Source organism: Citreicoccus inhibens, assembly GCF_019039035.1.
GTDB classification, from domain to species: domain Bacteria; phylum Myxococcota; class Myxococcia; order Myxococcales; family Myxococcaceae; genus Citreicoccus; species Citreicoccus inhibens.
In genome coordinates this window covers 1-57,671 of the sequence record NZ_JAHNZT010000023.1, presented here as the reverse complement: position 1 = coordinate 57,671, position 57,671 = coordinate 1, and the positions used below count along the sequence as shown (strand labels likewise).

42 protein-coding genes and 1 pseudogene (1 of these 43 running past the window's edge) are annotated in these 57,671 nt (G+C 70.1%); 15 read left to right on the top strand and 28 right to left on the bottom strand.

The features are described from left to right. The 4 genes from KRR26_RS23910 to KRR26_RS23895 all read right to left on the bottom strand — a co-directional run. Window positions 1-983, bottom strand: the 5' portion of a protein-coding gene (locus tag KRR26_RS23910; RefSeq protein ID WP_120210429.1) for an MFS transporter. Its footprint begins 307 nt before the window's first position; 983 of the gene's 1,290 nt are visible here — the first part of the coding sequence; the start codon lies at window positions 981-983; its stop codon lies off the left edge, out of view. Window positions 984-1,115: 132 nt separating this feature from the next. Next, window positions 1,116-2,222: an isopenicillin N synthase family dioxygenase gene (locus KRR26_RS23905; protein ID WP_217080938.1), complete on the bottom strand. Its 1,107-nt coding sequence runs from the start codon at window positions 2,220-2,222 to the stop codon at window positions 1,116-1,118. Window positions 2,223-2,294: 72 nt separating this feature from the next. Beyond that, complete coding sequence (locus KRR26_RS23900) at window positions 2,295-2,738, bottom strand: protease (RefSeq protein ID WP_217080937.1); 444 nt, start codon at window positions 2,736-2,738, stop codon at window positions 2,295-2,297. 240 nt (window positions 2,739-2,978) lie between these two features. After that, window positions 2,979-4,067: a M35 family metallo-endopeptidase gene (locus KRR26_RS23895; protein ID WP_120210432.1), complete on the bottom strand. Its 1,089-nt coding sequence runs from the start codon at window positions 4,065-4,067 to the stop codon at window positions 2,979-2,981. 171 nt (window positions 4,068-4,238) lie between these two features. On the opposite strand from KRR26_RS23895, the gene KRR26_RS23890 reads away from it, so the two are divergent. Beyond that, complete coding sequence (locus KRR26_RS23890) at window positions 4,239-4,937, top strand: type 1 glutamine amidotransferase (RefSeq protein ID WP_217080936.1); 699 nt, start codon at window positions 4,239-4,241, stop codon at window positions 4,935-4,937. Window positions 4,938-4,955: 18 nt separating this feature from the next. On the opposite strand, the gene KRR26_RS23885 is transcribed toward KRR26_RS23890, so the two are convergent. Next, entirely contained in the window at window positions 4,956-5,519 is a 564-nt protein-coding gene (locus tag KRR26_RS23885; protein ID WP_120210434.1) for a YybH family protein, read from the bottom strand. Between the two features lie 182 nt (window positions 5,520-5,701). Here KRR26_RS23885 and coaA point away from each other — a divergent pair, with 182 nt between their 5' ends. From coaA to KRR26_RS23865, 4 genes are all read left to right on the top strand, one after another. Further along, a complete protein-coding gene (coaA, locus tag KRR26_RS23880) occupies window positions 5,702-6,655 on the top strand; it encodes a type I pantothenate kinase (protein ID WP_217080935.1) in 954 nt (317 codons plus the stop codon). 51 nt (window positions 6,656-6,706) lie between these two features. Continuing rightward, on the top strand, window positions 6,707-7,609 hold the full coding sequence (locus KRR26_RS23875) for an ion channel (RefSeq protein ID WP_158611582.1): 903 nt from the start codon (window positions 6,707-6,709) through the stop codon (window positions 7,607-7,609). Window positions 7,610-7,689: 80 nt separating this feature from the next. Next, entirely contained in the window at window positions 7,690-11,745 is a 4,056-nt protein-coding gene (locus KRR26_RS23870; RefSeq protein WP_217080934.1) for a TOMM system kinase/cyclase fusion protein, read from the top strand. A 17-nt stretch (window positions 11,746-11,762) separates the two neighbouring features. Further along, window positions 11,763-12,368 carry a BMA_0021/BMA_0022 family TOMM bacteriocin gene (locus KRR26_RS23865; RefSeq protein ID WP_120210438.1) on the top strand — a complete coding sequence of 202 codons (606 nt, stop codon included), beginning with the start codon at window positions 11,763-11,765 and terminating at the stop codon, window positions 12,366-12,368. On the opposite strand, the gene KRR26_RS23860 is transcribed toward KRR26_RS23865, so the two are convergent. From KRR26_RS23860 to KRR26_RS23830, 7 genes are all read right to left on the bottom strand, one after another. Continuing rightward, on the bottom strand, window positions 12,355-13,533 hold the full coding sequence (locus KRR26_RS23860) for an amidohydrolase family protein (RefSeq protein WP_120210439.1): 1,179 nt from the start codon (window positions 13,531-13,533) through the stop codon (window positions 12,355-12,357). The two genes, KRR26_RS23865 and KRR26_RS23860, sit on opposite strands and share 14 nt — an antisense overlap. Window positions 13,534-13,561: 28 nt before the next feature. Further along, on the bottom strand, window positions 13,562-15,775 hold the full coding sequence (locus tag KRR26_RS23855; protein WP_217080933.1) for a TOMM precursor leader peptide-binding protein: 2,214 nt from the start codon (window positions 15,773-15,775) through the stop codon (window positions 13,562-13,564). 14 nt (window positions 15,776-15,789) lie between these two features. Further along, on the bottom strand, window positions 15,790-16,227 hold the full coding sequence (locus KRR26_RS23850) for a GNAT family N-acetyltransferase (protein WP_120210441.1): 438 nt from the start codon (window positions 16,225-16,227) through the stop codon (window positions 15,790-15,792). Window positions 16,228-16,385: 158 nt separating this feature from the next. Next, a complete protein-coding gene (gene xdhB / locus KRR26_RS23845; RefSeq protein ID WP_217080932.1) occupies window positions 16,386-20,207 on the bottom strand; it encodes a xanthine dehydrogenase molybdopterin binding subunit in 3,822 nt (1,273 codons plus the stop codon). Continuing rightward, window positions 20,204-21,037, bottom strand: a complete 834-nt coding sequence (gene xdhC / locus KRR26_RS23840; RefSeq protein WP_217080931.1) for a xanthine dehydrogenase accessory protein XdhC — start codon at window positions 21,035-21,037, stop codon at window positions 20,204-20,206. The genes xdhB and xdhC overlap by 4 nt, the downstream gene beginning before the upstream one ends. 31 nt (window positions 21,038-21,068) lie before the next feature. Next, on the bottom strand, window positions 21,069-21,380 hold the full coding sequence (locus KRR26_RS23835) for a hypothetical protein (RefSeq protein WP_120210444.1): 312 nt from the start codon (window positions 21,378-21,380) through the stop codon (window positions 21,069-21,071). Window positions 21,381-21,561: 181 nt separating this feature from the next. Then, window positions 21,562-22,194: a TetR/AcrR family transcriptional regulator gene (locus tag KRR26_RS23830; protein WP_120210445.1), complete on the bottom strand. Its 633-nt coding sequence runs from the start codon at window positions 22,192-22,194 to the stop codon at window positions 21,562-21,564. A 96-nt stretch (window positions 22,195-22,290) separates the two neighbouring features. Between KRR26_RS23830 and KRR26_RS23825 the strand changes: the two genes are divergently transcribed. Then, on the top strand, window positions 22,291-23,010 hold the full coding sequence (locus tag KRR26_RS23825) for an SDR family oxidoreductase (RefSeq protein ID WP_120210446.1): 720 nt from the start codon (window positions 22,291-22,293) through the stop codon (window positions 23,008-23,010). 12 nt (window positions 23,011-23,022) lie between these two features. On the opposite strand, the gene KRR26_RS23820 is transcribed toward KRR26_RS23825, so the two are convergent. The 5 genes from KRR26_RS23820 to KRR26_RS23800 form a co-directional block, all read right to left on the bottom strand. Further along, window positions 23,023-23,496 carry a Spy/CpxP family protein refolding chaperone gene (locus KRR26_RS23820; RefSeq protein ID WP_120210474.1) on the bottom strand — a complete coding sequence of 158 codons (474 nt, stop codon included), beginning with the start codon at window positions 23,494-23,496 and terminating at the stop codon, window positions 23,023-23,025. A gap of 141 nt (window positions 23,497-23,637) precedes the next feature. Further along, window positions 23,638-23,841 carry a YbdD/YjiX family protein gene (locus KRR26_RS23815; RefSeq protein ID WP_120210447.1) on the bottom strand — a complete coding sequence of 68 codons (204 nt, stop codon included), beginning with the start codon at window positions 23,839-23,841 and terminating at the stop codon, window positions 23,638-23,640. After that, on the bottom strand, window positions 23,838-25,907 hold the full coding sequence (locus KRR26_RS23810) for a carbon starvation CstA family protein (protein WP_217080930.1): 2,070 nt from the start codon (window positions 25,905-25,907) through the stop codon (window positions 23,838-23,840). The genes KRR26_RS23815 and KRR26_RS23810 overlap by 4 nt, the downstream gene beginning before the upstream one ends. A gap of 125 nt (window positions 25,908-26,032) precedes the next feature. Continuing rightward, window positions 26,033-27,514: an NAD(P)(+) transhydrogenase (Re/Si-specific) subunit beta gene (locus KRR26_RS23805; RefSeq protein ID WP_120210449.1), complete on the bottom strand. Its 1,482-nt coding sequence runs from the start codon at window positions 27,512-27,514 to the stop codon at window positions 26,033-26,035. Further along, window positions 27,511-29,145: a Re/Si-specific NAD(P)(+) transhydrogenase subunit alpha gene (locus KRR26_RS23800; protein ID WP_268905884.1), complete on the bottom strand. Its 1,635-nt coding sequence runs from the start codon at window positions 29,143-29,145 to the stop codon at window positions 27,511-27,513. The genes KRR26_RS23805 and KRR26_RS23800 overlap by 4 nt, the downstream gene beginning before the upstream one ends. A gap of 132 nt (window positions 29,146-29,277) precedes the next feature. Between KRR26_RS23800 and KRR26_RS23795 the strand changes: the two genes are divergently transcribed. Next, the gene (locus KRR26_RS23795; protein ID WP_120210451.1) at window positions 29,278-30,444 is read left to right on the top strand and encodes a pyridoxal phosphate-dependent aminotransferase; all 1,167 of its coding nucleotides are present in this window, start codon (window positions 29,278-29,280) and stop codon (window positions 30,442-30,444) included. A gap of 236 nt (window positions 30,445-30,680) precedes the next feature. Beyond that, on the top strand, window positions 30,681-30,884 hold the full coding sequence (locus tag KRR26_RS23790; protein ID WP_120210452.1) for a cold-shock protein: 204 nt from the start codon (window positions 30,681-30,683) through the stop codon (window positions 30,882-30,884). Window positions 30,885-30,964: 80 nt separating this feature from the next. Here KRR26_RS23790 and KRR26_RS23785 read toward each other — a convergent pair whose 3' ends face one another. From KRR26_RS23785 to KRR26_RS23770, 4 genes are all read right to left on the bottom strand, one after another. Beyond that, window positions 30,965-31,552, bottom strand: a complete 588-nt coding sequence (locus KRR26_RS23785; RefSeq protein WP_217080929.1) for an NYN domain-containing protein — start codon at window positions 31,550-31,552, stop codon at window positions 30,965-30,967. Window positions 31,553-31,631: 79 nt separating this feature from the next. Next, window positions 31,632-34,781 carry an efflux RND transporter permease subunit gene (locus KRR26_RS23780; protein WP_217080928.1) on the bottom strand — a complete coding sequence of 1,050 codons (3,150 nt, stop codon included), beginning with the start codon at window positions 34,779-34,781 and terminating at the stop codon, window positions 31,632-31,634. A gap of 78 nt (window positions 34,782-34,859) precedes the next feature. Beyond that, window positions 34,860-36,026, bottom strand: a complete 1,167-nt coding sequence (locus KRR26_RS23775; protein WP_407931736.1) for an efflux RND transporter periplasmic adaptor subunit — start codon at window positions 36,024-36,026, stop codon at window positions 34,860-34,862. Further along, entirely contained in the window at window positions 36,023-37,384 is a 1,362-nt protein-coding gene (locus KRR26_RS23770; RefSeq protein ID WP_120210455.1) for a TolC family protein, read from the bottom strand. Before KRR26_RS23770 ends, KRR26_RS23775 begins: the two co-directional genes overlap by 4 nt. 105 nt (window positions 37,385-37,489) lie before the next feature. Between KRR26_RS23770 and KRR26_RS23765 the strand changes: the two genes are divergently transcribed. Next, entirely contained in the window at window positions 37,490-37,939 is a 450-nt protein-coding gene (locus KRR26_RS23765; protein ID WP_217080927.1) for a MarR family winged helix-turn-helix transcriptional regulator, read from the top strand. A gap of 9 nt (window positions 37,940-37,948) precedes the next feature. On the opposite strand, the gene KRR26_RS23760 is transcribed toward KRR26_RS23765, so the two are convergent. From KRR26_RS23760 to KRR26_RS23750, 3 genes are all read right to left on the bottom strand, one after another. Continuing rightward, window positions 37,949-39,622: an RluA family pseudouridine synthase gene (locus KRR26_RS23760; protein WP_328707203.1), complete on the bottom strand. Its 1,674-nt coding sequence runs from the start codon at window positions 39,620-39,622 to the stop codon at window positions 37,949-37,951. A gap of 75 nt (window positions 39,623-39,697) precedes the next feature. Then, on the bottom strand, window positions 39,698-40,081 hold the full coding sequence (locus tag KRR26_RS23755; RefSeq protein WP_217080926.1) for a hypothetical protein: 384 nt from the start codon (window positions 40,079-40,081) through the stop codon (window positions 39,698-39,700). A 255-nt stretch (window positions 40,082-40,336) separates the two neighbouring features. Next, entirely contained in the window at window positions 40,337-46,828 is a 6,492-nt protein-coding gene (locus KRR26_RS23750; protein WP_328707202.1) for a S8 family serine peptidase, read from the bottom strand. Between the two features lie 319 nt (window positions 46,829-47,147). Between KRR26_RS23750 and KRR26_RS23745 the strand changes: the two genes are divergently transcribed. Beyond that, on the top strand, window positions 47,148-48,965 hold the full coding sequence (locus KRR26_RS23745; RefSeq protein ID WP_233577495.1) for a cytochrome c3 family protein: 1,818 nt from the start codon (window positions 47,148-47,150) through the stop codon (window positions 48,963-48,965). Between the two features lies 1 nt (window position 48,966). Then, the gene (locus KRR26_RS23740) at window positions 48,967-49,410 is read left to right on the top strand and encodes a hypothetical protein (protein WP_217080925.1); all 444 of its coding nucleotides are present in this window, start codon (window positions 48,967-48,969) and stop codon (window positions 49,408-49,410) included. Window positions 49,411-49,419: 9 nt separating this feature from the next. On the opposite strand, the gene KRR26_RS23735 is transcribed toward KRR26_RS23740, so the two are convergent. Further along, window positions 49,420-50,706 carry a hypothetical protein gene (locus KRR26_RS23735; RefSeq protein WP_217080924.1) on the bottom strand — a complete coding sequence of 429 codons (1,287 nt, stop codon included), beginning with the start codon at window positions 50,704-50,706 and terminating at the stop codon, window positions 49,420-49,422. Between the two features lie 150 nt (window positions 50,707-50,856). Here KRR26_RS23735 and KRR26_RS23730 point away from each other — a divergent pair, with 150 nt between their 5' ends. Next, on the top strand, window positions 50,857-51,477 hold the full coding sequence (locus tag KRR26_RS23730; protein WP_217080923.1) for a hypothetical protein: 621 nt from the start codon (window positions 50,857-50,859) through the stop codon (window positions 51,475-51,477). 18 nt (window positions 51,478-51,495) lie between these two features. Here the strand turns inward: KRR26_RS23730 and KRR26_RS23725 are convergent, their stop codons facing one another. Further along, entirely contained in the window at window positions 51,496-52,242 is a 747-nt protein-coding gene (locus KRR26_RS23725) for a hypothetical protein (protein WP_217080922.1), read from the bottom strand. Window positions 52,243-52,847: 605 nt separating this feature from the next. Between KRR26_RS23725 and KRR26_RS23720 the strand changes: the two genes are divergently transcribed. The 3 genes from KRR26_RS23720 (at window position 52,848) to KRR26_RS23710 (ending at window position 54,934) form a co-directional block, all read left to right on the top strand. Continuing rightward, window positions 52,848-53,375, top strand: coding sequence for a hypothetical protein (locus KRR26_RS23720; protein ID WP_217080921.1), 528 nt, complete (start codon window positions 52,848-52,850; stop codon window positions 53,373-53,375). 321 nt (window positions 53,376-53,696) lie between these two features. Further along, window positions 53,697-54,224 (top strand): hypothetical protein, encoded by a 528-nt coding sequence (locus KRR26_RS23715; protein WP_217080920.1) that lies wholly within the window; start codon window positions 53,697-53,699, stop codon window positions 54,222-54,224. Window positions 54,225-54,583: 359 nt separating this feature from the next. Then, a complete protein-coding gene (locus tag KRR26_RS23710; RefSeq protein ID WP_147423089.1) occupies window positions 54,584-54,934 on the top strand; it encodes a hypothetical protein in 351 nt (116 codons plus the stop codon). 189 nt (window positions 54,935-55,123) lie between these two features. Here KRR26_RS23710 and KRR26_RS23705 read toward each other — a convergent pair whose 3' ends face one another. Beyond that, window positions 55,124-57,058, bottom strand: a complete 1,935-nt coding sequence (locus KRR26_RS23705) for an amidohydrolase (protein WP_236069136.1) — start codon at window positions 57,056-57,058, stop codon at window positions 55,124-55,126. A 368-nt stretch (window positions 57,059-57,426) separates the two neighbouring features. After that, a pseudogene (locus KRR26_RS37860) lies at window positions 57,427-57,671 on the bottom strand (IS5/IS1182 family transposase); the annotation flags it as partial.

Here is a 57,671-nt window from a genome sequence, read left to right as displayed (position 1 = left end):
CTCACCATGTCCGCGGCGCCGCCAATGGCCAGCGCCACCACGGAGACCCAGAGCGAGTGGCTCACGCCGAACACGAGCGTGGCGGCGCCGAAGATGGCCACCGCGACGAACATCTTCCAGCCCGCGCGTCCGCCCAGCGGTCGGAAGGCGAGCAGGATGGCCACCACGGCGGCGCCCGCGGCCGGCGCGCTGCGCAAGAGCCCCAGGCCCCAGGGCCCGGTGTGCAGCACGTCCCGCGCGTAGATGGGGAGCAGCGCTACCGCGCCACCGAGCATCACCGCGAACAAGTCGAGCGTGATGCTGCCCAGGAGCATGCGCTGGCCGCGCACGAACCGAAGGCCCGCGCCCAGCGTCTCCAGCGAGAACGGCTCGCGAGACACGCTGCCGGTTCGCACCTTCAGCGAGAGGATCCACACCACGGTGAGCGCGCACAGCGACGCCGACGCGATGTACGCGCCCTTGGCGCCCGCCCACCCGTAGAGGATGCCGCCCACCGCCGGGCCGGCGATGGTCGCCACCTGCCACGTGGTGGAGTTGACCGCCACCGCGCGCGTCAGCTCCTCGGGAGGAACGAGGCGCGGCGTGAGGGCCGAGCCCGCGGGCGAGTAGAAGGCGCGCGCCGTGCCGAACAGCACCAGCACGCCATAGACGAAGCGCACGTCCTGCACGTGGCCCAGCGTGAAGGACAGCAGCATCAGGCTGCACAGCACCATCACGCTCTGGCACACCGCGAGGATGAGGCGGCGGTCCACCCGGTCCGCCACCTGCCCACCAATGAGGCTGAACGCGAGGAAGGGGAGGAACTGCGCCAGGCCCGTGTAGCCCAGCGCCAGCGCGCTCCCCGTCAGCGCATACACCTGCCAGCCAATCGCCACTGACTCGATTTGGGTCGCGAGCACCGCGCACAGGCGCGCGAGCTGGTACACGCGGAAATCTCGATGGCGGAAGACGGAGGGGAGAGGGTCGGCGTTGGCGGGGGCCATGAAGTCCCTGGCTCTAACGCACGCCTCGCTCCCTCGCCAGTCACGTTGAGGCAAGCCGAGCAGGCGCTCTCATGGCTGCCCCCAGGGCTCGGAGATTGAGCCCGGGGACAATCAATCCAGGAGCGCGGGACGTCAGCTTCCCGAGCGCATCCGGTTGAGCCGGTCGTAGTGCCGGTATCCAAGTTTGTCGAGCGCGCTCGCGGGCGCCAGCCCGATGTCCACCAACGTCTTGATGTCGTAGGTGCCCGCGAGCACCGGCGGCGCGTAGTTGGTGACCGCCTCGCGAGAGCGGAACTTCTCCATCGGGAACAGCACCGTGCTCGTGTGCACGTGCATGAAGTGCGCGGCGGACTGGCGCGACCAGCCCGGCACGCCCGGCGCGGTGATGACGTGCGGGGTGGCCAGGAACGTGCCTCCGGTGAGGATCTCCAACTGCTGGCCCACCTGCGCCACGATGCAGCCCGCGGGCGCGTTGCCGCGCACCATCTGCCCCTGGGGCGACTCGGGCGTCGCGCGCGTGCGCAGGTACAGGCCGCTCTTGTCGTCCGGCTTGGGGGCGGGCTTGCCGCTCGGGTCGAGGAACCGGCCACCGGGTAGCAGCGTCAACAGGTTGAAGTCCGTGTGCTCCTCGCCCCAGACGATGCCGGTGTTCACCTGCGAGGGGCCCAGCGGCAGGTAGTGCAGGGCGCGCGTGACGTGCGGGCCGCGGTCACACGTGGCCGCGAACGCGTTCTCGGGCAGCCCCAGCGCCACGGCGGCGCCGCGCAGCAGCTTCAGTCCGGCCTCGTGCAGCGACTTGCCCAGCGTGAGGATGCCGTCCTCGAAGTAGGCGGGCGGCGCGTCCGGCCACACGTTCTCCGGATAGAGCTCCGGGAACTCGGCCGCGGAGGCGGCGTCGTTGGGGTAGGGCGCCGCGAAGTAGCACTCCTTGAAGTCCGGCTGCCCGTTGCCCGCGACGGCGATCTCCGTGTTGGGCGGAGTCCAGCCGCGCTGGTACCAGATGTCGGCGCGGCCATAGGGCCGCTTCCGGGCGTCTGGCCGCGCGACGAACGCGCTGAACGCGTCGTAGTACCGGTCGAGCGCCTGCGTGTCGACGCCGTGGTTCTTGATGTAGACGAGGCCGAAGACGCCAAACGCCTCGCGGATTGCCGCCGCGCCGCGCTCGACTCGGACTGGATCGTCCGACGCGAGGTCCGTCAGGTCGACCGTAGGGATGTGGATCGGGGAGGTCTCCGCCATGGTGCGCCCAGGTGTATCGCGCCTGGGGCCTGATTTGGAGGGTCCCGTGGAACGATTCCTCCCCGGCTGTTCTCAGGGCTTCGTGACCTGGGTCTCCACCGGGGCGCACGTCACCGCCTGCGACTGGAAGCCCTCCCGAGTCCGAGGCAGGGCCGTGGGGCCCGGGGCCACGTCCAACAGCGTGTCTCGGAACGCGATGCGGTACGTCCCGGGCTCGCGGAAGTTGTACGCCAGGGACGCCTCGACCTTGCCCTCCGCCGAGCCTGCCGGGGAAATCGTCGTGTAGTCGGTGGCGCCCGGGTCGGCCCGCTTGAGCATGGGGCCTTGGTACGGGACGTCCATCCCGTCGCGCGTCACCTGGAAGAGGTTGCCCATGAGTCCTTCCAGCGGCGTGTTCCACCGGAGCACGTGGACGGGCTGGGACGTGGGGTTCTCCAGCCGGAACGTCACCTCCACGGGCTGACCGGCGGTCACTCGCGAGGGGACGCTCATCGTGCAGCGCAGGGAGACGGGCATGGTCGAGGGCTCCTTCGCTTCGGCGGGGGCCGGCGGGGCGGGGCGCTCCGGGGCAGGGGGGGCAGGCTGGGCGGGCTGGGCTTCCTGCCGCGGCGTGCAGGCCCCGGCTCCCCAGGCGAGCCCCAGCGCGAGAAGGCCGATGTGTCGACGTCCCATGGTCATGTCGCTCCCAAACGAGAAAGGGACGGAAGCGCTCAGCGCTCCCGTCCCTCGGACTCTTAGCCCGTCTTCCCGGAAACGTCAGTTCTGGGCGGGGTTGTTCTCGGCGAAGTACTCGTGGTTGTCCGCGTTGGCGCGGGCGTTGGTCGGGTTGGACTTGGCCAGGCTCTTGGCCGCGGACTGGCCATAAGCGTAGTCATTGGTGCCGGCGACGACCGTGAAGTGGCTCATCTCGTGGACCAGCGTGCCGGCCTTGGAGTCCGTGCCCGTCTGGGGAGCGCTCCAGAAGGCGCCGCACACGTAGATCTTGTACGGGGAGCCCGGGTACACGTAGGCGTAGGTGCCGGAGTCCGTGCAGCTGCAGTCCACCACGATGGCCGCGCTGGAGAACGCGTTCTTGATGTTGAGGTAGTGGCTCTTGACGGTGCTCCAGCCGCTGCTCGTGTAGGCGCCGAACCAGGTGGTGTACCGCGCGGTGCCGCTCGGCGTGGTGGTGTTCAGGTAGTTGTACGCGTTGGTCGAGTACGTCAGCGCGCCGCTCACCGCGGTGGAGATGGCGGACTGCTGGGACGTGGTGCAGGCGCCGGAGTAGGAGAGGCTCTCGGCCGTCACCACGCGATCGCTCTCCAGGGCGCTGCTGCGGCCCTCCACCCACACGCTGACCTCGTTGGAGGCGAACGCGGAGACGCCGCCGACGTTGTCGTGGGCCTCCTGCGCGTAGCGGATGGCGTAGCTGCCCGTCTCGGACAGGTCATACCGGCCGGACACCGCGACCGGGCCGCTGAGGCTCTCGCCCGGGGCCAGCGTCACGTAGTCCTCGGGACGGGGCGCCACGCGCTTGAAGTGCGGGCCGATGTACTGCACGGCCTGCCCATCGCGCGTCACGGTGAGGCGGCCCTCCTTGAGGCCCTCGCCCGGCGTGTACCACTTGAGCAGGGACACCGGCTGCGACGAGGTGTTGGTGAGCGTCACCGTCACCGTGACGTCCTCGCGCGCGGACAGGGAGGCCTTGGCCAGCGCGACGGTCGCCGTCACGCCGTTGGTGGTCTGCTCGCCGGCCGCCGGGGTCGTGTCCGTCGCGTCCGCCGGGGCGCCACAGCCGCCCAGCAGGGAAACGCCGACAACCGCGCCGACCAGCCACTTGAAGTTACCGCGAAGGCTCTTGCTCACGTGAACTCTCCTTGTTGAGGTCACTACAGGCAGTCCGGGTTCGATGGGTATCCCGGTAAATTCTGCTTTATATGTGAAGGTGGGCTTATTTGCCATGTCTCGAAATACTCGGAAATAAACCGCTCTCTGGACTTGCGGGATTCGAGGCGGGGCGGGCGGAGGGGATCGACGATGCGCGCGGTGATCTTCCAGCACGAGGAGCACGAGGGGCCGGGGCTGCTGGGACCGGCGTTGGAGCAGGCGGGGTTCTCGCTGGTGAAGCGCTTCCGTGCCGTGCGGCGGGAGGACGTGGACGCGGAGCTGGTGGTGGTGATGGGCGGCCCCATGGGCGTCTACGAGGCGGATCAGCACCCGTTCCTCAACGAGGAGCTGGCGGTGCTGGCGGAGCGCATCGCCCTGGGGCGCCCGTGCGTGGGCTTCTGCCTGGGCGCGCAGCTGCTCGCGGCGGCCGGGGGCTCCGAGGTGTTCGTGGGCAAGAACGGCTTCGAGGTGGGCGTCGCCCCCGTGCGCTGGACGCAGGACGGGCTGAAGGACCCGGTGGTGGGCGGCGCGCGCCCGCGCTCGGTGGTGGCGCACTGGCACGGCGACACGTTCAAGCCGGTGCCGGGCGCCACGTTGTTGGCGTCCACGGACCGCTACTCGCAGCAGGCGTTCCGGTTGGGCAACTCCTACGGCTTCCAGTTCCACCTGGAGCTGACCGCGGCGGCGCTGGGGCACTGGTTGACGCTGGGCGGGGAGGGCCTCGTGCAGCGGGGCAAGGACCTCGGGGAGCTGAGGTCCCAACTGCCCAAGCTCAAGGCCGCCGAAGCGGAGAACGTCGAGATGCTGCACCGGCTCGCGCACCACTGCGCCCGGGAGGCCCGGCGCTGAAGTGGGCGCGGGCCGGAATCAGGCGCGAGAGGCGGCGGGCGCGGTTCGCGAACGGGCCCGCAGCTTGCGCGAGCGGGACGGGCGCTCGCGCAGGCGCGCCGGCGCGGTGGGGACGGTGTCCACCGGCGAGAGGCTGATGGACTGGACGCGCCAGCGGGTCGCGTGACGGCTCAGGACGAAGGTGGCGCGGGAGGTGCGCGGGCCCAATTCTCGGTGCTGCACGAGCACCACCACGCCTCGGGCGACGGGGCGCAGGGACTCGATGCGGACGCGGGGAATGAAGTGCTCGGGCATGCCGGCCTCCAGCTTCCGGCGGATCTCCTTCTCCAGGGCGGCCTTGCCCTGCACCAGGGTGCCGTTCAGTCCGATGACCTCGACGTCCTCGGACATGTGCGACAGGTAGCTGTCCACCTGGCGCAGGCCCCAGTCGTGGTCCAGGGCGCCCATGAGGGCATGGATGGCCTTGCGGTCCCTCGCCGACAGCGGGGGCGGGCCAGGGGGAATCGCGTTGCGAGGCGGAGGCCCGGATTGACTCGGGGCGACTCCGAAGAGCATGGGCATGAAGAACAAGGGGAGGGCCATGGGGGAGCTCACGGGAGGAACAGCGACCGCCAACCTACGCTGCGCGTGGCTGCGAGATTGCTGGGCGGACGTGAAGAAATGTGAAGGCGTCTGGCAGCTGCGCTCCAAAATGGAGGCGCCAGCGCGACGATGTTGAAGACCCGGGCCTGACACATGGCATGTTCCGCCCCCGGAGGAATGAGATGTCGGCGACCCGGCCCCAGGCTGCTTCCATGTACACGGACCTCGAACGAGAGGCCTGGCACGACCTGCGCGCGGCGACCCCGCTCACCCTCACGGCCGAGGAGATCGAGCGCCTGCGCGGCCTGGGCGAGCAGCTCAACCTGGACGAGGTGGTGGAGGTCTACCTCCCACTGTCGCGCCTGTTGAACCTGCACGTCTCGGCCACGCAGGGGCTGTTCGCCGCGCAGCAGGCCTTCCTCGGGGGCATGAACCAGAAGGTGCCCTTCGTCATCGGCATCGCGGGGAGCGTGGCGGTGGGCAAGAGCACCACGGCGCGCATCCTCCAGGCCCTGCTGGCGCGCTGGCCGGACCACCCTCGGGTGGAGTTGGTGACGACGGACGGCTTCTTGTTCCCCAACCGCGTGCTCGCCGAGCGCGGCCTCATGACGCGCAAGGGCTTCCCGGAGAGCTACGACCGCCGCGCGCTGGTGCGCTTCCTGGCCGAACTGAAGGCGGGCCGCGCCGAGGTCTCCGCCCCGCTGTACTCCCACCGGGACTACGACATCGTCCCGGACGGGGCGCAGATCATCCGCCGGCCGGACATCCTCATCCTGGAGGGCCTCAACGTCCTGCAGACCGGGCCGGCCGCGGGCGGGAAGGTGCCGCAGGCGTTCCTGTCGGACTTCTTCGACTTCTCCATCTACGTGGACGCGCACGAGTCGGACATCCGGCGCTGGTACGTGGACCGCTTCCTCCACCTGTGGCGCACGGCGTTCCGCGACGAGGGCTCGTTCTTCCGCCGCTTCGCGGACCTCACCGAGGCGCAGGCCATTGCCCGCGCGGAGACGGTGTGGTCGGAGATCAATGGGCCGAACCTGGCGCAGAACATCGCGCCCACGCGCTCGCGGGCGCGGCTGGTGCTGGTGAAGGGGCCGGACCATCGCGTCCGCCGCGTGCGGCTGCGCAAGCTGTGAGCCTCGCGTGAGGCTTGCAGGCCCGTGAGTCTCGGCCCGAGACTGCCGCCCGTGTCCTCGCGTCCCGTGACTGTCAGGCCCCCCGGCGCCGATTACCAGATTCGCGTTCTGGGGCATCGGCCCACACCGCTGCGTGACTTCTACCACGCGCTGCTCGAGCTGCCCTGGTCGGCCACCTTCGCCATCCTCAGCGCGCTCTACTTGCTGGTGAACGCGCTGTTCGCCGCGGGCTACCTGGCCACGGGCGGCGTCGTGCACGCGGCGGCGGGCTCGTTCTGGGATGCCTTCTGCTTCAGCGTGCAGACGCTCGGCACCATTGGCTACGGCGCCATGTATCCGGATGCCCCGGCCGCGCACGCCCTCGTGGTGGTGGAGTCGCTCGTGGGCCTGCTGACCACGGCGCTGGCCACGGGACTGGTGTTCGCCAAGTTCTCACGCCCGCAGGGGCGCATCGTCTTCTCGCACCACCCGGTCGTCTGCCCGCTCAACGGCGTCCCCACGCTGATGTTCCGATTGGGCAACGAGCGGGGGAACCAAATCGTGAACGCGGAGATTCGCGTGGTGCTGATGCGCACCGAGTCCAGCGCCGAGGGCCTGCGCCTGTACCGCACCTATGACTTGAAGCTGGCGCGCGACCGCGCCCTCTCGCTGCAACGCTCGTGGATCGCCATGCACGTCATCGACGCGACCAGCCCGCTGCACGGGCAAACCCCCGAGTCGATCGCCGCGCAGGAGGTGGAGGTGCAGGTGATGGTCCTGGGGACGGACGACATCACCATGCAGAGCCTCCACGCCGGCCATCGCTACTTCGCCGCGCAGCTTCGCTGGGGCGCGCGCCTCGTGGACATCCTCTCCGAAGCCCCCGATGGCAACCTCGAGCTGGACCTCAGGAAGTTTCACGACACCCAGCCGTCGCAGCCCACCGAGGGATTCCCCTATCCCCGAGCCTCCTGAGCCCCGCGCGCCTTCGCCTGCCTCGACACCCGCACGGCCCTGAGATTGAATCCCGCCCTTTCCGAAGTTCAGGGACTCTCATGGACCGAACGCAGGAACCTCAGATTGCCGCAGGCACGGTGTTCCAAGGGCGTTACGAAGTGCTGTCCAAGCTGGGGGAGGGGGGCTACGGGCAGGTCTACCGGGCCCGGCAGCGCGCCACGAATCAAGAGGTCGCCGTCAAGGTGCTGCGCGCGCCGCAGGCGGAGAGTGCCCATCAAGTCGCCCGCTTCCAGCGAGAGATGCAGCTGTGCTCGCAGCTGTATCACCCGAACATCGTGCGGCTCATCGACTCGGGACAGTCCGAGGAATCGGTGCTGTTCACCGTGTTCGAGTACGTGCCTGGGCGCACGCTGGCGGAGGTGCTGACCGACGATGGCGCGCTGCCGCCGTGGGAGGCGGCGCACCTGATGCTCCAGGTGCTGGATGCGCTGGGCTGCGCGCACAACCAGGGCGTCGTGCACCGCGACCTCAAGCCGCAGAACATCATGGTCACCCACACTGGCGTGCGTCGCAACGCGCTGGTGCTCGACTTCGGTTTGGGGACGTTGGTGGGCGGGCCGAAGGCGGAGGAGCTGGCGCGGCTCACGCGCACGCGCGAGGTGTTGGGCACGCCGGCCTATGCGGCGCCCGAGCAGCTTCGTGGCGAGCCCGCCACCGCGGCCTCGGACCTGTATGCGTGGGGGCTCATCTTCTTGGAGTGCCTCACCGGGCGCCGCGTGATTGACGGCGGCACGTTGCAGGAGGTGCTCTACAAGCAGCTCGGACCGGAGCCCATCCGCGTGCCGTCGTGGCTGGAAGGTCACCGCCTGGGGTGGCTGCTCCGGCGCGTGACGAGCAAGGACGTGGACGCGCGCTCCATCCGCGCACAGGAGGCGCTGCGCGAGCTGGAGGCCTGCTCGTCCGAGGGGTGGCCTGACAGCGAGGCCTCGGTGGGGGCCGCGCCCGCCGTGGCCGCGCGCCTGCCCACGCCGAACACGCCGGAGCGCGCACCCGAGGGAGAGCGCCGCCAGCTCACCGCGTTGTGCGTGAGCCTGTCGCTCACGCCGGAGTCGGACGCGGTGGACCCCGAGGAGCTGGATGGTCTGTTGCGCGCCCAGCACGCGGCGTGCGCGGACGTGGCGCGACGCTTCGACGCCTACGTGGGCAGCATCCTGGGCGAGCGCATGCTGCTCTACTTCGGCTATCCGCAGGCGCGCGAGGATGATGCCCGCCGTGCGGCGCGCGCGGCGCTGGCCATCGTGGAGGAGCTGGAGCAGCGGGGCGCTCGGCTCGCGAACGAGCAGCGGGTCAGCGTGGAGGTGCGCGCGGGCCTGCACACGGGACTCGTCAGCCGGCAGGAGGCGCGAGGCCGCCATCAAGCGGAGCTGCCCGCGCTGCTCGGCGCGACGCCCAATGTGGCCAGCCGCCTGGAGGCTCAGGCCGAGGCGGGTGCGGTGTGGGTGAGCGAGGCGACCTCGCGGCTGTTGCGCGAGGGCTTCGTCCTGGAGCCCGTGGGCGCGGTGCGCGCGGGAGCCGGCGTGAAGCCGGGCCCTGTGTTCCGCCTGCGGGGGGAGCTGCGCGCGCCCGCCGCGATGTCCGCCGCGAGTGGGGCGCGCCCCTCGGTGTTGCATGGCCGCTCGCAGGAGTTGGAGCTGCTCCAGCAGCGGTGGCAGCAGGCCACGCGCGGCTCGGGGCAGGCCATCTTGCTGGCGGGAGAGGCGGGCATCGGCAAGTCCCGACTGGCGTTGGAGCTGGCGCGCAGAACGGGGGAGGTGCCGCACACCTTCCTGGAGTGCCGGTGCGCACCGGAAGGACGGCTGAGCACGCTGCGTCCGGTGGTGGATCTCCTGGAGCGGCTCGTGGGCTTCCAGCGCGACTGGACGCCGGAGCGGTTGGAGACGGCGCTGGAGGACATGCTGGGCCGGTATGGCTTTGAGCTGACCGAGGTGATGCCGCTGTTCGCGGTGCTCTTCTCGGTGAAGGGCGGCTCGGGGCGCTATCCGCCGCTGGACGTGTCGCCGCAGCGGCAGAAGGACCTGACGCTCGAAGCGATCCTGGCGCTGTTGTCCGCCATGGCCGAGCAGCAGCCCGTGCTGTTCCTCGTCGAGGACCTGCACTGGGCGGATCCCACGACGCTGGAGTTGTTGGGGAAGCTGGTGGAGGACGCGGCCTCGCTGCGGCTGTGCGCGCTGCTCACCGCGCGCCCGGAGTTCGCCGTGCCGTGGCCGCCCGCGAAGGTGCTCCAGGTGCAGTTGGGGCGCTTGGACCGCCAGCGCGCCGAGGAGATGGTCGCGGAGCTGACGCGCGACACGCCACTGCCGCGCGAGGTGATGGAGCAGGTGGTGGGGCGCACGGATGGCGTGCCGCTGTTCGTGGAGGAGCTGACGCGCATGGTGGTGGAGGGCCTGTCCGGCGCGAAGGAGTCCTCCGCGTCGCCTCGGCCCACCATCCCCGCCACGTTGCGGGACTCGTTGATGGCGCGGTTGGATCGCTTGGGGCCCGCGAAGGAGACGGCCCAGCTCGCGGCGGCGCTGGGCCGGGAGTTCAGCCATGACGTGCTGCGCGCGGTGTCGGCGCGGGACGAGGCGGCGCTCAAGCGGGACCTGGACGCGCTCGTGTCGGCGGACCTGGTGCACCGGCGGCGCGGCGTGCGCGGCACCACGTTCTCGTTCAAGCACGCGCTCATTCGGGACACGGCGCTGGAGTCGCTCTTGAAGCCCGCGCGGCGGCAGGTGCACGCGCGCATCGCCGCCACGCTGGAGCTGCGCTTCCCGGACGTGGTGCAGTCTCGGCCGGATCTCCTCGCGCACCACCATGCGCAGGCGGATCAGAAGCGCGAGGCGTTGGAGTACGCGCGCAAGGCGGGGCTGGCGGCCCTCATCCGCAGCGCCAACGCGGAGGCCATCGCCCACGCCACCGAGGCCCTCGCCTGGCTGGACGTGCTGGCCGACGAGCGCGAGCGCGCCCAGGTGGAGCTGAGCCTCAACGGCATCATCACGCCCGCGCTGATGGGCAGCCGCGGCTGGTCCGATGCCGCCATCAAGGCCCAGGTGGATCGCTCGCGAGCGCTCATCGACCTCTTGGGCGACGGGCCTCACGCCGTGCCCACGCTCTGGGCATTGCTCACCTTCCACCATACGCGCGGCCAGCGCGCCGAGGCCCGGGCGCTCGCCGAGCGACTCGTGTCGATGGAGGGGGTGGCGCAGGACGTCGACCACCAGGTGGCCACGCTGCCGGCGTTGGGACATGCCGCGTGGATCGACGGGCGGATGGGGGACTCGCGCGCGGCGTTCGAGCGCGCGCTGTCGCTCTATGATCCCGCGCGCCACGCGCAGCAGGCCCACGTCTATGGGCTCGATTCCCGCTCGTACGCGGGCATGGGCCTGGGCGAGGTGCTGTGTCTGATGGGCCTGCCGGATCAGGGGCTGGCGCAGGCGAAGGCCGCGGTGGATTGGGCGTTGGAGCTCAACCACGCCAGCACGCTGGGGCTCGCGTACATCTACCTGCTGATGGTCCACCAGCAGCGCGGCGAGCGTGAGCGCGTGGTGGAGGTGGCCGACGCGGCGCTGGCGATGACGCAGCGGCAGGGCATGCCCGTGCACGGCGCCTATGCGCAGATCGTCCGAGGCTGGGCCACCCAGGAGCCCGACGTGCTCGTGGGGCCGCTCGGGTTCCAGGACGCGCTGGGGTTCGAGCTGGGGATGACCTACTACGCCTCGCTCCTCGTGGAGTTGCACGCCGCGCGCGGGCAGCACGTGGAGGCCCTCGCGCGAGTGGAGGACCTGCTGCGGCGTGGGCGCACCCTGGGCGAGACCTACTATGTGCCCGAGCTGCTGCGGCTGAAGGCGCTCAGCGTCCTGGCCACCACGCAAGACACGTCGGCGGCGGAGGCGCTCCTGCGCGAGGCCGTGACGCTCGCGCGGCAGGACGGGACTCGGCTCCTGGAGCTGCGGGCCGCGCTGGCGCTGGGGCGGCTGCTGCGCGACATGCGGCGGCCCGCCGAGGCCGTGAGCGCGCTGCGCCCCGTGCTGGATGGCTTCACCGAGGGCTCGGCGCTCGCGGACGTCACCGCGGCCCGTGAGCTGCTCGTCGCACTGGATTCCCCCCGGAGTTGACCCCCGAAAGGTGCACCATGCCTCCCAAGTCCAAGTCCGCGAAATCGAAGGCGCGCTCACTCCCCACGGCCGCCACCGCGCCGAACACGGTGGTGCCGCGCTCGCCGTATTCCTATGAGAACGAAGACGAGAGCGATTACTCCTGGGACACCTGGGAGACGATGCTGGAGTGGCAGGACATCTGGCTGAAGGCCATCGCGCTCGCGTGGACGGACGCCACGTTCAAGGCGCGGCTGCTGGAGAACGCGCGCAGTGCCCTGCTCGAGTACTTCGCCTACAAGCTGCCCATCATGTTGGACTTCCGCGTGGTGGACCTCCTCTCACCGGAGCTGCCCGTGCAGCTCCAGTACCCCGTCATCTGGGATGGCTCGGGTGCGAACGCGGTGTCGTCGCTGGACAAGGTGGGGTGGTTCTTCACCACGCCGCCGGTCCAGAAGATTCAGACGCGGGAGCAGTACCTGTCCCGGCTGCGCAAGGACCCCAGCGCTCGGACGGAGTGGGTGCTGCCCCGCAGCTTGCTGGTCTATCCGCTGCCGCCGCCGCCGCAGGACGTGGCCATCGAGGCCGTGGCGCTGGGGGACTTCTCCAGCGCGGGCCGCACCTATCCGTTCACGACGTGCTGACTCCGGGCGCGAGCCCGTAGAACCGGGCGGGGTTGTCCCAGAGGAGCTTGCGCACCACGTCCTCCGGCAGCCTCGCTCGCAGCGACGCCATCTCGTCCACGATGGCGTCGTCATGGTCCACATGGGGGAAGTCGGTGCCCACCAGCAGGCAGTCCGGGCCCACCGCGCGCACCACCGCCTCGATGCCCGGCTCGCCCGGCTCCAGCGCGATGAAGCACTGCCGCCGGAAGTACTCCGAGGGCTTGCGGCGCACGTTCGCGGCCACCTCGCCGCCCATGTACTTGAAGGCGACTTCGTCCAGCCGCCAGAGCCAGGACGGCAGCCACCCGCAGCCTGCTTCCAGGAACCCTACGCGCAGCGCGGGGTGCCGCTCCAGCACGCCGCCTTCGATGAGCGCGAGCAGGGCCATCATCTGCTCCATCGGGTGTGAGCACGCGTGCATCGCGAAGCGCGTGTCGAAGCGATCCGCGCCGGTCGCGGGCAGCCTCGCGTGCGTGCCCTCGTGAAGCGCCACCGCGATGCCCAGGCGCTCGCAGGCGCTCCAGAAGGGCTCGTGGTCCGGATGGCTCAGCGTGCGGCCCCGCACGGGATTGGGGGGCAGCACCACGGCCTTCCAGCCGAAGCCCGCCACGCGCTCCAACTCGGGCACCATCGCGGCGGGGTCGTGCAGGGGGATGGCGCCCACGGCGCGCAGTCGCTCCGGGTTCGCGCGGCAGAAGTCGCGCAGCCAGTCGTTGTAGGCGCGCGTGAAGGCCGTGGCGCGCTCGGGCGCCATCGAGTCGATGCGCAAGAGGAAGAGCGCCGACGTGGGGTACAGGAAGGCCACGTCCAGGCCCGTGCGCTCCATGGCGCGAAGCTGTCCCTGCGGCGAGGCACCCACCGCGAGGCTCCCCTGGCGCTGATACAGCGTCCACGCCATCTCCACGTGGGCGCGCTCGGACACCTTGTTCCACGCGGGCTGCCCATCGAGCATGAGCGTGGGCGGCACGGGCAGCAGTCCCTTGGGGCCGAGCCGGGCCGCGCGTTGGGGCAGGGACTCGCGGGGCGCGAGCAGCTCCTGATACGGCGCACCCGCGCGGTACTCCGGCGGGAGGTACTCGCGCCACATCTCCACGGGCTCGATGACGTGGCGGTCGGCGTCGAGGATGCGAAGGCCGTCGCGCATGCGCTGGCTCCGGAGCGAGTCGAAGGGGCTAGAGGAAGAGGGGGACGGGATTGAGCCGCGCTTCGTCCAGGGGCGCGTCACGCCAACCCAGGCGCACGGGCACGTCATATAGCCGCCCGGGGCCCAGCCGTGGCCAGAAGTGCCGCAGCCCAGGCACGGTCACCTTCACCACCGACAGCCCGATGTCCGGCCGCGTCTGATCCAACACCAAGGTCTCCAGGCCCACGCGTGCCGCGCGCGCGACGCAGTCGAGCACGTCCTCGCGCAAGTCCCTGGGCGGCACGGGCGCGAAGTCGGCCCGCACGCGCGGGGCTCGAGCCTCATCGGGGAAGAGGAAGGCCAGGTCATCGAGCGCCGCCGCGTCCCACGGCGGCGGGAGCTGCGCGCTGGGGTCGAACAGTTGGTTGAACTCGGTGAGCGCGCGCATCAGCGCGAGCCGCGCGTCGAGGTGCGCGCCGAAGCCCACGCAGAACCGCCCCGCCTCGGGAGCGCGGCCGAGCGCCACGAACGTGGGGATGCCCAGGTCGTGCGTGAGGTCCAAGGCCCAGAGTCGCCAACCGTGGCTCCGGTGATGCTCTACCAGCTCCGCGAAATAGGGCTCGCCGAAGGAGTTCAGCTCCACGCCGGGGCGGCGCACGCGGTTGTACCACCAGAGCGCCACGGCATCCCGCTCGGCCAGCTCCAGGAAGCCTTGCAGGATGGCCTCCTCCAGGCTGTTGCCCGCGGCGTGGCCGTTGGAGTCCTGCTGGCCGAAGCGCGGCGCGGCGTCGTGGGGATAGCGCGCGTAACAGAGCGCCGTGGGCAGGTAGCGCAGGCGCTCGTGCGTGAGGGACCACACGGGCGTCCAATCCACGGGCTGCTCCGCATCGAAGGGCTCGGGTATGGCCCGACGGGTCGCGCCGTAGCTCGCGGAGAGGGCCTCGCGGTCGCGGTACTGCGCGTCGCTGAAGAGGAGCACGTCGCGCGGATGCACCGCCGCGGCCCCCAGGTCCGAGAGTCGCGCCCGCACGCGCGGCTCGTCGCCCTGGAACATCGCGCTCACGCGCTCCAGCCCCTCGCACAGCGCGCTGGCTCGCGACTGCGCGGCCGTCCGTCCCTTGCCCGCGCTCATCGCGTGGAAGTCATCGACCGAGGGCCGCTGGGTGTCGGGCTGCGTGAAGTAGGCCGCGCCGAAGACGGGACGCAGGGGGTGGTTGCGTCCCTCCACGGGGCCGAGGCTGCTGAGCACGCCCGTGAGCGGGCTGATGAGGTGCTGATGGTGTGCGAACGTCTCCTCGGGCGTCACGCCGCGAAAGCCATTGTCATCCGTGGCTCGGCGCGGCCGGGCCTCCAGGACGAGGGGCTGTCGAGCGCGCGCCGCGAGCAGTCCCGCATCTCCGCAGGAGGGGCACTGAGGTCGGCGCACCACCCGGTGCTCGGCGATGTGGAGCTTGTGCGGCTCCAGGACGAAGAGGGTGTTCGACAGCGCGCCCTGTCCGCTGCTCGCGACCCACCGCGCGAGCGCCAGGGCTCCGAATGAAGCGACGGCCTGGAGGCTGGTGGGCAGCGCCGGCAGCTGTGCAGTTCGCTTGGGGAGATTCAGGGCTTCGAGGAAGCCCTGCAGCGGACGGTTCCGGCGCAGCCGATGCGCGAGGCACTCCCAGCACGGATTCTCCGCGCCGCGAAACACGGGGCCCACCCAGGGGCTCGTGCCGCCCGGCTTGACGAGCAGCCACGGTGCCTTCGGGCGAGCCGGGTCTCGGGCCCACGCCTCCAACTCGGGCGAGAGGTAGTCCCGCACGAGCACCACGCGCAGCGGTGCGGCCTCGCGGACGGTGAGGCCCGAGTTCATCAAGGCCTCGGGCCATGGCCCCGCTTCCAGCCCATCCAAGGCGAGCACCGAGACCGGGGATGCGGACAGCCACGTCCTGGCCGCGTGCGGGGCCACGCCGGTCGCGTGCCAGTACTCGCTGACCGAGGGTTCTCCTTCGTGGCCGACCTCCACGAGATGGCCGCGCTGCTCCAGGCGCATGATGGCGTAGAGCGCATCGTGGCGAGGGACGGGAGGGCTCATCGCGGACAGCACGGCCAGGACCTCGCGGACGGTGCGTTGTCCGTCGAGGAGCAGGGCCACGCGAAGCTGCGCGGTGCCGGTGAGCAGGAACTGCTCGCGCTCGCTCATCAGGAGCGCGCGCTGCTCATCGAGGAACTCCAGCCGGAGGTGCGGCGGGAAGCGGAGGACTCGCTCGAAGCTGTCTCGCATGGCGGCTTCGCGCGTCAGGCGGACCGAGAGGAGGGGACGTCCAAGGCGAAGCCCATCTCGCCATCCGAGGTCAGTCCGGTCCGCTCCCAGCCCGCGCGCGCGTAGAACCGCTCCGCGCGAGTCCCTGGGGCCGTGCTCAGGACGATGCGGCTGGCGCCACCCGCGAAGAGCCACGCGGTGGCCTGGGCCAGCAAGGCCTGCGCGATGCCCTGGCCCTCGTAGGGAGGATCGATGAACAGGGCCCAGATGGAAGCGGTCTCCTGGTCCGCGATGGAGAAGCCCGCGACGCGGCCTTCGTGCTCGCAGACCCAGCCCCTGCCTCGGTGGATGATGTAGTCGTGCACCATCTCCGGCGGGACGCGCGCGGGATGGGAGAGCCGGTTCTCTCTCACCGCCCACCTCACGCGCATCAACTCGGGGATGTCTTCAACGGCGGCTTCGCGAATGTGCATGGGAGCCTCACCGCGCGCTGCTTCGGGATGGAGCCCTGCGTTGTATCGCAGGCTGTCCCGAATCCCAGGGCTTTCCATGGGGCTCGACGCCGCTCGGGGGCGGCCCGCATCGACCGGGGCCGGTGAGCCCAGGGCGTGGGCTCACCGGGGCGAGCGCCTCAAGCGGCCTCGCGTCCGTCCTTCTCCGCGCCCCGCGCCAGCCGCTTCTGGATGGCAAGGAAGAGGGCCTCGTGCGTGGCGGGCGAGGGCAGCTCCACGGTGCCCCCGGGCCGACCGAACGCGGCCACGGCATCCCGCAGGGCCTCTCGCGCGGAGATGGCCAGCATGAGGGGCGGCTCGCCCACGGCCTTGCTGCCGTGGATGACGTTCGACTGATTCGCGTCATCGAGCAGGCGCACGCGCAGGTCGATGGGCGCGTCGCTGAACGCGGGCACCGGGTACGTGCTGGCCGAGTGGGTGAGCAGGCGTCCCTGCGCATCCCAGCGGAGGTCCTCGCCCGTGAGCCACCCGAGGCCCTGGACATACGCGCCCTCGACCTGCCCGCGGTCCACGCCGGGGTTGAGCGAGTCGCCCACGTCCTCCAGCAGGTCCGCGCGCAGCACGCGCTTCATGCCGGTATAGCCATCCACCTCCACCTCCGTCACGGCGGCGCCGTAGGCGAAGTAGAGGAACGGGCGCCCGCGCCCCCGGGACTTGTCGTAGCCGATTCCGGGCGTCTGGTAATACCCGGTGACGGACATGCCCACCCGCGCGAAATAGGCCGCGTCCACCACCTGCGCGAACGTCAACGCGCGCTCGGGCGGCGCATCCGCGGGGGCCACGCGACCCTCGTGGAAGATGAACGCCTCGGGGGCGAGTGTCGCGCCATGCCGCTCGGCCCACAGCCGCGCCGCCACGGGCGCCAGCCGTCCCCGCAACGCGACACACGCCTCGCGCACCGCGGCGCCGTTGAGATCCGAGCCACTGGACGCGGCCGTGGCCGAGGTGTTGGGCACCTTGTCCGTGGCGGTCTTCATGACGCGGATCGCCTCCGCGCTCACGCCCAACTCGCGCATGGCCACGCCTTGAATCTTCGTGTGCAGGCCCTGGCCCATCTCCGTGCCGCCGTGCGACAGCAGCACCGAGCCATCGCGATACACATGCACCAGCGCGCCCGCCTGGTTGAGGAACGTCGCGGTGAAGGAGATTCCGAACTTCACGGGGGTGATGGCGAGGCCCCGCTTGATGCGAGGGCTGCGCTGGTTGAAGGCCGCCGCCTCCTCGCGTCGACGGGCGAACTCGGAGGAGGTCACCAGCTCTCGCCACATGCGCGGCAGCCGGTTGTCATCCAGCTCCTGGCCGTAGTGCGTGGTGTTGGTGTCGCCCTTGCCGTCGTAGAGGTTGCGCTCGCGCACGGCCTCGGGCGCCATGCCGAGCGTCCTCGCCACGCGGTCCAGGATGTCCTCGGTGACGAGCATGCCCTGCGGGCCACCGAAGCCGCGGAACGCCGTGTTGGACGCGAGGTTCGTGCGCGCCACGCGGCCCGAGAAGCACACGGCGGGCACGTGGTACGCGTTGTCGAGGTGGAACAGTCCTCGGTCGAGGATGGACTCGGACAAGTCCAGGGACCAGCCGCCATTCGAGACGAGGTGGACGCGCAGGGCGAGCACCCGGCCCGTGGCGTCGAAGCCCACCTCCCACGCGGCATGGAAGGGGTGTCGCTTGCCCGTGAGCATCATGTCCACGTCACGGTCCAGCATCCACCGCACGGGCCGGCCGGTGTGCCACGAGGCCAGCGCCACCAGGGCCGCCGGAGCGTTGCCCTGCGTCTCCTTGCCGCCGAAGCCGCCGCCCATGCGCGGTGACTGCACCACCACCTGATGGCGATGCAGCGCGAGCACGTGGGCCACCACGGCCTGCACCTCGGACGGGTGCTGTGTGGAGGACGTCACGGTGACGTCGCCGTCGTCGCCCTTCTCGGCGAAGGCGGCGTGCGTCTCCAGATAGAAGTGCTCCTGCCCGCCCAGCGAGAACGTGCCCGCGAGCCGATGCGGACTGGCCGCCAGCGCCGCGTCCACGTCTCCGCGACGGATGATGTGCGGCTCGGTGTGGTAGCTGTCCCGCGCGATGGCGTCCTCGACGGTGAGGACGGCGGGCAGGGGCTCGTACTCCACGCGCACCCGCCTGGCGCCCGCGCGGCATGCCTCGATGGACTCGCCCACCACGAGCGCCACGACCTGGCCGTGGAACAGCACCTCGCGATCCGCGAGCAGCGGTTCATCGTGGCGGATGGGGCCCGTGTCGTTCATGCCCGGGATGTGCTCGGCCAGCAGGACGGTCACCACGCCTGGGACGCTCAGCGCTTCCGAGGCGTCTCGTCGGAGGATGCGCGCGTGCGCATGGGGCGCGCAGACCGGCCACACCTCCAACATGGGGCGGCGCTGGGCGACGTCATCCACGTACTGCGCGCTCCCCGTCACATGGCCGAGCGCGCTGTCGTGGCGCAGCTCGCGGCTGTGGTCGGCGCTCACGCCGGACTCTCCGAGCAGGAAGCCGGGAGCCGCGTCGAGATGGGGGCTGCGCTCGCCCGTGAAGAACTTCTCCAGCAGGGCGAGCACCAGTCCCCGGCGGTACTCGGCGCTGCCGCGCAGGTCGCTGATGGGGGACAGCTCCGTGGCGAGCACCGCGGTCGCGCGCGCCAGCGCCTCGCGCGTCCACGGCTGTCCCACCAGCGTGGCCTCGGTCTTGAGCGCACGCACGGGGGTGGCCGCGACGCCGCCGAAGCCCAGGCGGGCGCTGACCACGGTGTTCTCCGCGCTCAGCTCCACGCAGAAGCCCGCCGCGACGATGCTGATGTCCAGCTCGCGCCGCTTGGAGACCTTGAAGGAATCCGCGAGGCGCCGGTTCCCCCGCGCCACGGTCGCGTGCGGAATGACGATGTGGCGGACCAGCTCATCCGGCTGAATCGCCGTCTTGCGATAGGCGAGGAAGAAGTCGCGGAGCGCCACGGTCCGCTCGCCGCGCGTGGAGGCGAGGACGAGCCGCGCATCCAACGCGAGCAACACGGGCGCCATGTCGCCAATGGGCGAGGCCGTCACCAGATTGCCGGCGAGCGTGGCGCGCTGGCGAATCTGTCGGGACGCGAAGACGTTGAGCATCTTCGTGACCTCGGGCAGCTCCGCGCCGAGCGCGTCCTCCAACTCCACGAGCGAGGCCGCGCCGCCCACGTACCACGCGTCCGGTCCGCGGCGGATGGCGCGCAGCTCGGGCACGCCTTCGGTGGAGATGAGAAAGGGGAAGCGGCGGGACTTCTTGGTGACGTCCACGCCCACTTCGGTGGCGCCCGCGACGAGCGTGGCCTCGGGGTGCGCGGCGCGCAGCGACAGCAGGTCCGCCCAGGTGGTGGGGCGCAGGAAGCGCTGATCGCGGACTTCGTACTGGAGCGCGGGCACCGGGTGCGCTGGGCCCTCCAGCGAAACGCCGGGCAGCGCGGGGCACGCAGGGGACGCGTCGCGAGCGGCCAGGGCCTCCATCATCGCGTCGCGGATGGGCCGGTAGCCGGTGCAGCGGCAGATGTTGCCGCAGAGTTGATCCGCCACGGCCTCGGGCGAGCGCACGTCCTTGCGGCAGTACGCCTCCGTCATGGACATGACGAAGCCCGGCGTACAGAAGCCGCACTGCGAGCCGTAGTGCTTCACCATGGCCTGCTGCACGGGGTGGGGCGCGTCACGGCGGCCCACGCCCTCGACGGTGACGACCTCGCGTCCGGCCACCATGGGCAACAGGGTGATGCAGCTGTTGAACGCGCGCAGACAGCGATTGCCCTGGGCGTCCTGGTCGACGAGGGCCACGGTGCAGGCCCCGCAGTCGCCCTCGGCGCAGCCCTGCTTCGTCCCCGTGGCGCCGCGCGCGCGGAGGAAGTCGAGCAGGGTGGTGTTGGAGGAGGTGCCTTCGACGCGAACGGGCTGGCCGTTGAGCTGGAACTCGAACGTGTTGCTCATTCTCCAGAGGATAGCAGGCGCGGAGGGTCTGGCTGCTCGTCCGCGATGCGGGCGCGCTCATCCCCGGACAACCCGTGGTGCACCTGGAGCAGCCCCGCGGCGATGCTCACCGCCACCTCCTGGGGGGACTTGCCGCCCGTCTCCAGTCCCATGGGGCACCAGACGCGGGCCAGCCGCTCGGGGGGGACGCCCCGCGCCTCCAGCCGCTGGCGGAACCGGGCCCACTTCGTCTTGCTGCCAATCAGGCCGATGTAGCGCGCGGGCCGCTCGATGGCGTGGGCGATGATGTCCTGGTCCAGGTCGTGCCGGTGCGTCATCACGGCCACGTAGGTGCGCCGGGCGTCCCAGGTGGCCTGCTCGACGAGGGTGTCCCAGGGCTCCTCGTGGCGGACCACGCCCTCGGGCACGCGCTCGGAGCGGATCCACTCGGGGCGCTCGTCCACCAGGTGAACGCGGAACGGGGTGCCCTCCAGGGTGCGGCACAGCGCCTGCCCGACGTGGCCGGCGCCGAAGAGGTACAGGCGGGGGCCGTGATTGACGGGCTCCACGAAGACGTCCACGACCCCTCCGCAACACTGACCGAGCTTCGCGCCGAGCGGGTATCGGATGGCTCGGGCCTTCCCGGAGTCCAGGCATGCCCGAGCGTCCGCGAGCACGAGCTGCTCCAGGTGGCCCCCGCCCACGGTGCCGTGGAAGACGCCGTCCGCGCGGACCAGGAGCTTGGCCCCTGCCTCCGCCGGTGTGCTGCCCTGACACGCCGTCACGGTGACGACGGCGAAGGGCGCATCGCCCCCTGACCACTCGGCGAGACGCCGGACCCAATCCCACATACAGGGTCCAGTCTGCCACAGCCCGGGCGGCTCAGTGGACTTGTCGAGGGATTCGGTCCGCCAGGGACACGCCGTCCCCGGGCTCCAGCACGATGACCTCCGCGGCCACGTGCACGCCCCCCGCGATGAAATAGCCCACGCGCAGGTTGGCGTTGTCGGTCAGCCGACCCGTGTCTCGCGCCTCCAGCCACTCGTACTGGGTGCGGTCATCGATGCGCAGGGTGACGTCCTCGCCCGCGGCGATGTCATGAACCGTCAGGTGATCCGGCCCCGAGTCCACGAGGTTTCCGCTCACCACTTCCTCTACCTGGTTCAGGTGCTCTTCCTGGCGTCCGGTCTCCATGGCGCTCCGGCTCCTTCGGCTGGCGCCCACCCCAAGGTGTCGGCCGTGCCGGCGGCGTGCTGCCCGGTGGCCTCGGGTGGGGGCGACGTTCGCTCCGCCGTTCAACCTGGACCCGAGGGCACGCCGGGCCAAGCGCGCCGGGTCCTCCCGGTCCCCGTCCAGCCGGGCAACGGGGCGCTCCTCACGCCTTCGTGGGGCGAGACGGGCGCCGAGGCGCGGAAGGGGCTCCCGCGCGCAGCAGCAGCGACGCCAGCTCATGCGCGAGCGCGCGATCCAACGGCGCGTGGCCCACGAGGAGCCGGTACCACATCACTCCGAACGCCATGTCCACGAGGAGGAACAGGTCCACGTCCGCCGCCAGCTCGCCACGCGCCTGCGCCTGCGCGAGCACGGAGCGCAGCAGCTCCCGGCGCCTCTCGATGAGCCCGGTGCGGAACTCGGTGGCGAACTGCGCGTCGAGCTGCGCCTCCGCCATCAGCCCTCGGAGGATGTCCCCCGTTCCCCGAGGCGTCTTCAGCGCCTGGAACGTGGAGGCCAGGAACGCCTCCAGCACCTCCCCGAGCGAGCCGTGCGAGGGCGGCGCGAGCGGGGTGGGGGCCTGGGCGACCAACGCCTCCAGCACGACCGACGCCTTGGAGGTCCACCAGCGATAGATGGTCTGCTTCCCGACGCCCGCGTCACGCGCGATGGCCTCGATGCTCAGCGCGGCATAGCCCTGCTCGCGCAGGAGCTTCAGCGCGGCCTGGAGGACCGCCGCACGTGACTGTTCGCTTCGCTTTCGCCCGGGGCGACCCTTCGACGCGTCTTGGTCCACGTGGCGTTCCTACCATCCACGAATCGACTTGACGAGACGCATCGTCTCGAATTATTTAATTCGAGACGGTTCGGTTCGGATTTCTAGGGAGGCACCATGGACTGGCGAAACAAGCATGTGGTGGTGATGGGGGGCAGCTCGGGGGTGGGGGAGGCGACGGCGCGGCGGCTCGTGTCGTTGGGTGCGCGGGTGGTCATTACCGGGCGGGACGCGGACAAGCTGGCGCGGGTGGCGAAGTCGCTGGGCGAGCAGGGGCGCGGCGTGGTGGTGGACGGGGCGGACGCGGCGGCGGTGCGCGCGTTCTTCGCGGAACTCGGCGCGTTCGACCACCTGGTGGTGTGCCTGAGCGGAGCGGAGGGCGCGGGCGCGTTCCGGGAGCTGGATCTGGCCGGGCTGCGGCGCGGCTTCGAGGCGAAGTTCTGGGCGCACCTCACGGCGGTCCAGGCGGCGTTGGGCACGCTGCGTCCGGACGGCTCGGTGACGTGCGTGACGGCGATCTCGGCGCGCACGGCGTTCGCGGGAGCGGCGGGATTGGCCGCCATCAATGGCGCGCTGGAGGCGATGATTCCTCCGCTCGCGCTGGAGCTGGCGCCCCTGCGCGTCAACGCGGTCTCGCCGGGTGTCATCAACACGCCCTGGTGGGAGAAAGCCCCGGCGGCCCAGCGTGACGCCATCTTCGCGACCTCGGCGGCCACGCTGCCCGTTCGCCGGGTGGGCGCGCCCGAGGACGTCGCGGACGCGATTGTCTTCGTCGCGGGCAACGGCTTCATGACCGGCACCGTCATCGAATGCGATGGCGGCGCCCGCCTGGTCTAGCGCTCGGGCTTATCAGCGAGGCGCCGGACCGCCGCGCGGATGCATGCGCGGGCCCATCTGTTGCCGGCGCTTCTCGCGCGCGGCGGTCTCCTCGCTGACGAGCGCGCGCGCCTTCGTCTTCTGCGCGTCCGTCAGCAGGGCCTCGGCCTGTTGGTACGCGGCGGTGTCCGCGTCCCGCAGCTGGCGCATCGTGGCGTGCATTTGCTCTCGGTGCGCCAGCATCTCCTCCTCCGAGGGCGGTGTCCCCGGCTCGGGGCGGAGGGACTCCAGCGTCTGCATCATCGGGGCGGCCTTCGACTTCAGCGTCTCCTGGATGCCTTGCAGCTGCGTCACCTGGGCCTCGGACAAGCCGAGGTCCTGGCGGTGCTCCAGCAGGAGGCTCACCCAGGTGTGCTCCAGGAAGTGGGGAGGTGGCGGGCGGCCCGAGGGCTCCGCGACAGCCAGCAGGGGGACGAGACAGCAGAGGGCGATGAGGGAGGTTTTCATGGGGCGCGATGCTCCGGGTCGCTCGTGGTGAGGCCGCCCGGTGTGTGGGTGCCCATCACCCACCGCGCCGAGCGTGTGATGCACACCCTGCGCCTCGCGCATACCGCGATGATTTCGCGGCTGTTTCGGAATGTGTCGCCGTCAGCAGCAGCGCCCGCCACCACTTCGGTAGCGCGCCTGCTGCCGCTCGTCGAAGAACTCCGCGTAGCTCATGACGGGGCGGCTCGGGTGGCGAGCGCGCATGTGCCGCACGTAGGTGTCGTAGTCCGGTACGCCAATCATCAGCCGCGCGGTCCGCACCGCGCGCTCCCAGAACGCTCGCACCAGGTCGCGGGTGCGCCTCACGCCGCGCTCCTCACGTCTGGCGCGGGGACGCTCGGTGTCTCCTGCGCGGTGGGCTCGGTGAGGCGGCGGGCGGCCCGCGCGGCTCGGAGTCCGAACCCCACGGTCGCGACGACGAGCAGCATGAACAGGAACGTCAGCGTGGCGTCCACGCGGTCGTTGAGGATGACCTGTCGCATGTCGTCCAGCGTCTTCGCGGGCGCGAGCACCTTGCCCGCGTCCGCCGCCTCGGCGAACGCGCGCGCGTGGGCCAGGAAGCTGACCTTCACGTCCGCGCCGAACACCTTCTGCCAGCCGGCCGTCAGCGTGCAGCACACCAGCCACAGCGCGGGGACGAGTGGGAGCCACACATAGCGCTCGCGCTTCATCTTCACCAAGGTGACGCTGGCCAGCGTCAACGCGATGGCGGCCAGCATCTGGTTGGCGATGCCGAACAGCGGCCACAGCGTGTTGATGCCGCCCAGCGGATCCACCACGCCCTGGTAGAGAAAGTAGCCCCAGCTCGCCACGCAGAGCGCCGTGGCGATGAGGTTGGCGCCCCAGGACTCGGTCTTCTTGAGCGGCGCGTACACCAGCCCCGCCAGCTCCTGAATCATGAAGCGGCCCACGCGCGTGCCCGCGTCCACGGTGGTGAGGATGAACAGGGCCTCGAAGAGGATGGCGTAGTGGTACCAGAAGGCCATCATCCCCTGGCCGGCCACGAGCCCATGGAGGATCTGCGCCATGCCCACCGCCAGGGTGGGCGCGCCGCCCGCGCGGGACAGGATGGACGTCTCTCCGATATCGCGCGCGGTTTGAGTCAGCACCTCGGGCGTGATGACGAAGCCCCACTGGCTGATGACCTGCGCTGCGTGGACCACGTCGGTGCCAATCAACCCGGGGGGCGAGTTCATCGCGAAGTAGACCCCGGGCTGGAGCACCGTGGCCGCGATGAGCGCCATGATGGCCACGAACGACTCCATCAACATCGCGCCATACCCCACCATGCGCGCATCCCTCTCGTTGGCCAGCATCTTCGGCGTGGTGCCCGAGGAGATGAGCGAGTGCCAGCCGGACACCGCGCCACACGCGATGGTGATGAACAGGAAGGGGAACAGTCCCCCGGCGAACACGGGGCCCGTGCCATCCGTGAAGCGGGTCAGCGCCGGCATGCGCAGCTCCGGCATGGCCAGGAGGATGCCCACGGCCAAGAGCAGCACGGTGCCAATCTTCAGGAAGGTGGACAGGTAGTCGCGAGGCGCCAGCAGCAGCCAGACCGGCAGCACGGACGCGCAGAAGCCATAGCCGATGAGCAGCCACGCCAGGACCTTGCTGTCGTACGTGAACAGGGGCGCCCACGTCGCGGAGTCCGCCACCCGGCCTCCGAGCCCGATGGACAGCATCAACAGGACGAAGCCCGCGACGGACACTTCGAGCACGCGGCCCGGTCGCACGGAGCGGAGGTACAGGCCCATCGCCACCGCGATGGGAATCGTCATCGCCACGGTGAAGGTGCCCCAGGGGCTGCCCGCCAGCGCCTTCACCACCACCAGGGCGAGCACCGCGAGGATGATCATCATGATCATCAACACGCCGACCATGGTGACGACGCCCGCCGCCGGCCCCAGCTCCATGCGCACCATGTCGCCCAGCGACTTGCCGTCGCGCCGGACGGAGAGGAACAGGATGACGAAGTCCTGCACCGCGCCCGCGAGCACCGCGCCGGTGAGGAGCCACAGCGTGCCGGGCAGATAACCCATCTGCGCCGCGAGCACCGGGCCCACCAGCGGCCCCGCGCCCGCGATGGCGGCGAAGTGGTGGCCGAAGAGCACCCACTTGTCCGTGGGGACGTAATCCAGTCCGTCGTCGCGCAGGCGCGCGGGCGTGGCTCGCGCGGCGTCCAGTCGCAGCGCTCGGTCCGCGATGAAGCGGCTGTAGAACCGATACCCGAGCAGGTACGTCGCCACCGAGGCCCCGACGAGCCACGTGGCGTTGATGCTCTCGCCCCGGTGCAGCGCCACGGTGCCCAGGCAGAAGGCCCCGAGGAGGGCGAGCACCGCCCACCCCAGCTTGCTGACGACTCCCGTCATGCTTCCTCCGTGCCGCTCGGCCCGTCATGGCTGGGACGCCGCGCCGGGCGAGGGCCAGTGCCCGGAGGCTTATCACCCCGAGGCGGCGGAGCTGGAGCCTGCCTCGAGGTGCCGTGCGATGGCGCTCAGGCCGCCGCGCGCTCCGCCGCGTCACGCACGCGCGTCACCAGCGCGTCAATGGACTTGCGCGCGTCCCCGAAGAGCATCCGGGTGTTGCCCAGATAGAACAGCGGGTTCTCGACGCCCGCGTAGCCCGCGGCCATGCCTCGCTTGAGGACCACGACGCGCCGGGACTTCCACACCTCCAACACGGGCATGCCGTGGATGGGGCTGGCGGGGTCGTTCAGCGCGCCTGGGTTGACGATGTCGTTGGCGCCAATCACCAGCACCACGTCGGTGTGCTCGAAGTCGTGGTTGATGTGCTCCATCTCCAGCACGATGTCGTAGGGGACGCCCGCCTCGGCCAGCAGCACGTTCATGTGCCCGGGCAGTCGGCCCGCCACCGGGTGGATGGCGAAGCGCACCTCGATGCCCCGCTCGCGCAGGCCGCGCGCCAGGTCGTTCACCGCGCTCTGCGCGCGGGCCACGGCCATGCCGTACCCCGGGACGATGATGACGCGGCGCGAGTCCAACAGCTCGCGAGACACCTCGTCCGCGGACAGCTCCAACACCTCGCCCGCGGGAGGCGCGGCGCTGCCGGCCGCGGGGGCGTCTGCGGTGCCGAACCCGCCGAACACCACGTTGAGGATGGAGCGGTTCATCGCGCGGCACATGATGATGGACAGGATGGCGCCGCTCGAACCCACCAGCGCGCCCGTGACGATGAGCAGGTCATTGCCGAGCGTGAAGCCCGCCGCGGCCGCCGCCCAGCCCGAGTAGCTGTTGAGCAGCGACACCACCACGGGCATGTCCGCGCCGCCAATGGCCACCACCAGGTGGATGCCCAGCACGCCCGCCACCACCGCCACGCCCACCAGCCACGGCATGCCCGTGGCGGCCTCGGGCGCCTGGATGAAGGGGAGGGCGCAGCCCGCGAGCACGCCCGCCAGCGCGAGGTTGAGCAGGTGCCGCCCCGGCAGGAGCAGCGGCTTGCCCGTGACGGTGCCGCGCAGCTTCGCCCAGGCCACCACGGAGCCCGTGAACGTCAGCGCGCCCACCGCCACGCCGGCCCAGACCTCCAGGAGTTGGATGACACGCGCCGCGCTCAGTGGCTCGCCGGCAAGGGCCGAGGCCGCCACGGCCATGGCGTGCTCGCCCGAGCGGGGCTCCAAGTAGGACGACATGCCCACCAGCACGGCGGCCAGTCCCACGAAGCTGTGGAGGATGGCGACCAGCTCGGGCATGCCGGTCATCTCGACGCGGCGAGCGAGCACCGCGCCCACGGCCCCGCCGGCCACCACCGCGCCCACCAGCACCGCCAGCCCCAAGCCCGCCGAGTCCGAGTGGCGCATCCACCAGGTGAACGCGGCCACGCCCGCGGCCAGGCCCATGCCGAGCATTCCAAACAGGTTGCCGCGTGACGCGGTCTCCTGCCGCGACAGTCCGCCAAGGCTGCGGATGAACAGCACGCCCGCCAGCAGATAGGCGATGGTCACGATGCCGCTCATGTCCGACCTCCGTGGGCGCCGCGGGGCGTGGCGGGCGCGGCGTTTCTCCGGAACATCTTCAGCATGCGTTGGGTGACGAGGAATCCACCGGCGACGTTGACCGCCGCCACGAGCACCGCGAGCGCGCCGAGCACCGTGGCCAGGTCAAGGCCATGTCCAATCTGCAGCATGCCGCCGACGATGATGATGCCGCTGATGGCGTTGGTGACGCTCATGAGCGGCGTATGCAGCGCGGGCGTCACGCTCCAGATGACCTGCCAGCCCACGAAGCACGCCAGGATGAAGACCGTGAAGTGCTTGAGGAAGTCCTCGGGCGCGAACCGACCGAGCGCGAACAGCACGCCGATGGTGAGCAGCCCTCCCAACGTGCTGCCCCACGCGCGGCGCGCCGGGTTGTTGAGGTCCGCCTGCTCGGGCTTCGCGTCCGGGGGCGGCGGCTGCACCACCTTGGCGACCGGGACGGGAGGCGGAGGCTCCTTGCGGGGCGGGGGCGGCAGCGGCGCGCCCTGATGGAAGAGGAGGGCCGGGCGGATGACCTCGTTGTCGAGGTCGAGTCGGAAGGCCTGTCCACCGCCCATCTCCTGGAGCAGGTGCACCAGGTTGTTGGCGAAGAAGCGGCTCGCGGTGCCGGCCATGCGGCTGGCCAGGTCCGTGTAGCCGAGGATGCGGATGCCGTTCCATTCCACGACCTGCCCGGGGACGGTCAGCTCGCAGTTGCCGCCTTGCTCGGCGGCCATGTCCACCACCACCGCGCCCGGCCGGAGCGCGGACACCACGTCGCGCGGCAGCAAGATGGGCGCCTTCGTGCCGGGCACGAGCGCGGTCGTGATGATGATGTCCACCTCGGCGGCCTGGCGCCGGAAGAGGGCCATCTCCGCGTCGATGAACTCCTGGCTCATCACCCGCGCGTAGCCGCCCGTGCCCTCGCCGCTCTCCTTGATGTCCACTTGGAGGAAGGCCGCGCCCAGGCTCTCCACCTGCTCCTTGGCCGCGGCGCGCGTGTCGAAGGCGCGCACCTCGGCGCCCAGCGAGCGGGCCGCGGCAGCGGCGGCGAGCCCCGCCACGCCCGCGCCAATCACCAACACCCGCGCCGGAGGCGTGGCGCCCGCCGCCGTCATCTGCGGACCGAAGAAGCCCTGGTAGGCCTGCGCCGCCTCGATGACCGCGCGATAACCCGCCAGATTCGCCATGGAGCTGAGCACGTCCATCTTCTGCGCGCGCGTGACGCGAGGGATGCGCTCCAGCGCCAGGGTGGACAGCTTGCGCTCCGCCACGCCCGCGGCCAGCTCCGGGTGTCGCTCGGGCTGAAGGATGGCGATGAGCGTGGCGCATTCGCGGACCCGCGACGTCTCCTCGGGGGAGGGCGCTCGCACCTTCACGAGCACGTCGGACTCCCCCCACACCTGCTCCCGAGGCGCCAGGGTGGCTCCCGCGCGCACGAACGCCTCATCTGGGATGTTGGAGGCGAGTCCCGCGCCGGGCTCCACCTGGATGTCAAAGCCAAGCTCGCGCAGCTTCTTGACGGACTCGGGAGTGGCCGCCACGCGGCGCTCTCCCGGGACCGTTTCCGTCGGCACACCGATGCGGATGGTCATGTTGGGCGCCGGAGCATAGCGGTGCCGCCGTCGCATGTTGTCTTTTCAAACACTGACGCGGTGCGTGAGGGGTTGGGTGCAATGCCTTGCGCCGCAACGCGGCATGGGGCAATGACAAGCGTGGCGCGGGTGGCGTCTTGCGTGGGCGGGCCTGGCTAGTCTGGGGGCATGCCCCGTCCTCCGCACTTCTCTCCATCGGTCTCGGTGATTCCTGGCGCGGTCTATTCCTCGCAAGCGGAGCGGATGCGCGCGTGGAAGGGGGAGCTGTATCCCTTGCATGTGGGGGACACGTGGCTGTCGCCCGCGGAGGGGTGCCGCATGGAGGACCTGCGCGCGGCGGACCATCCTGAACTGCATCGGTATGCCCCCATCCAGGGCCTGCCGTCGCTCATTGATGCCATTGTGGAGCGCACCCGGGCGCGCACGGGCGTGGCCACGGAACGCGAGGACGTCCTGGTGACGACGGGGGCCACGGGCGGCCTGGGCGCCATCATGGGCGCGCTGCTCGCGCCAGGGGACGAGGTGCTCCTGCTCGCGCCGTATTGGCCGCTGGTCGCGGGCATCGTCGCCTCATTCCATGGCGTGCCCGTGGCGGTGCCGTTCCTGGACGTGAGGGGGCCCGAGGAACTGCTGGCGGCCGTGCGCGCGAAGGCGGGCCCGCGCACCGTGGCGCTGTATGTGAATACGCCCAACAACCCCACGGGCAAGGTGTTGCCGCGCGCGTGGGTGGAGGCGCTGGCGGAGGAGGCGCGCCGCCAGGGATGGTGGCTCATCGGGGACGAGGTCTACGAGGACTACGTCTACGTGGGCGAGCACGTCTCCACGCGGGCGCTCGCCCCGGAGCGCACGTTCTCCGCGTACTCCTTCAGCAAGGCCTACGGCATGGCGGGCAATCGGTGCGGCCACGTGGTGGGCCCCACCGAGGCCATGGGGCACCTGCGCAAGGTGAGCACCCACAGCTTCTACGCCACGCCCACCGCGGCCCAGGTCGTGGCCACCCGGGTGCTGGGGAGCGTGGGGGATGCGTGGGTGGCGAACGCCTCGGCGCGCTACCGCGAGGTGGGCAACGAGGCGGCTCGACGGCTGGGGGTGCCACCCCCGGAGGGCAGCACCTTCCTCTTCCTGGATGTGTCCGCGCACCTGGATGCGCGGGGACTGCCCAGCTTCATGGAGACCTGCGCCGAGCGGGGCCTCCTGTTGTCCCCAGGCCCGTCCTTTGGTCCGTTTCCCCACCATGTGCGCCTGTGCTTCACCTGCGTCCCGCCAGAGGTGGCCCTGCGCGGGGTGGACGTGCTGGCGGGGCTCCTGTCGCCTCGCCGCCCCGTCAGCAGGTAGGTGGGCGTGGGTTGGACGCACGCTCTGGGCGCTCGGAGCCGAAAATGGGGTCAGGAATGGACTTGGGGGCCCCGGGGTTCCACGACGAACCCAAGGTCACGGGGCTTTTTCACAAGAGGCCCACTAGGCAAGTGCCTCGAAACGTGACACATGGCAACGGCCGCACGAGCATCAAGTCGAGTGTGGCCTCCGGCTCAATTCATGAAGCCGGAAAAGAAAGAAGAAGAGCAAGAGTAATGGCGACTGGTACCGTGAAGTGGTTCAACGACGCGAAGGGCTTTGGTTTCATCATGCAGGATGGCGGGGGCGAGGACCTCTTCTGCCACCACAGCGCGATCCAGACCCAGGGCTTCCGCTCCCTCCAGGAGGGCCAGAAGGTGGAGTTCGACGTGGCCCGCGGCCCCAAGGGCCTGCAGGCGCAGAACGTCCGGCCGGTCTGAGACAGTTCGCGTCCTGAACGACAAAGGCTCAGCCCTTCGGGGGCTGGGCCTTTTTCTTTTTTCAGGCCTCGCCCCCTCGCCTACAGGAAGAGCGTCGGATCGAACTCGTCCACGTTGACCGGGAGCATGCGGGGCAGCGGGCGCTGGAACACCCGAGCGTTCAGCTCCAGGTCCAGAATCTTCAGTCCCGCGGGGACGAGCTCCCGGAAGCGCTGGCTCACGTACTCGCGCAAGCCCATCACCGCCACCTGCCGGCCCTCGTCCAAGAGGGGCTTGAGCGCCTCGGCGAAGTCGGCGCCGTCATGGCTGGCCAGCGCCACGGAGGCCTTGGGACGCTGGGTCTGGATGGACTCCAGGAGCTTGAGGACGCCCAGGTCGACCACCTTCTGGTCCGGGCGGCCGTGCAGCAGGGCCACCTCACAGCCGGCGGACTTCAGGGCGCGCACGAAGCCAATCATCGCGTCGGGGAGCTGCTCCCCCTTGGCGTTGAGGACGACGATGCAGCGCACCGGGGTGGGGAAGTAGCTCTCGCAGAACGTGACGAGGCGATCGAACTGCACCCGGTCCAAGGGTTCGGGGCGGCGCCCCACGATGTTGGACACGGCCCAGTCGATGTTCTCGGCATCGATGAGCACGTAGGTGGCGGCGGGCTGTCGGACGGAATTCATGCGCGGAGGATACGCGGGCCCGAGGGCGGAAGCCGGGCGATTTCCCACGCCCGGCTCCCCCATCCCCGGTCCCGGAACCTCACGGCGTTGGCGCGTGCGCCACGCCCGACTCCTCGTCTTCATCCTGCGCGGGGCGGGAATCCCCGCGCAGCCGCTGCATCAGCACGTAGAGGCCGGGGATGAAGATGAGGTTGACGAGGGTGGACACCAGCATGCCGCCGAAGACGGCCGTGCCCAGCGAGTTTCGCGAGGCGGCGCCGGCGCCCTTGGCCGTCATGAGCGGCACCACGCCCAGGAGGAAGGCGATGGACGTCATGAGGATGGGGCGCAGGCGCACCTCGGCGGCCGTCACCACCGCGTCGAGCGCGCTCTTGCCGGTGGCGCGAAGCTGCTCGGCGAACTCCACGATGAGGATGGCGTTCTTGCTGGCCAGGCCCACCAACATCACCAGGCCCACCTGGCAGAACACGTCGTTGGCGTAGCCGCGCGCCAGTTGCAGCGCGAGCGCGCCCATGATGGCCAGGGGCACCGACAGGATGATGACGAAGGGCAGGGTGAAGCTCTCGTACTGGGCCGCGAGCACCAGGAAGACGAACAACAGGCCGAGCCCGAAGATGATCATCGTCTGCCCGCCGCTCTCCTTCTGCTCCAGGCTGATGCCCGTCCACTCGGCGCTCATGCCCTGGGGCAGTCGCTGCGTGGCGAGGGTCTCCATGGCTTCGAGCGCCTGACCGGAGGACACGCCGGGGGCGGCCTGCCCGTTCACCTCGGCGGCGCGGAACAGGTTGTAGTGCCGGATGACCTGCGCGGAGACGGTGGGCTGCACCGTCACCAGCGACTCCAGCGGAATCATCTGTCCGGTGTCGCTGCGCACGTAGAAGGCGCCGATGTCCTGCGGGCTGTCGCGGAACTGCTGCTCGGCCTGGACGTAGACGCGGTAGGTGCGGCTCGCGTAGTTGAAGTCGTTGACGTACTGGCTGCCCATGTAGAGCTGGAGGGTGCCGAACACCTGCTCCATGGGCACGCCGAGCGCCTTGGCCTTCTGCCGGTCCACCTCCACGTCCAACAGCGGGGTGTCCGCGTTGAAGGCGGTGAAGACGCCGCGCAGCTTGCTGTCCGAGTTGCCTCCCGCCACCACGTCCTGCGTGGCGGACGCCAGCTCGTCCAGCGAGTGGTTGCCGGCCGTGTCCTCGACGATGAACTGGAAGCCGCCCACGCTGCCGACGCCGCGGATGGCCGGGGGCTGGAAGGGCATGACGCGCGCGCCGCCAATCTTGCCCAGCGGCCCACGCAGCCGCTCCACCAGCGAGGCCACGGACTGTCCGGGCTTCATGCGCTCCTCCCACGGCTTCAGGGTGGTGAAGAGCGTGGCGAGGTTGGGGCCCGTGCCCTGGAAGGAGAAGCCGCCGATGACGAACATGTTCGCCACCTCGGGCTGGGCGCGCAGCACCTGCTCGGCCTCGGCCAGCACCTTCTCCGTCTGGGCAAGGGACATGCCCTCGGGGCCCTGCACGGAGATGATGAGGTAGCCCTGGTCCTCGTCCGGGATGAATCCGGTGGGCGCCGAGCGGAACAGCACCACGGTGCCGCCCAGGCAGGCGAGGAACGCCAGCAGGACGATGAGGGGGTGCTTGAGCAGCCCGCGCAGCGCCGCGCCGTAGGCGCTCTTGGCCCCGTCGAGCGCGCGGTCCACCCAGCGGAAGAAGATCCACTTGGGGCCGTGGTGGTGCTTGAGCAAGAGCGCGCTCAGCGCGGGCGTCAGCGTCAGGGCGCAGAAGGTGGACAGCGCCACGGACGCGGCGATGGTGAGCGCGAACTGGCGGTAGATGGCGCCCGTGGTGCCGGGGAAGAGGGCCACCGGGACGAACACCGCCACCAGCACGATGGAGATGGCGATGACCGCGCCGGCCACCTCCTTCATGCCCTCGCGCGCGGCCTGTCGGGCCGTCAGGCCCTTCTCCGCCATCAATCGCTCGATGTTCTCGATGACGACGATGGCGTCATCCACCACGAGCCCCGTGGCCAGCGTCAGGCCGAACAGGGTGAGGGTGTTGATGGAGAAGCCGAGCAGGTGGACGAACGCGAACGTGCCCACGAGCGACACGGGCAGGGTGAGCGCGGTGATGAGCACGCTGCGCCACCCGTGCAGGAACAGGAAGATGACCAGGATGACGAGCGCGATGGCCTCCACGAGCGTCTGGATGACCTCGTGGATGGAGGCGCGCACCGCCAGCGTGGTGTCCGTGCCCGCGCGGTACTCCAGGCCCGGGGGGAACTGCTTGGCCAGGCGCTCCAACTCGCGGAACACGCCGTCGCGCACGTCCAGCGCGTTGGCGGTGGGGAGCTGGAAGATGGCGAGGCCCACGCCCGTCTTGCCGTTGAAGCGCAAGAGCGTGCCGTAGTTCTCCGCGCCCATCTCCACGCGCCCCACGTCGTGCACGCGCACCAGCTTCCCGTCCGCGTCGCGCTGGATGACGATGTCGCCGAACTCCTCGGGCTCCACGAGGCGGCCGTGCGCGCGCACCGCGAGCTGGTAGGGCTGATCATCGCTGGACGGCGGCTGGCCCACCTGGCCGGCGGCCACCTGGAGGTTCTGGTCCTGCAGCGCGCGCACCACGTCCTGCGGCGTCAGGTTGCGGCGCGCCAGCTCCGTGGGGTCCAGCCACAGGCGCATGGAGAACTTGCGCTCGCCGAAGATGCGCACGTCGCCCACGCCGGACACTCGCTTGATGGCGTCCTTCAGGTTCACGTCCGCGTAGTTGCTGAGGAACTTCGCGTCGTAGCGGTTGTCCGGGCTGGAGAGACCCACGGTCAGCAGCATCTGGCTGGAGGCCTTGTTCACCACGATGCCCGTCTGGTTCACCTGCGACGGCAGGCGCGCGGCGGCGCGGCTCACGCGGTTCTGCACGTCGACGGCGGCCACCTCGATGTCGCGCGTGGGCGCGAAGGTGACGGTGATCTGACTGGTGCCGTCGTTGCTGCTGGTGGAGGTGATGTAGCGCATGCCCTCCACGCCGTTGAGCTCCTGCTCCAACGGAATCGTGACGGCGCTCTCCACCACCTCGGCGCTCGCGCCGACGTAGGTGGCGGTGACCGTCACCTGGGGCGGCGCCAGGTCCGGATACTGCGCGATGGGCAGGGCCGGGATGGCGATCGCCCCCACCAGCGTCAGGAGGATGGAGCAGACGGCCGCGAAGACGGGCCGGCGGATGAAGAAATTGACGAACACGGCTTGAACGCCCTCATTCTCTCTGCGGTGTCCGGGCCGGACGCACTGGCGTCCAGGGCCCGGTGCCTCGGATTTCGCTCAGCGGCTGCCCCCGGCGGGACCGCCTCCCGGCGCCGTCGTCGGAGCGGCGGCCGGAGGCGCCTCGGCGCGGGCGGTCTGCTTCACCTGCACGGCCGTGCCATCTCGCAGCGCGTAGAGCGAGGACACCGCCACCTGATCTCCCGACTTGAGGCCCGCCTCGACGACGTAGGCCATGTCCCCCAGGGTGCCCAGGGTGATGGGCCGGCGCTCGACGATCGTCTTGCCGCCCTTGTCCTGCACCACGAGCGCGAAGGGCTGGCCGCTCTGGCGCACCACCGCGAGCGCGGGGAGTTGGAGCGCATCCCGCGTGGAGTAGACGATGCGCGCGCGGACCAGCTCGCTGGGGCGCAGGCCGATGGTGTTGCGGAAGGCCGCCTTCACCTCCACGAGCTGCGTGCGCGGGTCGGCCTGGGGCGCCACGAAGAAGACGGTGCTGCTGAGCAGTACCTTGCCCTGGCCGTCGAGCACCTCCAGCACGGTGTCCGGCTTGAGCGACCGGGCGCGCGCGGCGGGCACGGAGACGCTGACCTCCAGCGCGTCCGCCTGGGCCACGCTGGTGACGGGCGTGGTGGCGCCCACGAAGTCACCCAGGCGCACGAGCACGTCGCCCACGGTGCCCGCGAAGGGCGCGCGCACCACGTGGTACTGGAGCTGCACCTGCTTCTGCGCCACCTGCGCCGCGGCGGAGCGAGACGCGGCCTCGGCCGCTTGCACCTGGGCCTGCACGGCCTCCAGCTCCTGGCCGCTCGCGAGGCCTTCCTTGTAGAGCGCCTCGGTGCGCGTCTGCGTGCGCCGGGCCAGCGCCAGGTTCACCTCGGATGAGCTGTGCTGGGCCTGGGCGCTGTCGAGCGCGGCGGTCTCCTCGCGCGAGTCGACCTCCAACAGCGGCGCTCCCTGCTCCACCTTCTGCCCGGGCTTCACGTGGATGCGGCGCACGTAGCCGGCCACCTGCGGCAGCACCGTCACGCTCTGCCGCGACAGCAGCGAGCCCAGGTATTCACTCGTGTCCCGCACGGGGGAGGGCGCCAGCGTGAGCACCTCCACCTCGCGAGGTGGAGGCGCGGCCGGAGGCGCTGCCTTGCCCGTGCACGCCACCGCCCCCGTCACCAGGGACGCACACCACACCGTCTTCACCAACGCCGTCAGGGGGCGCACCCTTCTCACCAGTCGCACCGGGCCTCCGTCAGGAATGCGTCCAGGCGCGCCTGGACAAGCTCGAACTCACGCAACACCAAAGTCAGATCCGCCTGGCGCAGGGCCGCACCGCTCTGGACCAGGTCCAGGCTGCCGCCCCGGCCCACCTCGAACGCTCGGCGCGTGAGCCGATCCGTTCGGTCCGCCAGGTCGCGGGACTCCACCGCTGTCTTCACCAGCGCCTCGGCCACCTCCACGCCGCGGCGAGCCCGCGCCACTTCAATCTCCACGTCGCGCCGCGCGCTCTCCAGCGCCTCGGCGGCTTGCCGCTCCACGCCCGCGCGCTCACGCACCAGGCCCTCGCGCAGGCCACCTTCCCAGATGGGCACGGTGAGCACCGCCGCGATGTTCCAGGTGGCCACCCGGCCGAAGCCTGGATCCGTCGTGTACCCGACAGTGTTGCTCGTCAGCCCGAGCGTGGGCAGGTAGCCGGCGGAGGCCTGCCGCTTGCTGTCATGCGCGGCGTCCACCTGCGCGCGGGCGGCCACCAGGTCCGCGCGGGAGTTCACCGCGTCGAGCGGCGCGCAGACGGCCCGCGCGTTGTCGACCAACCCCTGGAGCTGGAACGCGGGGCTCACGCCGACGGCGTGGTCAAAGCCGAGCGAAACGCCCAACGCCTCACGGGCGCGGCGCAGCTGCTCGTCACCGGAGACGAGCGCGCCCCGCGCCACGGCCACGTCCTGGCTCACCCGCACCACGTCGAGTTGATTGCTGGCCCCCAGTTCGAAGGAGCGCTGCGTGAGGGCGGAGCGCTCCAGCGCTTGTCGCAGGCCCACGCGGTTGATCTCCGCGGCGCGCTCGGCGGCCACCGTGGCCACCAGCGTCTGCGCGAGCCCCAGGGTGAGGCGCCGGCGCGTGTCCTGGAGGCTGGCGACCGCGCCCTTCTGTCCGGCCGAGGTCGACGAGAGCCCTCGCCAGGCGCTCACGTCCACCACGGACTGGGTGAGCGACGCGGTGGCGGTGCCCAGCGGCGAGGTGAGGGTGCGGCCCGTGCCCGCCGCGGTCGGACTGGCGCTGGGGGTATCCGGGTTGAGGACGTCGTAGCTGACGCTCGCGGTCAGCCGCGCGTTGGGCAAGAGCGCGGACAGGGCCTGCCGCCAGCGGCCATCGGCGCGCTGCACGCCGGCCTCGGCGGTGTGGAGGTTGGTCGAGTTCTCTCGAACCAGCTTCAGCGCCTCATCCCAGGTGCCGACCTGCTGCGCCGCGGGCGCGACGGGCGCGAGCATGGGGTCCTCCACGGTCGGCTGGAAGGGCACCGGTGGCGAGGCCGGCTCGGCCTGGGGCGAGGCGGCGGCGAGCACCAGAATCAATAGGGAAGCGGAGGGCATACCGGGCGGAGGTGGGTGTTGCGTGTTCGGTGGTCCCCCCTGGCTGCGGACAGCGGCGGGGATGTAATTGACAACTGTTGTGGTTCGCAATCATCTTTTCGCGCAATGACCCTCGCGGAGCAAGTGGGCGCGCTGAAGCGCGTCATCGGTCGGCTGGTGCGCCAACGTGTGGGTGAGGACACCGGTCGCCCCTTCATGCAGCTCCTCGTCCTGAAGGTCGTCGAGACGGAAGGGCTCCGGCACCAGTCGCTCATCGCGGAGCGGCTGATGGTGGACGCACCGGCGGTGAGCCGCCTGGTCGATCGGCTGGCGGAGGATGGGCTGATCGAGCGCCGGGCGGGAACCAACCGGCGGAGTGTTCACCTGGAAGTGACGGACGCGGGGCGCCGGGAGCTGAAGATGCTGCGCGCGGGGCTCCTGTGGCTGGACGACGAGGCCCGTCAGTGCCTGTCGGATGACGAGTTGCAGCAGCTCACGCACCTGATGAAGAAGCTGCACACAGGGCTGGCGCAGCGGTCGTCGGGCGGACCGGCCGCCGCCGATGGCGCTGCCTGAGCGGTCGCTTCAGAACGGCGCGGGCCGCTCGAAGTCGAGGCGCTCACCTGTCACCGGATGACGGAACGACAGCGCCTCGGCGTGCAGAAAGAGGCGCGCGTCCGCGTGTCCGTAGAGGCGGTCTCCCACGATGGGCGCGCCGAGCCCCAGTGGATGCGCCGCGTGAACGCGCAGCTGATGGGTTCGCCCGGTGAGCGGAAAGAAGGCCACGCGCGTGCGGGCCGGCTGGCGCTCCAGCACCTGCCATCGGGTCAGCGCGGGCTTGCCGTGAACCGGGTCGTGGATCTGCCGAGGCCGGTCCGCGAGGTCGACCCGCATCGGGAAGTCGATGACGCCGTGCTCGCCTTGGACGCTCCCCGCGACCCAGGCGATGTATCGCTTGGTGACCTCGCGCAGGGTGAACTGGCGCTGCAGCTCCGCATGGGCCTGGGCCTGCAGTCCCGCGACGAGCAGGCCCGAGGTGTCGAGGTCGAGCCGGTGCACGAGCAGCGGTCCCGCCGCGCTCGGGTGGCGCTCGCGCAGTCGGGTCAGCACCGAGTCCGTGAGGGCGCTGTCCCGCCCGGGAACCGAGAGCAGGCCCGCGGGCTTGTCGAGGACGACCACCGCTGCATCCTCGTAGACGATGTCCAGCGGCGTGGGCGGATGCACAGGCGGAATGAACGCCCGCGGCCTCGCCACGCACAGGCCCTCCAACATGAAGGGCAAGAGGGGGCCGCACTTGTCGCGGCACGCGGCGTAGTACGCGCCACTCGCGCGGCCCCCGGCGCTGGGCGGCGCGCCCCACCAGAACTCAGCGAGCGCCACGGGGCGAAGTCCCTCGGCGAAGGCGTGCGCGAGCAGCTTCGGCGCCGCGCAGTCCGCCGCGCCCGAGGGGGGCTCACCCGGCAGGTACAGCTCCCGCAAGGGCCGCACCTGCCCGCGCGCATTGCGGACGCGATAGCTGTCATGGATGCGGCGCATGAGCTCGCGACAGACGATGCGGCGCAGGCGCTCCAATGCGCGCAGCCGGCGCTCCGAACGTCGCGCGCGAGGGACGATGTTCGCGCGCTCCTCCTCGTGGCGCGCCTCCACGCGACGGCGCTCGGCCTTGTCGCCGCGGCTCTCCTGGTCGAGCGAGTGAAGCGCTGCGCTCCGGGCGGGCTCCGTCAGGCGCGGGGTCAGCTCGGCCCGGCGTGCGTGTCGCTCGCGGCGTCGGGCCTCGTGTTGCTCGCGCAGCGTCGCGCGCTCCGCGGCGTGGCGCGCGTCGAGCCCCGCGCTCCCGGCGCAGAGCGCTCGATGCTCCGGGGAGGTGCGATGGGCCTCGGCGCGCGCGATGAGCGCTTTGACGGTGGCCTCTCCGGGAAGCTCGACGCGGGCTCGGGCCTGCGCGTCGAAGAGGGGCGGCACGAAGCCCGCGTGTTCCCACTTTCCGCCCAGCATCCCGGAGAAGGCTCGGATGAACCCGAAGCGTCCGTCCGGGAGCGCCACGACGAGCACGCCAAACATCTTCCCGCCGTCGGGGCCGTCGAGCACGGAGGGCGAGAGTCCTGGGACGAGTTGGCCCGCACGCAGCTCGGCTTGCATGTGCTCCGCGGCCATGCGGGCCAGGGGCGCGGGGCCCAGCTCATCGAAGGGACTGGGGAAGTCCCCGGGGTCGCGCGAGTCCGTCGCCGGGGCATCGAGGAGGGTGATGCGCGTGTCCACGGTGCTTGGCTAGCACGGGTGGACGCCGCCGGGGAGCACGCTCGGGGTCGGGTGGATGGGTCTGCGCGACCCTGCTCACCGAGCGACGCACCGGCCGTCCTCGAGGCGCGGCCGGGGGCGTCGCGTGAGGCCGCAGTTCGAGCGCAGCCCCGCAGCCTGTTGCCAGTCACGCTCTGCCTGTGTGAGTGCGTCGAGCTTCGCCTGGAGGGCCGGAACGTTCGTGGTCCGGGTGCAGTAGGCGATGAACTCGCGCGGGCCGCCGCACGCCTTGTGGCCGAAGCCCGCCACCTCGCACTGCGCCACGGCTCCACAACCGCTCGATTTCGCCAGGGCCCGCGCTTCCTGGGCGAGCCGGTCGGCCTTCGCCTTCAACTCGGCGGGCTCGGTCGCCTGCGCTGTCCCCACGAGGAAGATCAGCGCCGCGCTCTGGGCCCACCACCTGCTCCATGGTCGTGACAAGGAGAACCTCCGCGATGGAGGGGAGACGGAGCCAGCGGGGTGGGGATTCAAGGGTCGCATCCTCCAGGTGAAGCGCTCGGATTGACGCGGCGCAGGGCCGCCCAGGCACCCGTCAATGGAAACGCGCCGGAGGGAGCAGCTCCCGCCGGCGCGTTCATGGCTGCTCAGCGATGGGGTGACACTCGGGCGGGACGCGCTTCCCCGTCCGAGTGACTCCGAGGCGCCTGCCTCAGCGCCTCGGAGGACAGGCCGGACTCAGGCCACCCGGTTGCGGCGGCGACGCAGGACGACGACCTGCGCCAGCGCCAGGAGGCCCGCATACAGGCCCGCCTCGCCACCGGAGGCCGCGCTGCAGCCGCCGCTCTCCGCCTCGATGACGACCGTGACAGGCGCGGACGTCACCGAGTTACCCGTGCTGTCGACGACCACCGCGGTGAGGGTGTGCGTCGTGCCGGCCTTGGCGCCCCGGCTGTCCCACGAGCCGGACACCGTGGCCGTCTTGCCCGTGGCGATCTCCGCGCCATCCACGAACAGGGTGACCTTGGCGATGGTGGTCCCCGGCGCCGCCACTGCCTTGGCGATGACGCTGACGCTGCCGGACACCTTGGCGTTGTTGCTCGGGCTGGTGATGGCCACGGTGGGGGCCGCGTACGGCGACACCGTCGTCTGCGCGGAGGCGGTGAGGCTCGCCTGCGCCGCATCCGTGAGGGTGAGCGTCTGCGCGCCCCCCGTCTTGAACGTCACCTTCGCGTCCGTCACCACGCCCGCCGCGAACGTCACGGAGGAGGGCAGCACCGCCGCCCCGTCGGTGGACGTCACGCGGGCGGCGCCCGTGTACTGCGTGCAGGCGTTGTCGTAGGCGTCGAAGGCGGCGGCGGAGAACGAGATCTCCTGACCGGCCGCGGTGGTCGCCGCCAGCGTCACGGTGTAGCGGGCGGGGGCGGCCGGAGCCACCGTGAACGCCGCGCTCGTCACGCTGGAGACGCCCGAAGCGCTCGCCACCAGCGTGTAGCCCGTGCCGGCCTTGCGCAGCGACACGCCCTTGAACGTGGCCACGCCGTTGACGGAGTCCACCTCGAGCGTGCCCAGCAGCTGTCCCTGGGCGGCATTCGCGCCCAGCGCCAGCGTGACGTGGACCGTCCCCTCGGTGACGCGCTGCCCGGAGCCATCGAGCACCTCGACCTCGAGGGTCGACAGCGTGGCGCCCGCCTGGATGTTGCCCGGGGCCGCGCGGAAGGCGAGCTGTGTCGCCGGAGGCGCGTTGACGCGGAAGGCAGACGAGCTCGCGGCGACCGCGCCCGCGGCCTCCGCCTTCAGCATGTAGCCAGTGCCCGCCTTGGCGACGGACAAGAGCGTGAAGGTGGCCACGCCATCCACCGCGTTCACCACGGTGTTGCCGCGCAGAGTCGCGCCCGCGGCGTTCGCCAGCGACAGGGAGACCTGCGTCGTGCCGTGCGTCTTGTTGCCCTGCGCGTCGAGCACCGCCACGCGCGCGGAGAACACCTCACCCGAGGCGAGCGCCGCCGCCGGACCCTGCTCGAACACGAGCTGCGCCGCGGCGCCCGGCTGCACGTCGAAGGCGGCGGTCGTCGCACCGGTGAGGCCGTTGCCGCCCACCGCGAGGGTGTAGCCCGTGCCCACCTTGTTGATGGACAGGTCGCTGAAGGCCGCCACGCCGTTGACGGCCGCCACCGAGGTGGTGCCGGACAGCGTGCCACCGCTCGGGTTGTTGCCGAGCGCGACGGTGACCACGGTGCCACCCTGGGTGACGAGGTTGCCCACGGCGTCCAACACCTGAACCGAGACCGCCGGAGCGATGGCGCTGCCCGCGGCCACGGTGGACGGTTGCTGCGCGATCGCCACGTGGTGCGCCGCGCCCGCGGCGACGTTGAACGCGGTGCTGGAGGCGTTCGGCAGCGCGCTGGTGCTGGCGACGAGCGTGTAGCCCGTGCCCGCCTTGTTGATGGACAGGTCACCGAAGGTCGCCACGCCCGCCGCCGTCGCCACCGTGGTGGTGCCGGACAGCGTCGCGCCCGCGGTACCGCCGGCCAGGGCGACCGTGATGGAGCGGGTGTCGACGACGGCGTTGTCGAACGCGTCGACGACAGCGACCTGGAGCGCCGGCGACAGAACCGCGCCCGAGGTCCCATTCGCCGGCTGCGCGCGCAGGACGAGCTTGGCGGCCGGTCCCACGGCGATGGCGAAGGTCTCGCTGGTCACCTGGGGCAAGCCGTTGCTGGAGGCCACGAGCGTGTAGCCCGTGCCCGCCTTGGCGATGGACAAGTCACTGAAGGTCGCCACGCCGTCCACGGCCGCCACGGTGGTGGTGCCAGACAGCGTGCCGCCCGTCAGGGTGACCGTCACCTGCTCCGTGCCGTGCGTGGCGTTGCCGAAGGCATCCACGATGGCGACCTGGAACGCCGGCGACAGGACCGCGCCCGCGGTGCCGTTGGACGGCTGCGTGCGGATGGCGAGCTTGGCGGTCGAGCCCGCGGTGACATTGAACGCCGTGCTGGTGGCGTCCGTGAGGCCCGCGCTCGTGGCGACCAGCGTGTAGCCCGTGCCCACCTTGTTGATGGACAGGTTGCTGAAGGTCGCCACGCCGTTGACGGCCGCCACGGTGGTGGTGCCGGAGAGCGTGCCGCCCGTCGCGCCGCCCAGGGTGAGCATGATGTTGTTCGTGGCCGACGTGACGTCGTTGCCGAACGCGTCCTTGATGCTGACCTTCACGACCGGCGAGAAGGCGGTGCCCGCGACGGCATCGCCCACGGTGGACGTGAACGCGAGCGACTTGGCCAGCCCCGAGACGACGGTGGTGTTCGCCGACGCGGTGAACGCCGCGTTCGCCGTGTCCGTCGCGGTGACGGTCTGCGCGCCCAGGGTGTGGAACGTGATGGCGACTTGGGTCGCCACGCCCTGCGCGAACGTGACGCTCGTGGGCAGCTCCGCGCTCGTGTCCGTGGAGGTGATGGCCGCCGTGCCCGTGTAGCCCGTCGCCACCAGACCCAGCGCGTCGACCGCCTTCACGGTGAAGGTCGCAGGCGAGCCCACCGGCGTGGTGCCGGACAGTCCGCTCAGCGTGTAGCCCACGGCCGCTCCCGCGTTCTGCGGCTTGGTCGTGCAGCTCTCCACGGCGTCCGCGACCAGGCTGACGTTGTCGAGGTAGAGGCCCTCGGCCACGGTCTTGCTACCGCTGTAGAAGCGGAAGCCGAACCACACCGTCTGGCCCGCCAGCGCGTTGAGGTTGACGGAGACGGCCTTGAGCGCGCCGTTCGCGCCCGCGTTGCTGTTCGTCCAGACGCGGGTGGTGGGGGTGCTGGTCAGCGCGCCGTCATAGCCACCGGCGGTGATGTACGGCGCGTTCGCCGTCACCGCGTCGGCCACGTTGGTCCAGGGACCCGCCGCGCCCGTGGTGCTGTACACGAGATAGGCGCCGTCCCACAGGTTCTCGAACTTGTACCAGACGTTGAACGACAGCGTCGCGGCGGTGGTGCCCGCCGGGATGGCGAAGCCGTTGATGCCGGCCGTGGTGCCGTTGCCGCCCAGTGCCAGCGTGGTCGCCGTGTTGATGGGGTAGGTGCCGCCGCACGTCGTCGCGGCCGCGCCGAAGCGATACGACTTCGTCGCGGACTGGTAGTGGCAGTTCGTGACGATGTTGAGCGTGTTCGTGCTGCCCGTCTGCGCCGTGGCAATCCAGTACGCGGCCGCGTTGGCCGGACGGTTGTTGTCGAAGTCGTCGCTGTAGCGCAGGCCGGGGAGCGAGGCGCCGTACGGCGTCGCGGACCGCTCCACGGTGTTCTTCTCCTCCACGGTCGCGCCGGCGGTCTCCGTCGCGCGGACCACGTAGTAGTACCGGGTGCCCGAGGCCAGGTCCGCGTCATCCGCGAACGTGGTGGCGGTGAGGCCCGTGGCGATGCGCGTGGCCTCGGACGGGGCGAAGCCCGCCGTGGTGGAGCGGTAGACGGAGTAGCTCAGCGTGCCGCCGCAGCGCGGGGTGGCCGCGGACCAGGACAGCGTGTCGGCGCAGAAGCTGGTGCCAGCGCTCGCGGCCGAGGTGAGGCCGTCGAAGGCGGGCTGCAAGGTGCACTGGCCCGTCGCGGTGGCGGAGACCTCCGCGGAGGCCGTGGACTCGGCGCAGATGACGCCGCGGACCACGTAGAAGTACGTCGTGCCGCCGGACACGCTCGTGTCCGAGTAGGCCGCGCTGGTCGTGGTGGCGATGCGCGTATACGGGCCGCCCGCGGTGGTGGCGCGGTACACGTTGTAGGCCGTGGCGTCGTTCGCCGCCCAGGCCAGGTTGATGACGTTGTCGCCGGCCACCGAGGCCGTCACGCTGCTGGGCTGCGCGGAGGTGTCGTTGCAGCTGTTGTAGACGACGAGCGCGAAGTCCTGGTCCAGCGCCGGGGTGTTGTTCGGCACGCCGTTGGAGTTGATGTTCGCCGCCGTCACCGTGACCGTGAAGGCCCCCGAGACGCCCGCGGGCAGGAAGACGCTCTCCACGTTGTTCTTGTCATCCGCCGTGCCGCCCGTGACGGAGTCGCCCTTCGTGAAGACGTTGCCCTTGTAGCTCTTGCCGCCGACGTCCACCGACAGGTCCAGGTTGTTCTTCCACGCGCTTCCCGTGGTGGAGCCCGGCGCGTCCGTCCAGGCCAGGGTCACGCGGAACGGCTTGGTGGAGTCCTTCACCGCGCCCGTGAAGACGCGCGTCTGGCCCGTGGCGGTGAAGAGGTCCTCGGGCGTCTGGTCCGCGAGCTTGCGCGCGACGCCGTCGAAGGCCATGCCCAGGTCCATCATGCCCATGCCCTGGTTGTTGGAGTACAGGTCGTCGTTGGCGCCCGTGCCCGTCAGGTAACGGGTGGAGTTCATCAGGTACGCCTTGGTCATCGCCGCGCTGGGCGGCGTGACGCCCTGGTTGATGAAGTACTGGCGCACGAGCGCCGCGCCACCGGCGACCGCCGGCGTGGAGTGGCTGGTGCCGGACGACGCCGAGTACCACTGCTGCGTCGTGGGGAAGTAGGGGGAGTTGCTCGGGCCACCGCAGACGCCGTCCGCGACGAAGCACGAGAGCGCCTTGCCGTTGGGGAAGGCGGGCGGGTTCGCGCGCTGCTCCGCGCTCTGCGCCACGCCGCCGGACACGTGCGTGCCCGGCGCGACGATGTCCGGCTTCTTGCGGCCGTCCGTCGTGGGGCCGCGGCTGGAGAAGCCGACCATGTCGAGCGCGCTGTCCGCCTCGCTGTCGGGCGTGGCGCACATGTCCGCGCCGCCGAAGGCCTGCACGTTCTCCGAGGCGCCCACCGTGATGATGTTCTTCGCCGTGCCCGGCGTGCCCAGCGTCTTGGTGGCGGGGCCCGCGTTGCCTGCCGCGAACACGATGACCATTTCCTGGTTGCCCGGCGCCGGGACGGCCGAGCCCGTGGGCTGCGCGTCGCGCACGAGGGCGTCGTACCGCTGCGCGTCGGAGTCGTAGATGTTCTCGTCCGCGCCCCAGCTGTTGCTGCTGATGCGCATGCCGTCTCGGTACGCGCGGGCCTGGAGGTCCTCGTAGATCGCGTCGGTCCAGTCCGGGTCGAACACCACGGACGCGCCCACCTTCACGAACGGGGCAACACCCAGCCCGTAGTCATAGCCCGCGGAGTCCGCGAACGGCGCGCCCGTCCGGTTGGAGTAGCCCGCGATGATGTGCGTGTTCAGGGTGCCGTGACCGTCGCAGCCCTGCAGGGTGCTGCCCGTGTTCGGGGTGCCCTCGAGGCGGCTGTACACCACGCGGCTCGTGCCGGTGATGTCGCCGCGCAGGTAGAGGCCGAAGTGGTTCGGCTGCGTCGTGCCGTTGTCCAGGCCGCTGTCGCTGACGTCCACGCCAAAGCCCGAGGCGGTGAACTGCTCCTGCGTGAAGCCCTTGGACGCAAGCCACGCCAGGTAGCCCGGCCCCGTGGGGTTCTTCCCGTTGAGGTTGCCGGAGACGATCATGTTCTGCCGCTCGTCGAACTTCCGGCGCGGCGCACGCGGGTTGATGGAGAACACGTCCGGACGGGAGACCAACTCGTAGACCGCGTCGCGGTTCACGTAGGCCACCACGTTCACGTAGTCCTGGCTCTCCTGCACCACCGGCACGCGGTACTGGAGCTGGTTGAGGAGGTTCAGCGTGAGCGCGTTCTCAGCCGAGTCCTTGAGCAACTGGATGCTGTAGACCTTGGGGTCCGCGGACTGGATGGACGGGTGCAGCTTGTAGTCCGTCAGGTACTCGCCGCTCCACTGGATGCCCGAGCTTGCGCGCGACACGTGCTTCTGGAGGCCCGAGAGCGTGGGCGCGTCGCCGTAGACGATGTACGCGTTGTTCGGGATGTACGTGACGACCCGCACGCCCGTGGCCACCAGGGCCTGGTACCACTCGGGCCGCACGGGGCCCGCGAACTGCACGATGTGGAAGCCCTTGCTCACCGGCGCCGTCAGCGCGCGCAGCGACTTGCCCTGCACCGAGGATGTGTCGAGGGTCCCCGTGTTCAGCAGGATCTCGTTGTAGTCATCGCGGATCTCCGCGCCCTCAGGCAGGGAGCTCGCCCCGGCCTCGTCGACCTCGAGCACCTTGAAGGCGCCGTAGTCGCCCACGACCTTGGCGCCATGCTGCTCCAGCCTGGCGGCCGCCGCAGCGCTGAGCTGAACCTTGTGGGTCGCTCCGCTGCTCGACGTCTCCTCCGAGGATGTGGGCTGGGCCTCCTGGCCCGCACCGTGGCAACCCAGTGTGGTCACCAGCCAGACCGCGCCCAGGAGCTTCGCGGCGATCGCGCTCCGGGAGCTCCCGGGCCGTCGCGTTGCAGATTGATTCTTCAAGTGTGGCCCCGCATGTCGGGCCGCGACCTGTCGTCCAATTCGCTGGCCCGTGTTGCTCCAACGGATCAATCCCGCCGGAGCGGATTTGGTACCATGCGTGGGTCGGAATCACAATTGATCAAGGCCGGATTAAGAACGGTGAATGCATCTCAGGAAATCACAGGAATAAGCGCGTGAAGCCCGGGGCCGAGTTGACCTCATGAGGCGACGGGGTGAGGGGAGCCGCGGGAGTGTCCTGGTGTGGGGACTCGCGATCGCGTTGGGGGCGGGGCTGCTCGTGTGGCGCGTGCGCTCCGCGGCTCGCGACGTGCGGACTCCGGTGGCGTTGGCGCCCGTCGAGTACGTCGGCTCCGACGCGTGCCGGGCCTGTCATCCCGTGCACGAGGAGAGCTGGCGCCGCACGTTCCATCGGACGATGACGCAGGAGGCGACGGCGGACTCGGTGCTGGGCGACTTCCGCGGCGTGAGCCTCACCGTGGAGGGGGTCACCTCGCGCTTCCTTCGCGAGGGGGGACACTTCCTCGTCGAGACGCGTGATGGAGAAGGGCGCATCCGCCAGCAGGTGGTGGCGCGCACGGTGGGCTCTCGGCGGGTGCAGCAGTACCTGGTGCGTGAGGGGGACCGGTACATCCGCTTGCCCGTCGCGTGGGACATCGAAGGTCGGCGCTGGTTCCACCTGAGCGCGGGCTTCCTGGACCCGGATGGGCTGGACTTCAACGCGCACCGCTCGCTCTGGGATGGCAACTGCATCTTCTGCCACAACGTGAAGGCGCAGCCGGGCTACGACTGGGAGCGCGCCCGCTTCGACAGTCACGTGGCGGAGCTGGGCATCGCCTGCGAGGCCTGCCATGGCCCGGGGGCCGAGCACGTGGCGCGCAACACCTCACCGGTGCGTCGCTACTACCTGCATTACTCAGGGGCCTCGGACCTCTCCATCCTGAATCCGGAGCGCCTGGACGCGCTGCCTCGTGTGCAGGTCTGTGGCCACTGCCACGGGCAGCGCACGCCGGAGCCGTTGGCGCGCATCCGCGAGTTCCTGTCGAACGGCGATCCGTACACTGCGGGAGAGGACCTCTCGCGCTACACCGCGCCGCTGCAGCGTGACAGTCACCTCCAAGGCGTGGACGTGTCGCTGCGCTTCTGGCGGGACGGCACGCCGCGTCTGACGGCCTATGAGTACCAGGGCCTGTTGTTGTCGAAGGACTTCCAGCGCGGCGGGCTGACGTGCACGCACTGCCACGCGATGCACGCGGGGGATCCTCGCGGGATGCTCGAACCCGAGATGCGCGGACCCGAGGCGTGCCGGAGCTGCCACGCGGACCTCGTCGCGCGCGCGGCCGGGCACAGCCGTCACCGCGAGGGCTCGGCGGGTACGGACTGCTACGCCTGCCACATGCCGAAGATGGTCTATGGCGTGATGACGGTGCATCCCTCGCATCGCATCCAGACGCCGGACCCATCGCGCGCGTGGCGACAGGAGATGCCGGAGGCCTGCACCTTGTGTCACACCGACCGGAGCGCGAAGTGGGCGGCCACCACGCTCCAGGCGCAGCGGGGCCTGCCGCCCCGCGAGGACCTCCCAGTGGATTCAAGCTTCGACGTGGCCGAGAGCATCCGCGCGCTGCTCGCTGGGGACGTGGTGCAGCGTGTGGTCGCGGCGTCGGCGCTGGGGGATGCACGCAGCGCCACCGCTCAACCCTTGGCGCGGCTCTGGGCCGTGCCCTTCCTCACCCAGGCCTTGGAGGACGACTATCCCGCGGTCCGTCGCGTGGCCTGGCAATCCTTGGAGCGACTCGTGACCCAGGCGGGTGGGGTGCGTCCGGCGCTCGCGGGCTCCTCCGCGCGGCTGCCGCGCTTCGACTTCCAAGCGCCTGTCGCCGAGCGCGCCGCCGTGATTGCCCAGTGGCGGGAGTGGTGGGAGAAGTTGGACCCGCGAGGCATTCCTCGCCCGGACGCGGCCGTCCCGCTGGACGACGCGCTCAGGCCGCGTCCCCTCATCATCGAGCAGCTGCTTCGACGGCGCGCGGCCCAACCCGCGATCCAGATAGGCGAGTGACGTGACGGACACGCAGACGCAATTGCGCACCGAGGACCGCCCGCGCGCCCATGCGCGTTGGGGCTGGACCCTGCTGTTCGTCTCGCTCACCCTTGGCGTGGGACTGGAGGCGATGGAGGGTTTTCGCTGGGCCCCGCTGGTGGGCGATGCCTGGGCGCACCGCCTCTGGTCCCTGGCGCACTTTCATGGCGCGGCGCTGGGGTTGCTGCATCTGGTCTACGTTGGGTGGGCGGAGGCGCCCGCGCTGAGCGAAGCGAGCCGGGCGTGGGCCTCGCGACTGCTGCGCGCGGGCAGTCTCGCGCTGCCGCTCGGCTTCCTGTTGGGTGGCATCGCGCACCCGGAGGGAGATCCATCCCTCGGCATCGTGTTCGCGCCGGTGGGGGCGGTGGCGGTGCTCGTCGCGGTGGCGCTCCAGATGCTGGGCACCTGGCGGCGTCGCGGTTAGGGCCCGGCGCTATCGCGTGCGCGTGCGGCTCGCCGGCGCGGGCGAAGACTCGGAGCCGATGTCCGCGATGGGCTCGAAGCCGTGGACCTGTTGATCGACCTTCGCGACCTCCTCGAGCCCCTCGGCGATGGCGTCGATCTCTCCGTAGAGTTGCTGGAGTCCGTCCAACGTGTTCGCGTCGGGCGAGGTGGCTTCGAGGCCCGCGCTGCGGAGGCGGACCAGTTGGGTGGACATGCCGTCCAGCGTCCACTGCAGGCGCGTCAGTTCGGCGTCCAGGCGGTCCGCGCTCTTCTGGAGGAGCGCTCGGTGCCGCTGCTGCTCGGAGATGGCCTGCACCGCGCTGCCGAGCGAGCGCTGCACGGCGGCGTCGGAGGCGGCGTCTCGCTTGCGCTCCAACTCGGCCTTCTCCTGCTCCAGGAGGGACATCGTCTCGGGCGCCGCCTCCGCGCGCAGCAACTTCTCGCGCGAGAGCACGCGATGGCACATCTGTCGAAGGGCCGTCACCGTCGATTCGGACACGCCCATCGCGGCCCGCAGGTCGGGTGAGGACTGCCGCAGCTCTGCCTCCAGCCGGTCGCAGATGCCATCCAGTCTCACCTGGCGGGGATCCACCTCGGCGCCGCGCGTGGGCTCCGTCGCGCGAGGTGGGGGGGAACTCGACGACATGGCTGGGGGGCTCGTCCGAGTGGCCCAGGTCGAGCCGGGCATGAGGTGCTGTCCCGGGGGGACGTGTGCGCCCTCCGTCACCGTGGAGCCCGCGCCCACGACACTCCCGCGCCCGACCACCGCGTCCTCGTGGACGGTCGAGCCCCACGAGACGATGGCTCCCTCCTCCACGAGGGCGCCGTCCAAGACGGTGGAGCCCATGCGCACCACCGCGCCGCTGCGGATGACGGCGCCAGGACCGATGGTGGCGCCCATCTCGACGGTGGCGCCGGGCTCGACCACCGCGTCCTCGGCCACCTCCGCGCCCATGCCGATGCGAGCCTGGGTGGGATCCGTTGGCACGAGGCCCGCGGGCAGGTTGCTGGTGATGAGGTTGCTCGAGCGCCCCAGGGCCGCGATGCCCGCGAAGACGCCGAGGATGAGCGCGGGGATCACCCAAGCCCAGTCACCCGTGGAGATGGCCACGGTGATGAGTCCCACCGCCAGCGTCACGCAGCCCGCGATGACGGGCACGTTCGGCCCGGAGTCCTGCTGGGCCGGAGGCGGAGAGGCTTGCTCGCGATTCAGCGCCGCGGCGAGCCGCGCGAGGCGGCGCTCACGCTCGACTGGATCGATGGGATGGGAGCTCATGCTCAGACAGCAAGCCTCAACCCGAGTGCGAGGTCCAGTGCGGACGCGGAAGTCCCCGCGCCAATGAACGCCATCGACGAATGGGAGGCGGAGCATCTCCCACACGGCGACTTCGCTCGAAGTGATATCGTGGAAGGTCGGAGAGGTGTGATGACTTCAGCGATGCGCGACCTGTGGGCGGGGCTGGATGCGTACTTCCCCGAAGTGGCCTATCCCGACCCTGTCCCCGAGCGCTTCCAGACGGAGCCCCTGTTCGCGTTCGCGACGCGGGTGACCCAGGCCTACAAGGCAGATGCGCGGGAGGTGGATCCGGCCCACGCGGACTCGTGGCGAGCGCTGCTCCATCACGCGCGAGAAGTCTACGCGTTCGTGCAGTCGCGCTTGTCCATCACGTACTCGACGCGCACGGTGTACTTCGGACCGGAAGACATCCTCGCGGACATGGAGCGAGGACGGCTGGAGATCAACACCGAGCACTGCGAGCACCCGCTGTGGACGCCCGAGGAGAACTGCATCTTCCGCGTGGCGCACGACATCGTTCCGCACGCGCGTTACCTGCGGACCTTCTCGCTCGAAGGGGAGGTGCTCGCGTTCCACGACCATGTGCGCCGTGCGCCACGCGAGGCACGGCTGGCCCTGTTCACTGAAATCTGGAGCTACGCGGCGATCCGCTACTCCACGGGCGTGTATCCCGAGTCCCAGAAGTGCGTCGCCTTCCCGGAGTTGCTGGCGGACTACGAGCGCGCCTTCCTCCCCGGGGTCCCCGTGTAGCGCTGTCGTGGCCTGCCCCTAATCAATGCAGGGGAGCGCGCTGACGGTGGACGTGATGGCGTAGGAGGCGTCGATGGTCACGAGGGAGTTGCCAGACCAGTTCTGGTGGCTGCACGTTCCTTCGGCGCTCGCGGGGCCATAGGTCCAGGCTCCGTTGACGATGCGGTTGTCATGAATCTCCCACGCGGTGCCCGAGTGCCACTCGGTGACGAGGGTGAACGCGCCGCCCATCAGGAGGTTGTCCCGCACGGAGACCTCGCCGACGTTGGGGTCCACCAAGTTCACCATGAACGTCGCATCGATGCCGCGCGCATCGACGGTGTTGTGCTCGAAGGCGAGGTGGGTGCAGGCCGCGTCGGGGCAGTAGGCCTGGAGGCCGTCCGCGTGACTGGTGGCATTGGCGCACTGCTTCACGAACGAGTCGCGGATGGTCACGGTGTTGCCAGACATCCGGAAGCCATCGTCATGGCCGCGCACGTGGACGCGCAGCGCGGTGTACGAGGACTCGCCCACGCCGGGGGCGGTGATGCAGCCGGTCGCCGGACCGACGGTCGAGTCAGTGATGGTGAACGGATAGTGATTGGGGCCGTACTCGTTGATGACCGTGCCGTCGATTTGACTGTTCACGACGGTGACGTTGTTGGCGGCGATGAGGAGGTTCCCCGCGATGTGCCTGCCATCGATGACGGCGCCCGCGGTGGTGACTCGGTAGGTGGTTCCCGAGTCATTGAGCGGCAAGTCCGTCAGCACCGTTCCCGGGGGCACGCCGGTGCACTCCGGCGTGGGGTGCTCCGGAAGCGGGCAGCCGCGAGCAAGCCGCGCGGGAGTCGTCTCCAGCAAGGGAGTGCCGGAGTTCGACCCCGCGTCAGGTGAACAGCCAGTCAGTGCAACCAATGCCACGACAAGGGGGAGTCCTGTTTTGGCCATGATCCCAAGGCTTAGCGTGCGTCCGGTGGCTGGCTCAATCGAAATGCAAGACACCCCCTGGCCAACGCCAGAGGCATGGAATTGGGTGGAAAAGTTCCAGACAAACTGTTGCCAGTCATCGCGGGGCCCCCAAGGCCATCCCGCCCCCTCACCCAGGAGGGGTGGGAGGAGCGGACTTCGGCCACCGGCGTGGGCGCGTATTACCGCCGTGCTGCAGGCGTCGCCGGCCATGCGCGGGGCCATGCCGGCGTGGGCCGCGAGTTCCACCCCCAACCCTGCGCGAAAGTCCGGGGAGAAGGGGCGCGCTCATCAGATGATGGGAGCCGGTGCGAACCACGCTTGGGGGAGTCTCACCCTCGCGCTGTCAGACGCCCCTGGTAGCGTTCTGGCCATCACACAGACGAACCCGCCGGAGCGGGTGGCGCATCACGAGGGGGCATCTCTTGGGATTTCACGTTTCCTGGGTCGCGACGCGAGGCATCGAGATGGACGCGCTGTGGTCGGCATTCCAGTTGGCGAAGGCGCCGTCGAACACCGAGTCGGATGCGATCACCAGCACCGTTCTGTCCTCTGGCTGGAACCTCGTCTCCTTCAACTCCATGAGCACGTACTTCATGGGCTTTGACGAGGACATTCCGCGCGAGTTGTCCAAACAGGGAGAGGTCCTCCAGTGCGTTGCGGATGAGACCTGCATGGGCTCCAGTGCCAGGGGATATCGCGGCGGAGCCATGCTCTGGAGGGTCGAGCACAACGCGAGCGAGAGCCGCTTCAACATCGAAGCAACCGGCACGCCACCCCCTTGCTACATGGAGATTCGACAGCGATTGCTCGCGAAGCAACGCGCCCAAGGCCGTGGCGTGGACTACGTCTTCTCTCTCCCCATCGAGATCTGCGAGACGTTGACGGGCTACCGTTATGACCGGGTCTACGGGGGGGCCATCGAGTGCCTCATCGAGGCTGAGGCCGAGTAGCCCCAGCCGGGGCTCGCCCTCTCAGGAACCTGACGCCACCTCAACTCTCTGAGGCTCGCAGGTGAGGTTCCTCCTTGGCCTCGGTTTGGCACTGCCATTGCTGTGCCCGCGCGCTTTCCACTCTCAGGGGGACATCTCGTGACGACCACTCCATTGCACCAATGCACCCATCCGATTCTGCGTCTCTCACTGGCCTCATTGATGTGGCTCGCGAGCTGTGGGGGTGCTGAGGTCGACGACCGCGTCGACGTCGAGGGATTCACCGAGGTGCAGGTGAATCAGAGCGGCCATCCTGCCCTCGATGCGCTGCACCTCCCCTCCATGCCGGACTCCATTGCGCTGCGGAGAACGGTTGCCCGCGTCGCGCCGAGCGATTCGCCGTTCATCACGGTGTCCGAGGCGGGAGAGACCTGCGGAAGGGCCACGGACGTCCCGTTGTGTCAGGAGTACCTGAAGCAGACGGCGTCTTCTCGGGGATTCCATCGCTTCTGCACGGAGACCTGCTCGGAGTTCTATGTCGTCACGACCCAAGGCGACGACATTCACACGTACGCCACGGTGAATGCGCTTCGGGTGTTGTTGGGGGACATCGACACTGCGCAGGATGCCACGTTGCTCGTCTATTCCTTGGGCTACACCTACGTGCCGCACAAGGTGGAGCAGGGCGGCGTGAGGGCCAATCCCGATGGCTCCTTCGATGTCATCGCCAATCAAGGGTTCGTGAGCTGCGAGGGCACGGACCTGACGCAGGTCGTGCTCCACGTCGAGCCCGCGGGCGACGTCGAAGAGCGAGAGCGCCATGTCCTGAAGCGAGGGGAGGGCACCTGTCCGGTCGGAGTAGACCCGTGATGCAAGAGGCCATGCGTCCCACCTGCGTCGCCCCCTCTTCGGCGTGGACAGGTCTGATGCCCCGAAGACGCAGACGTCACATTGATTCTCGACGAGCCCTGACGCTCGAGGCGCGACTCTGGCTTTGGCGTTGCCTTGCCGGCACGTGTGTCACTTCCCTGGAGTCTCCTCGTGAATACCCCCATTTGCGCCAGCTCTTCTCCCGGGCGTGACGTGCTTCGTTCGCCCCCCGGTCTTCGCGGGCTGCGGTCAATTGGTGGACCTGTGGAGACGACAAGAGCTGTCCCTCGTTCTTCTTCGTCGCGACCTTGGGGGCCCAGGTCGCCACGTACGCGACCCTCGATAGGAGCAAGGCCCTGTTGACGCCGATTGATACGGTTCGAGAGGCTGTCTATCTCGTGTCGATCGCCGGCTACACCGTGACGTGCGACAGCGACGGCCTGGAAGTGGGCGCGGTGAAGCGCAACACGGATGGGTCGTTCAACGTCGTCGCGACGAGCGGCTTCGCCTGCGGGACCAACTCGAAGCTGACCCAGCACCTGCTTCAGGTATCCGGAGCCGGGGTATTTCGAGGGCTGGAGAACCACACCCTGGAGCGGGGTAATGTGCATTCCGACGGCTGCGCGACGAACTGTCATTGCACGGCGCGCAGATGGACCTCCAATCCGAGGCGCGGAGAAGTGCCCAGGACGAGGTTTTGCACACGATGAGGACGGGACGGAACGCGCGACGCTTTGGCGCCACGCCGCGGGCGCCTCTGAATGGGCGCGGGCGCCTCGCGAATCTGAAGTCGCAGCTCACCCGACAAGTGTGGCTCGTCGGGTGAGCGCGGCTTCATTGCCGTGACCGTCGCACCGAGCGCGTCGTCCGTGATGCGACGGCGCGCCACGGGCCTTCACTCAGTTCTGCGTGGAGGTGTCTTGTCCGTTCACGTAGGTGCGGATCACCGCGATCTTGCTGATCTGCGTCGGGTCGCCATGGTTCGCGGGATCGAAGTCGAGCGGGTTGGCGCCGAGCACGACGAAGTCCGCCACCTTGCCCGGTTCGATGCTCCCGACCCACTTGTCGAGTTCATGCTGGCGGGCCGGCTCGATGGTGACCGCGCGCAGGGCTTCATCGACGGTCATCGCGTGCTCGGCTCCGAGCACGTAGGTCTGCTTGAAGTCGGGGTAGGCCCACGTGCGGCGGGTGACCGCCTGCTCCACGAACCACAGCGGGCGGGCCGGGGTCACCATCGAGTCGCTGTGGAGCGAGAAGGGGATGTCGAAGCGCCGGTCGAACGCCACGGGATCGATGTCACCGCCGCCCAGGGCGCCATCCTTCTGAAGCATTTGCGAGAGGGCATCGCCCCAGTAGGCCACGTGGCCGATGAGGTGCGTCACCCGCACGTCCACGCTCGGGGCCCGGGTCGTCTGGGTGAGGGCATACGTGCCCTTGCGCAGCTCGCCAATCGCCCGGGAGACCGACTCCTGTCCCACGGTGTTGTGGATGAGCAGCATCCGATGGTCGTTGACGTGCTCGGACTGTAGCTGGGCCAACGCCTCGACCGCCCACTGGTTGGCCTGATTGCCATTGGCGTGGAGCTGGAAGCGCCAGCCGCCACGGTTCCAGAGGGTGCGCATGGCCGCGACGAGCGCCTGCGTGTTCTTGAAATCCCCCTGGCCCTCGTTGGCGTCGGGGCAGTGGCCCTTGGCATTATACACATAGGGCTTCTCGAGCAGGGCGGTGCATCCCTGGGTTGAACCGTCCACCCAGAGCTTGATGGCCCCGGCGCCCAGCCACTTGGGCAGCACGCACTGGGGATCGGCCTTGGGGTCGCAGGTGGGACCCGTGGGCTGAAGCTCCTTCTCGATCGTGACGTGGTCCTTCTCTTTGGCCGCGGCGGCGAGGTGGGTCACCACGCCTGTGACACGCAGCGGGAAGTTCGGGTTCTCGGCGAGGATCTTCACCATGTCGAGCTGCGAGCGGCTCGACAGTCCGCCGTCCGCGACCGTCGTGAGTCCCGCCTTGCGCAGGGACTGGATGGCCTCCTGGACCTCCTTGATGCTCCCTTGCGGAATCGTCGTGTTCATCAGGATGCCTTGTTCGGTGGCATCCAGGAAGGGCGCATATCCCGCGGCCTCTTCAATCAGGCCGGTGAAGTTGCCGTTCGCATCCGTGACCCAGTGGCCGCCATTCTTCGTCACCGAGTCCGGCGGCGTACACGGCTTCTTGTCCTTGCAGACCGCCGCGATGGCCTTGTCGTTGACGTAGGCGAGGTGGCCCGACTGGTCGAGGATGAGGACCGGGCGGTCCTTGGACACACAGGCGTCCACGTAGAGCTTCGGCTGCTTCATGAAGTCGGTGGTGACCGTGACGCCGCACTTCTTCGGGATGAAGGCCTGGCGGGACGGATCCAGGTTCATGCCGAGGACGAACATCTTGGCCGTGTCCGGCGTGGTGGCCACCTTCATGGAGTTCAGCGCGCCCAGGAGGTCTGTATGGGCCGCGCACGTCTCGGCGGACGCCTCGTTGTAGGGCGGGGGGAGGCACGGCGCCAGGTTGTGCGTCCCCAGCACGCTCTGGAGCAGCGTCGGCAGTAAGTGCAGGTGCGGGTCGATGAACCCAGGCATGAGGACCTGCCCCGGCTCCAGAGTGATGGTCTTCGCAGTGGCGCTGCGCCCCGCGCTCAGGGCCTCCGCGCTTCCGACCTGCACGATGTGCCCGCGTCCATCCACGCTGACGGCGCCAGCAATCGTGCCCTTGCCATCCAGCGTGATGATCTTGCCGACGAAGAGAGTGGTGTCGTCAGCCGCTGGCGCGACGCTTCCCCGCGTCGCGCAAGACGACAGCATCACGACGGCACCGATTGTCGCGAGGGAATGGGGTCGCTTGTGGCCGTGGTTCCGAGTAGTTCGAGTGGAGTGATGAGCCATTGGGACTCCTTTGGGAGGAGCCCTCAGTCTAAGGCAGATGTTTGAAGTCCGAGGCGAAAAGACTCGTGGCCGTGCCGTCTGGACTTGTTCGAACGTGTTGACGTGTCGGCACTGGGTTTGACACGTCAAGGATGTGATTGACGTGTCATGGCTGCGTTTCTCGCGGCGAGAAGCGCCCTGACACGTCAATGCCTGAGCCAGACGTGTCAGGGGATGCACTGCCGAGAGGCCTGGTGTGTCTAGACCTTGTGGACTGCATTCAAGAAACTTCAACGGGGCCTTAGAACCTATTTCGGTAGGAGCGCGTGGAACCAAGTGATGATGCCCAGCGCAAAGTGCAGCATCGCGACGTAGGTGTCCTCTCGCTTCTCCCAGCGCACCAGCAGACGTCGGAAGCGGTTGAGTCAGGAGTGGGTTCGCTCGACGACCCATCGCGGCGAAGGGCGTCGACGTGGTGCGCACCGGGGCCTCACCTGGGAGTGTCGTCTGGGGGCCCGGAGCGTGAAGCCATACTCCTGGGCCAGCTCGCGCA

Bases quoted from the DNA above. Each gene is read 5' to 3' on its own strand.
- KRR26_RS23900 (WP_217080937.1), bottom strand. From the start codon at position 2,738: ATGCCCGTCTCCCTGCGCTGCACGATGAGCGTCCCCTCGCGAGTGACC.
- KRR26_RS23765 (WP_217080927.1), top strand. From the start codon at position 37,490: ATGACCCTCGCGGAGCAAGTGGGCGCGCTGAAGCGCGTCATCGGTCGG.
- KRR26_RS23805 (WP_120210449.1), bottom strand. From the start codon at position 27,514: ATGAGCGGCATCGTGACCATCGCCTATCTGCTGGCGGGCGTGCTGTTC.
- KRR26_RS23730 (WP_217080923.1), top strand. From the start codon at position 50,857: ATGACTTCAGCGATGCGCGACCTGTGGGCGGGGCTGGATGCGTACTTC.
- coaA (WP_217080935.1), top strand. From the start codon at position 5,702: ATGTCGGCGACCCGGCCCCAGGCTGCTTCCATGTACACGGACCTCGAA.
- KRR26_RS23795 (WP_120210451.1), top strand. From the start codon at position 29,278: ATGCCCCGTCCTCCGCACTTCTCTCCATCGGTCTCGGTGATTCCTGGC.
- KRR26_RS23865 (WP_120210438.1), top strand. From the start codon at position 11,763: ATGCCTCCCAAGTCCAAGTCCGCGAAATCGAAGGCGCGCTCACTCCCC.
- KRR26_RS23855 (WP_217080933.1), bottom strand. From the start codon at position 15,775: ATGCGAGACAGCTTCGAGCGAGTCCTCCGCTTCCCGCCGCACCTCCGG.
- KRR26_RS23860 (WP_120210439.1), bottom strand. From the start codon at position 13,533: ATGCGCGACGGCCTTCGCATCCTCGACGCCGACCGCCACGTCATCGAG.
- xdhB (WP_217080932.1), bottom strand. From the start codon at position 20,207: ATGAGCAACACGTTCGAGTTCCAGCTCAACGGCCAGCCCGTTCGCGTC.
- KRR26_RS23800 (WP_268905884.1), bottom strand. From the start codon at position 29,145: ATGCGACGGCGGCACCGCTATGCTCCGGCGCCCAACATGACCATCCGC.
- KRR26_RS23835 (WP_120210444.1), bottom strand. From the start codon at position 21,380: ATGGAGACCGGACGCCAGGAAGAGCACCTGAACCAGGTAGAGGAAGTG.
- KRR26_RS23825 (WP_120210446.1), top strand. From the start codon at position 22,291: ATGGACTGGCGAAACAAGCATGTGGTGGTGATGGGGGGCAGCTCGGGG.
- KRR26_RS23770 (WP_120210455.1), bottom strand. From the start codon at position 37,384: ATGCCCTCCGCTTCCCTATTGATTCTGGTGCTCGCCGCCGCCTCGCCC.
- KRR26_RS23905 (WP_217080938.1), bottom strand. From the start codon at position 2,222: ATGGCGGAGACCTCCCCGATCCACATCCCTACGGTCGACCTGACGGAC.
- KRR26_RS23870 (WP_217080934.1), top strand. From the start codon at position 7,690: ATGGACCGAACGCAGGAACCTCAGATTGCCGCAGGCACGGTGTTCCAA.
- KRR26_RS23735 (WP_217080924.1), bottom strand. From the start codon at position 50,706: ATGAGCTCCCATCCCATCGATCCAGTCGAGCGTGAGCGCCGCCTCGCG.
- KRR26_RS23790 (WP_120210452.1), top strand. From the start codon at position 30,681: ATGGCGACTGGTACCGTGAAGTGGTTCAACGACGCGAAGGGCTTTGGT.
- KRR26_RS23715 (WP_217080920.1), top strand. From the start codon at position 53,697: ATGCCGGACTCCATTGCGCTGCGGAGAACGGTTGCCCGCGTCGCGCCG.
- KRR26_RS23820 (WP_120210474.1), bottom strand. From the start codon at position 23,496: ATGAAAACCTCCCTCATCGCCCTCTGCTGTCTCGTCCCCCTGCTGGCT.
- KRR26_RS23890 (WP_217080936.1), top strand. From the start codon at position 4,239: ATGCGCGCGGTGATCTTCCAGCACGAGGAGCACGAGGGGCCGGGGCTG.
- KRR26_RS23885 (WP_120210434.1), bottom strand. From the start codon at position 5,519: ATGGCCCTCCCCTTGTTCTTCATGCCCATGCTCTTCGGAGTCGCCCCG.
- KRR26_RS23850 (WP_120210441.1), bottom strand. From the start codon at position 16,227: ATGCACATTCGCGAAGCCGCCGTTGAAGACATCCCCGAGTTGATGCGC.
- KRR26_RS23705 (WP_236069136.1), bottom strand. From the start codon at position 57,058: ATGCTGTCGTCTTGCGCGACGCGGGGAAGCGTCGCGCCAGCGGCTGAC.
- xdhC (WP_217080931.1), bottom strand. From the start codon at position 21,037: ATGTGGGATTGGGTCCGGCGTCTCGCCGAGTGGTCAGGGGGCGATGCG.
- KRR26_RS23785 (WP_217080929.1), bottom strand. From the start codon at position 31,552: ATGAATTCCGTCCGACAGCCCGCCGCCACCTACGTGCTCATCGATGCC.
- KRR26_RS23810 (WP_217080930.1), bottom strand. From the start codon at position 25,907: ATGACGGGAGTCGTCAGCAAGCTGGGGTGGGCGGTGCTCGCCCTCCTC.